The sequence below is a fragment of the Conexibacter stalactiti genome (assembly GCF_033542075.1).
Lineage (GTDB): Bacteria > Actinomycetota > Thermoleophilia > Solirubrobacterales > Solirubrobacteraceae > Conexibacter > Conexibacter stalactiti.
This window is the reverse complement of the sequence record NZ_JAWSTH010000043.1, coordinates 1-48,651: the sequence shown is the minus strand read 5'-3', so window position 1 is coordinate 48,651 and position 48,651 is coordinate 1. Positions and strand designations below refer to the sequence as shown.

Here is a 48,651-nt window from a genome sequence, read left to right as displayed (position 1 = left end):
AGCGGCTGGCCGCCGCGCCCGGCACCGCCGCGCCCGGCCCCGCCGCCCCCGGCCCCGCCGCGCCCGGCGCCACCCAGCCCACCACCAGCGAGGTCCACCGATGAGCTGGCAGCTCGCCTCCTTCCTCCTGCTCGGCGCCGCCCTGCTCGCCGGCTTCGGCTGGTACGAGCGTTCACATCCGTCGGCGCGCGTGCTGGCGCTCGTCGGCACGCTGGCGGCGCTGGCCGTCCTGGGGCGGATCGCCTTCGCGGCCGTCCCGAACGTCAAGCCGACGACCGACATCGTGCTGCTCGCCGGGTACGTCTTCGGCGGCGCACCAGGCTTCGCGGTCGGCGCGGTCGCGGCGTTGGCGTCGAACTTCTTCTTCACGCAGGGCCCGTGGACGCCGTGGCAGATGGTCGCGTGGGGAGCGATCGGCATCGTCGGCGCGCTGCTGGCGCGCGCGAGCGGCGGTCGGCTCGGACGGCTCCCGCTGGCGCTCGCCTGCGGCCTCTGCGGCCTCGCCTTCGGCGTGATCGTCAACTTCGGCAGCGTCGTGACCGTCGGCGACGAGGACCTGTGGGCGCGTTTCGTCGCCTACCAGTCGGCGTCGCTGCCGTGGGACCTCGCGCACGCCGCCGGCAACGTCGTCTTCTTCTTCCTCTTCGGGCCGGCGCTCGTGCGCACCCTGCGCCGCTTCCGTACGCGCTTCGAGTTCACCTGGCGGCCAGCGGCGACCCCGATCGCGGCGATCGTCGCTGCGTTCGTGCTGGCCGGGACGATCGCGACCGCCGAGCCGGCACGGGCGGAATCGACCCCGCCCGTCGTCTCCTACCTCTTGAGAGCGCAGAACCGCGACGGCGGCTTCGGCGGCGCGCCCGGCCAGTCGTCGGTCGACCTCTTCAGCGGCTGGGCCGGCCTCGGCCTCGCGGCGCAGGGGCTCAACCCGGCCGACGTCCGTCGGGCCGGCGGCGGTGCCAGCAGCCTGCTCGACTACACGCGCGCGCAGGCCGCCGGCCTGGCCCGCGGCGGCGGCGCCGACCGCGTCGGCGACCTCGAGCGGACGATCATGCTCGTCGCGGTCGCCGGCCTCGATCCGCGCCGCTTCGCCGGCCAGGACCTGGTCGGCGGCCTGATGCGTCACCAGCGCGCCGACGGCTCGCTGCTGGGCCAGTCGAACCTGACCGCCTTCGGGATCCTCGCGCTGCGCGCCGCCGGCACACCGCGCGGCGCGCCGTCGCTCGACAACGCCGCGACCTGGCTCGCGCGCCAGCAGAACCGCGACGGCGGCTTCTCGTTCGCGACGCGCGGCGCCGGCAGCGACGTCGACGACAGCGCCGCCGCGGTGCAGGCGCTCGTCGCCGCCGGCGGCCGCGACGGCACCGTCAGACGCGCGCTCGCCTTCCTGCGCGCGCAGCAGAACGGCGACGGCGGCTTCCCGCTGCTGCCCGGCTCGACCTCCAACGCCCAGTCGACCGGCTGGGCGATCCAGGCGTTCGTCGCCGCCGGTGTCAGACCGGCGACCGTCACGCGCAGAGGTTCGCGCTCCGCGATCGCCTACCTCAGATCGCTGGTCGCGCCCGGCGGGGTCGTGCAGTTCTCGCGCATGAGCCGGCAGACGCCGGTGTGGACGACCGGCACCGCCGCGGTCGCGCTCGCCGGCAGAGCGTTCCCGCTGCGCCCGGTCCCGCGCGGCAGTCGCGCGGCCGGCGCCGGCGCCGGCACCGCGGGCGCGAGTGCCGGAACACCGGCCCCGACGACCGCGGAGACGCCCGGCGAGACCGCCGACGATGACGGCGTCAAGGCCGTCGTGATCGTCCCGATCGCCGTTGCGATCGGCCTCGCGGGCGGCGCTGGCGCACTGCTGCTGCGGCGCCGCTGAGCCACGCCTTTCTGCTGTCCGCGCGCCTGCTCGCTCGGCTGAACGTCAGCGTTCTTACCAAAAACTTCCTGACCGGTCGCGGGTGTGCGACGGTCACGTGCGCATAGGGGCACCAGAGCGCCCGCCACTGGGGAACCGGCGGTGCGCATGGGAGCTGTTGCGTCGCGTGCGTGTCGGGATCGAGGGGGAGAGCAGGTGGCGCGGGGCCGGGGAGGCCGGCCTCGCACACCGCCCCGTCCGACCGATTGCGTAACTTTCGTCGTCCTCGCCGGTTGAGATGCACGATGCCGTCAACCGGTCCGTTCTCCATGTCCTCACGCTTTCGTCCCACTCGCCCGCGCGCTCGCGTCACCGCGTTCGCCGCCACAGTCCTCGCCGCGGGTCTGCTCGGCGCCGCTCCTGCCCACGCGGGCACGTTCAGCGGCGACGTCGTGCTCGGCCCGCTGTGGACGCTCAAGTCGCTCGGCAACATCGACCTCGCGCCCGACGGCACGGGCGCGATGACGTACATCGTCGAGGAGGGCGGCGCCGACCACGCCTACGTCTCGCGTTTGGTCAACGGCTCCTGGAGCGGGCCCGAGCGCGTCGACGGCAGCCTCCCGGGCCCGTCGGCGCAGACGGTCGTGTCGACCGGTGACGGCGGCCGCGTCTCGGTCGTCTACGCCAACGGCGGCAACATCTACGCGGTCACCAAGCCGGCGGCCGACAGACCGTGGGGCGCGATCCAGACGATCTGGGGCGCCGGCGGCGCGTCGGACCCGCACATCGACCTGAGCGTCAACCGCAAGGGCTACCTCGTCTTCACCGCCCCCGGCCCCGGCGGCCACGACGTGCGGATCGCGTACTCGAAGGACGCCGCGCCGTGGACGCTGGTCGGCGCGCCGCTCGACGCCGCTCCCGGCTCCGACGCCGGTGCCGGCGCCGGCCGCCCACGCGTCGGCGCCTCGGCCGACGGCGTCGCCGTCGTCGCGTGGGGCGAGAGCGGCAGCGTGATCGCGCGGCGCGTGATGGGCGTGCGCCCGAGCACCGTCTTCGCCAGTGCCAACGACGGCCTCGTCGTCGAAGGGCTGGCGGCGACCGGCGCCGACCAGCCCGAGGTCGGCATCCAGGACGACGACTCCTTCACCGGCGTCGCCATGCGCGCCGTCTTCGACGTCGGCGGCGTGGCCCGCTCGCGCGTCGTCTACCGGCGTCTGCGCGGGTCGAGATTCGACGGCCCGTCAGCGGTCGACGCGACGCCGTTCGCCAGCGGGCAGGGCTCGATCAGCCCGCACATCTCCAACGGCGGCATCGGCCAGGGGATAGTGCTCGGCTCCAGCGACACGACCAACCTCACCTACGCGATGCTGATGCGCGCCGACGTGCTGCCCGGCCCGATCCAGCAGGTCGACTCGGTCGCGCAGAGCGCGGCGCCGACCTACGCGATACCGGTCACCGCGACGCCGCTGAAGATGCTCGTCGCGTGGCAGTTCACGACGCCTGAGGGCGCGACCGACGTGCGCGCCCGCTTCTACAACGGCAGAGACTTCGAGCCCGAGACGGTCCTCTCGAAGTCCGAGCTGGGGCCGACCGCCGCCGTGCGCGGGCTCGACGCCGCCGGCGACGACAACGGCGACATCGCCGTCGCCTACATGCAGCAGACGGCCAGCGGGCCGGCGATCTCGGTCGCGACGGTCGACCAGCCGCCCGGCCGCTTCGCGCCGAGAGCCGGGTCGAAGAAGTGGGAGCGGACGGACAGACCGACGCTGGAGTGGACGCGCTCGCGCGAGGCGTGGGGACTGAACTACAGAGTCGCCGTCGACGGCGCCGAGGTCGCGACCACCACGCGCCAGTCGCTGCGCGTTCCCGCCTCGCTGGCACAGGGCGCCCACACGTGGCAGGTGACGGCCGTCGACCGCCGCGGTCAGAGCATCCAGACGCGCGTCGGCACCGTCCGCGTCGACACCGTCCCGCCGACGGCGAGCGTGCGCGTCACCGGCCCGCGCCGGCCCGAGACCGCGCTGCGGCTGTCGCTCACCAGCAGCGACCCGTCCCCGGCGCCGGCTCCCGGCGTCAGAACGGCGGAGACCTCCGGCGTCGCGAGCGCGATCGTCGACTGGGGCGACAGATCGAAGCGCGAGCCGCTCAGAGCGGGCGCCGATCACACCTATGCGAGAGCCGGCCGGTACACGATCGTCGTGACCGTGCTCGACAAGGCCGGCAACCGCACCGTCGTCAGAACGCCGCTGACGCTCGTCAGACCGAAGCCGAGAAGAAGAGCCGGCAGAGGCAGAGCGGACGCCAGATGAGCGTCGCCGCGCGTCGCTTCGAGGTGCGTGCGGGCGACCGCACGCTGCGCCTCGGCGAGCGGCCGTGGCTGATGGGCATCGTCAACGCGACGCCCGACTCCTTCTCCGACGACGGCCGCTATCCGACGCTGGAGGCGCGCGTCGAGCTGGCGCGCACGCTGCTGGCGGCCGGCGCCGACGTGATCGACGTCGGCGGCGAGTCCGGCGTCACGAACAGACCGGCCGTCGACCCCGCTGAGGAGATCGAGCGCGTCGTCCCGCTGATCGAGCGGATCGCCGGTGAGCTGGGCGCGGTCGTCTCGGTCGACACCTACAAGCCGGCCGTCGCAGAGGCGGCGATCGCGGCCGGCGCCTGCATCGTCAACGACGTCAGCGGGCTGCGCGATCCTGGGCTCGCCGACGTCTGCGCGCGCAGTGGCGCGGCGCTGGTGCTGATGCATACGCGCGCGGCGCCGAAGACGAAGCTGCTCGACCGCTCGATGGACGGACGGATGGCCGACGATGTCGTCGCCTTCCTGCGCGAGCGAATCGAGCTGGCGCGGGCCCGCGGCGTCGCGGAGGAGCAGCTGATCCTCGATCCCGGCCCCGACTTCGGCAAGACGCCGGCGCAGACGGTCGAGGTGCTGCGCCGGCTCGACGACGTGCTGGCGCTCGGCCGGCCGGTGCTGATGGCGCTGTCGCGCAAGGACTTCGTCGGCGCGATCACCGGCCGCCCGCCGCGCGAGCGGCTCGCCGGCACGCTCGCCGCGCTCGGCTGGGCGGCCGACGCCGGCGGCCACGTCTTCCGCGTGCACGACGTCGCCGAGGCGGCCGAGTTCCTCGCCGTCCGCGACGTGCTCGCCGGCCGCCGCGAGCTGGCCGCCGACGCCCGCCTCTCCGACAGGCTGCGCTGGGAGCGGCAGGACTAACCTCCGACCGATGAAGCTCTGGATCGACACCGACTCCGTCGCCGAGGTGGAGGAGCTCGCCGCCTGGGGCGTCCTCGCCGGGGCGCGCACGAGCCGCGCGCGGCTGCACGCCGCCGGCGCCGCCGACCCCGACGCCGCGATCGTCGCGCTCGCCGACCTGCTCGACGCGACCGTCACGGTCCTGCTCGACGGCGACGACGTCGCGACGCTTGTCGAGCAGGGGCTGGCGCTCGACGCGCTGCACGAGCACGCCGTCGCCGCGCTGCCGTTCGGCGCCGCCGGCCTCGCCGCCGCGAGCGCGCTGGAGGCGGAGGAGCTGGCGGTCGAGCTGACGCATGTCTTCAGCGCCGGGCAGGCGCTGCTGGCGGCCGAGGCCGGCGCGGCGCTCGTCTCGACGGCGCTGACGCCGCTGGAGGAGGCCGCGATCGACGCGGGCGAGACGTTGCAGGCGGTGATCGAGTCGTTGCACACCGGCGAGACGACCGCGCAGGTGCTCGCGGGCGGGATCCGCAGCCCCCAGCAGGTCGTGCTCGCAGCCCGGCTCGGCGCCGAGAACGCGGCGGTGCCGGCGGCGGTCCTGCGCCGGATGCTGGAGCATCCGCTGACCGCCGCGGAGATCGCGCGCAGCCGAACGCGCTAGCCTTCGGCGTGCACATCGCCGGCCGTTGTCCCAACACGGCCGGAGCCAACCGATATCCATCACCAGGAGGACCATCTCTTGTCAGTGCTTGAACGCTCCGCGCTCGCGGACAGCCCGCTCGCCGATCTGCACGCGATCGCCACGGAGCTCGGCATCGACGGCTTTCGCCGTCTGCGCAAGCCCGACCTGATCGACGCGATCGTCGCCCAGCAGGGCGGCAACGGCAACGGCGCCGCTCCGGCTGCCGACGCCGGCGAGGACGAGGGCGACCGCCCGCGCCGCCGCCGTGGCGGCCGTGGTCGCGGCCGTGACCGCGATCGGGACCGCGAGGAGTCGAGCGAGGAGCGCGAGCAGCCGCGTCAGGAGCGCGAGGAGCGCAGCGAGCGGCGTGAGCGCGGCGACCGCGGCGACCGCGAGCGTGGCGACCGTGAGCGCGGCGACCGTGAGCGCGGCGACCGCGGCGGGCGCGACCGCAAGCGCGGCGACGTCAAGCCCGAGGCCGGCGGGAAGGCCGCCCCGCAGGAGGGCGAGCTGGTCGAGGGCGTCGTCGAGCTGCTCGGCAACGGCTCCGGCTTCGTCCGCGTCAACGGCCCCGAGGCCTCCGACGGCGACGTCTACATCTCGGCCGCGCAGGTGCGCCGCTGCGAGCTGGTCGGCGGCGACAAGGTGACCGGCCCGGTGCGCGCCCCGCGCCGCTCCGAGCGCTACCCGTCGCTCGTCCGCATCGACACGATCAACGGCAAGGCGGCCGACGAGGCCGGCGGCGACAGCGTCAGGTTCGACGACCTCGCGGCCGCGTTCGCCTCCGAGCGGTTCGCGTTCAACGCCGCCGACCCGACGGTCAAGGCGATCGAGTGGCTGACCCCGCTCGGCCGCGGCTCGCGCGCGACGATCGTCGGCGGTGCCCGCGCCGGCAAGACCGAGGCGCTGCGCCGGCTCGCCGACGCGCTCGCCACGATCGAAGGCGTCGAGACGAGCGTCGTGCTCGTCGGCGCCCGCCCGGAGGAGATCTCCGAGTGGCAGGCCGGCAAGACCGAGGTCGCGGCGGCGCTCAGCTTCGCCGCCTCGGCTGACGCGCAGTCGCAGGCGCTCGAGCGCGCGATCGACAACGGCAAGCGCGTCGCCGCGCGCGGCGGCGACGCCGTCGTGCTCGTCGACACGCTCGACGGCGTCCACCCCGTCGCCGCCCGCAAGGCGCTCGCCGCGGCCCGCAACATCGCCGACGGCGGCTCGCTGACGGTGATCGCGACCGCGTCGGAGCCGTTCGGCGGCGAGACGACCGTGATCGCGCTCGACGCCGAGATCGCCGGGACCGGGCGCTACCCCGCGCTCGACCTGCTGGCGAGCGGCACGCTGCGTCCCGAGCTGCTGCTCGGCGAGGCCGGCGCGAAGGCGATCGCCGCCGCGCGCGACGCCGCGCGCTAGACGTTCCTGCGGGCTCGGGCGCCGCGGCGCTCGGGCCCACATCGAGCACCGGCGAGTTTCGTACAGCCACGGTACGAAACTCGCCGCTCCTCACCCCAGCGCGAGCGCCGCCACCGCCGCGAGCACCATCAGCGCCGCGCCGACCGCCAGCGCCGGCGGCTGGCCGATCGCGACGAGGGCCGCCAGCCCGATCGCGCCGCCGATCTGCCGCGAGGCGTTCGCGACGCCGGCCGCCATCCCCGCCTCGCGCGGCGCCACGCCGCCGGTCGCCGCGCCGGTGACCGGTACGAAGCAGAGCCCGAGCCCGGCGCTCGTCAGCACCATCGGCCCGAGCAGCGCGGTCAGGTAGCCGTCGCCCGCACCCGCCGTGCCGAACCACAGCAGCCCGCCGGCGGCCAGCAGCGCGCCCGGCACGACGAGCGCGCGCGCACCGTGCCGCGGCAGCAGCCGCGTCGCCGCCGTCGCGCCGAGGACGATCCCGGCGCAGAACGGCAGGAAGGCGAGTCCTGCTTCGACCGGCCGGTAGCCGAGCGTCTCCTGCAACAGCAGCGAGACGAAGTAGAAGGCGGCGAACTGGCCGGAGCAGAGCAGCGCCATCGTGACGTTGGCAGCGGCGAGCCGCCGCTGCCCGAGCAGGCTGAGCCGCACCAGCGGCTGCACGGAGCGCCGTTCGACCGACACGAAGAGGGCGAGCAGCACGACCGCCAGCGCGAGCGTGGCGAGCGCCGACGGCGAGCCCCAGCCGTCGCTCCCGGCGCGCAGGACCCCGAAGACGAGCGCCGTCGCCCCGCCGGTCGCCAGCAGCGCGCCGGGCAGGTCGAGCCGGCCGGGACGCGGTGCCGCCGTCTCGCGCGGCAGCGCACGCCGCGCGGCGAGCAGTGCCCCGGCAGCGATCGGCACGTTGACGAACAGCACCCAGCGCCAGCTCGCCAGCTCGGTGAGGAGGCCGCTCAGCAGCACCCCGACGGCTCCGCCGGCGGCCGTCACGGCCGCCCAGACGGCGAGCGCGCGGGCGCGCTCCGGTCCGCTCGGGAAGGTCGTCGACAGCAGCGCCAGCGCGGCTGGCGCGAGCCCGGCGGCGGCGACACCCTGCAGCGCGCGGCAGGCGATCAGCTGCCCGCTGCTCTGCGCGAGGCCGCCGGCGAGGCTCGCCAGCGCGAACAACGCCAGCGATCCGACGAGCAGCCGCCGGCGGCCGAACAGGTCGCCGAGCCGCCCGCCGAGCAGCAGCAGTCCGCCGAGCGCGACGGTGTAGGCGTTGACGACCCAGGGGAGCGCGGCGCCGGAGAAGCCGAGCGCGTCCCGGATCTGCGGCAGCGCGACGTTCACGATCGAGATGTCGAGCGCGACGATGAACTGTGCCGCCGCGACGACGGCGAGCACGAGAGTCGGGCGCATATCTTTTTCGTACATGTACGTTAAATACCATCACCCGCCCGCGACGTGCGTCGATGCGCGAGGATGCGGCGCGTGAGCGAGCGACCCGAACCCCGCAGACGCGGCCGGCCCGCGCGCCTGACACAGGCGGAGATCGTGCGCGCCGCGCGCGAGCTGCTCGAACGCGAGGGCGTCGCGGCGCTGACGATGCGCGGTGTCGCCCGAGCGGTCGGCAGCACGCCGATGGGGCTCTACCACCACGTCGCGGACAAGGACGAACTGCTGCTGCTCCTGCTCGAAGCGGAGGCGGCCGCGCTGAAGCCGCCGCCGCTGCCCGACGATCCGCGCGCGCGGATCGTCGTAATCGCCCGCTTCATCCGCGACGTGCTCGACGCGCGCCCGTGGGTGCTGGAGGCGATCACGCCCGGCCTGCGCTTCGGCCGCGCGTCGCTGCCGCTGGTCGAGCAGATCATCGCCGGATTCGTCGCCTGCGGCCTGGAGCCCGACGACGCGGCCCGCGCCTATCGCGCGCTCTGGTACCTGATCACCGGCGAGCTGAACGTCCGCCACGCGGCCGGGCGCGCCAACGCCCGCGGGACACGCGCGGGACGCCCCGCCGAAGCCGAAGCCGAAGCCGCCTCCGGCTTCGCCGTCGAGACGATGGCGTCACTCGACGCCGACGAGCTGCCGCTGCTGGCCGGGATCGGCGCGCGCTGGTGGGAGGTCGCCGACGCCTACGACGCCGGCGACGGCCTCGCCGCGCTGGTCGACGGCCTGGTCGCCCGCCACGGAAGGCAGGCGGGGGAGGGGTGAGGCGGCGCGCTCGCGGCGGGCGCGTCCGGAGGCGGCGCGCTCGCGGCTACAGCGAGCGCGGCAGGTACGCCACGCGGCCCCAGGAGGGCTCGGGCGCCAGCTCGATCGGCTCGTTGCCGCGATCGGGCTGGACGTAGGCGAAGGTGTGCGTGTCCTCGTCGAAGGCGACGTCCAGCTCGCCCTCCTTGACACGCTGGTCGAGCCAGGCGCCGCGGAAGATCAACCGCCGCAGCCAGTGCACGAGCGAGCGCTCGGACGGGCCGACCAGCTCTGGCCAGCAGTCGTTGACGTGTTCGCCGAGCGCCGAGGCCGGGTCGGTCACCTCGCCGTTGACGACGAGGTTGACGAGGTCTTCGGCCTCTTGCTGCTCCAGTTGCCCGGAGACGAAGCCGAGCTTGCGAGCAGCCTGCTCGCAGCGCTCGCCGAAGTCGCGCTCGTTGAAGGTGAAGCGAAGCTCTCCGTATTCGAGCACGAAGTCATCGCCTGAGCTGTAGTTTCCGCGTTCGATCATCCGTGAGGTGCCGGGTCGGGGCAGGGCGGCAAAGGCGGCCCGTTCGGCGTCGGCATCATATGCAGCACTCCTCCAATTCCCGATGGCCTGCACGCGAACTTGCAGCCGCCCGGCGACGGCCGGGCACGTCCCGGCCACGGTCTGAGAGGATGGCGCGCGATGCACGTCGCGGAGCTGTGGGTCTACCCCGTCAAGTCGCTCGCCGGCCAGCGGCTGGAGCGGGCGCGGATCACCCCTGACGGGATCCCCGGCGACCGTCGCGTGCAGGTCCGCGACAGCAACGACCGGCTCGTGACGGCGCGCACCCGCCACCGCCTGCTGAGCCTCGCCGCGACGCTCGGCGCCGACGGTCAGGCGCTGATCGACGGCACGCCGTGGCGGGAGCCGCGAGCGCTCGACGCGGTCCGCGAGGTCGTCGCCGACGACGCCGCGCGGCTGATCGAGATGAACGGCGACGCGCGCTTCGACGACACGACGCTGCTCGTCTCGACCGACGGCGCCGTCGCCGCGCTCGGGGTCGACCACCGCCGCCTGCGGCCGAACATCCTGATCGCTGGGGTGGAAGGGCTCGCGGAGCGCGACTGGCCCGGCGGAAGGCTGCGCGTCGGCAGCGCGCTGCTCGACGTCGAAAAGGTCTGCAAGCGCTGCGTGATGACGACGCTCGACCCGGACACGCAGGCGGTCTCGCCCGACGTGCTGCGGCGGATCAACGCCGACTACGACGGCCGTTTCGCGCTCAACTGCTGGGTCGCCGAGCCCGGCGAGGTCGCCGTCGGCGACCCCGTCGAATTGGTCTGAACCTCAGCCGACCGCCGCGCCGTTGGCGGTCAGCGTGACCGCGATGTTGCCGCGCGTGGCGTTCGAGTACGGGCAGACCGCGTGGGCCGCCCTGACGATCTCGATCGCGGTCTGCTCGTCGCCGATCGACGGCAGCGTCACGTCGAGGTCGACGGCGATCGAGAAGGCGCCGTCACCGGTCGGCAGCAGGTGCACACGCGAGTCGATCGAGGCGTCGTCGGCGTCGACCGAGCGCCGCCGCGCGACGACGCCCAGCGCGCCCTCGAAGCAGGCCGCGTAGCCGATCGCGAACAGCTGCTCGGGGTTGGTGCCGCCGCCGCTGCCACCCATCTCCGACGGCGGGCTGAGGTCGACTTCGAGCCGCCCGTCGGAGGTGCGCCCGTGGCCTGAGCGGCCCCCGGTGACGGTCGCCTCCGCGGTGTACAGGACCTTCGCCATGTCGATCTCCAACGCGTCTGGTGTCTCTTGCATGCGTTCTCACATACCCGTGCAGCACACCGACGCACGAATTCGTCCAGAAACCGCACGGAAGGGGGCGAAATCCACGCACCTTCCGGATCAGGGCGCCCATGACCGACGACCGCCCCATGATCCTGATCGTCGAGGACGACCGCACGACGCGCGGCTTCCTCGCCGACAACCTCTCCGCTGACGGCTTCGAGCCGATCGGCGTCGAGTCCGTCGCCGAAGCGCTCTCGACGCTCGACGAGCGGTACCCGGACATCGTCCTGCTCGACCTCGGCCTGCCGGACCGCGACGGGCTCGAGCTGGTGCGCGAGATCCGCGGCGCCGACGGCGTCGCGAGCCGGCTCGACCCGGCGCTTCCGCTGCTGGTCCTGAGCGGCCGCGCGAACGAGCTGACGCGCGTGCGCGCGATCGAGAGAGGTGCCGACGACATCCTTCCGAAGCCATTCGGATACGCCGAGCTGCGCGCGCGCATCCACGCGCTGCTGCGGCGCTCGGAGCAGCGCACGCGCTGCGGGCGGATGCGCGTCGGCCCGCTGGAGGTCGACCCCGCGGCGCGCTCGGTGCGGCTCAACGGGCGCCCGATCTCGCTGTCGCAGAAGGAGTTCGCGCTGCTGCGGACGCTCTGCACCGACCCGACCCGCGTCCACTCCAAGGACGAGCTGCTGCGCAACATCTGGGGCTATAGGCAATTGGGTTGCAACCGAAAGGGACCCCCATAGGGGGGCGGGAGCACCATGTTGCAGCTGAACACCCACGAGGAGACAGATCTCAGATCGACTCTGGACGGCTACATCCGGGTCAGCCGAAGGGGAAGACGGGAAGGCGAGCGCTTCATCTCGCCCGGCGAGCAGAGACGAGCGATCGAGCGCTGGGCGCGAGAGAACCGTGTCCAGATTCTCAGATGGCACACAGACATGAGCCGCTCAGGCGGTTCGATGGATCGGGCGGGCTTGAAAGTAGCGATCAGCCGCGTCGAGCGGGGGCTTACCGGCGGAATCGTAGTTGCGTGTCTCGACCGCTTCGCGCGCACGGCGGTCGGTGGGATGAGCACGATCGAGAAGATCACCAGACTCGGCGGTCGCGTCGTCAGCGTCAAGGAGAATGTCGATCCTGACTCGGCGACCGGGCGACTGCATCTCGGTGTGATTCTCGTCATCGCGGAGTGGCAGCGCGCGACAGCGGCCGAGTCATTCGAGACGGCGATCCGCAACGCGGCGGAACGCGGGCTCTATGCAAAGCGCACGTCCTACGGCTTCAAGAAGGACGAAGCCGGTCGGCTCGTTCGTGACCCGGTGACGGCGTCTATCGCATCAAGAATCGTGGCCTTGCGCGCTGAGGGAAGAGGCTGGTCCGCAATGGCAGAAGCACTGATCCGCTCAAGAATCCCTACGCCCACCGGAAAGACTCGTTGGTCGAAGACAACGCTGATGGGCATCGTGTCGAGCGCATCGCTGATCGGAACGTGGGAGGGGCCCTTCGCCCTCAGAGTCGAAAGAGCCTGGGAAGCGATCGTCGATGTGGACTTGTGGCAGCGGGCGAACGCCATCAGAGGCGTGCGCGATGACGCCCGTTCCTACGCGGACCGCGCATATGCAGGCCTGGCTCGCTGCGCCGTCTGTCGACGCGTACTGACCCGAGAGATCAACAACACGGGATTCGTTAGCTATGGCTGCGCGGTGACTGGCTGCAGATCGGTAGCGATCGGGGCTCACCTTCTCGACGATCACGTCACGAGGCTGCTCGACTCACGGCTGGCGTGGTGGCGTCTCAAGGCCGAGCGTGACGACGACGGAACGATCGCGCGGCTCGTCGCTGCGAAGGCGCGAGCCGACAAGGAGTTCAGTGCTTGGCGAGATGACGCGGATCTCCGAGCGGTGATCGGTGACGACGACTATCGCGAAGGGCTCAAAGTGCGTGCTCGCTGGCGAGACGAAGCGGCGAACGTGCTCACAACAGCTCATGCCAAGACGCTCGGTGACGTAGCGGAGGCAGTGTCTGAGGTCGACGTGCGCCTCGATGACCTCGACTGGGAGGCCCGGCGTCAAGTAGCTGAAGCCGCAGTTCACGCGATCTGGGTGAAACGAAGCCGGATGCGGGGTCCAGGAGCTGCGAACTTCGTGGGCGAACGGCTCCTTGTCGAGTACGTTGACTCCAGACGACGTCACGACCTGCCGCACCCTGCCTCACGCACCGAACTAGCGGCCGTGACGTGGTGACGGCGCCCCTGCCAGGACGGGGGTGAATCGGACCCCCGGTCTGGCCGCGGAGCGAAGCTCAGCGAACAGGCTCATAACGTCAGGAGGCATTGGTCGATCGTCGCCGTCTTGTGACCAGGCGTCGGTGGGGCAAGCGACGCCTTTCGGGGTGCCCTCATTCCCCAGTATGGATATGTGAGGCTGCACGGTACGTAGAGGCGTCGGGACGGAAAAGCTCGCCCCTCCGGCTGCGTCGAGCCGCCTGGACCACAACCATGACCTGCTTCGCCGAAAGCTGCGGGACATTCAACGCGAAACCTCGATACAGCCGGGCGATCCAGCCTTTCCTGCCACGGCGACGCGCGAAGGGTTTTGGTCCGAGATCCCGGAAACGAGCGATCTCGGACCAGAAACTTGGTATCGAGCGGCCTAACGGACGCTCGACGGCCTCCTGGTGCGATCGAGCAGCTCGCTGACCGCCAAAATGGCTGATTGGCAGGCATTTATGGCGGCAACGTCATGCTGCGGGTGGGTTAGATGCACGCATGCACGCCGATTGCTGGCGATCGCCGGCGATTTCTGCAACTCGACGGCATGTAGTTCCAGCATTGGACGCTGCGTAGGCAGCCGGCGCGCGGGGCCGGTCGTGCGCTTGGCGCGATCGACTGAGTGGCGTTTTCGCGCCGGGTAACGCGTCAGGATTCCGGCTTATGGCGAATGAAGCGATGCTCGACGCCAGTGTCCTGCGCGGAATCGCCGAGGTTCTTGGCGCTACCGAAACTGGCTTCTCGAACTCCGAGATCGACCGGGTGCTCGCCGAGGCGGGGATTCTCGATCCTACCCCGCGCAGCAATGGGCTTACCTACACGATCATTAGCAAGCGGGATCGCCTCGAACGCGCCCTGGTGATGCAGCAGGAGCGAGATGGGCGAGCGAACCGCGTGCTTTTGTTCCTCAAGGTGGCTTTGAGACCGGCGCGCTTCCACTCCGCCGAAGACCGATTCGAGATGCTGCGGGCTGAGGTCAACGTTCCCCTCGCGTTTGCAGGGCTGGCGGTGACCGAAGACGGCCGCATCGCCCGAATCCGCAGAGCCGAAACTCTGTCGGACGCGCGTCGACGAGCGCTCCGGCTGAAGGCGGTTCTCACGGAGCGTGCAACGCACAGACGGCTGTTGGCGGCGTGCGTCCAGGAGATCGAAGACGAAAACTACTTCCATGCAGTGTTGGAAGGCGCCAAGAGCCTCGCAACGGAGATTAGAGCGCGTACTGGGGCGATCAGCGACGGCGTGAGACTTGTGGACGAAGTGTTCGAGTCGGGCAGACGAGGCTTTCCGCTGCTGGCCTTGAGCGCGATGCAGACGGAAACCGAGCGCTCCCGACAGCGTGGGCTCGCAGATGGTCTGCGCAGCGTGTTCGGAAGCCTGCGCAATCCCGTCGCGCACGAACCGCGGGTCCAATCACGGCTCTCCGAGCTTGACGCGCTCGAAGCATTCGGCTGGATGTCGTCGCTCCATCGACGGATTGACGAGTGCCATCGCGTTAGCGCAAGCGCAGGATCGGCCTAGGACATCACGGCTTTGCACTCTCTGATTGCCTTTTTACGGCCATTGGCAGGCCGGCGATTTAGGTCCAGGTCGTCTCGATCGATCGTGTTCAAGGTTGCGGTCGTCCGCCCGATCTACGAGGATGAGGCAAGACGAAGCGGCATTTGGGGCCGGAGTGTCGAAAGGCGGGGACGGTTGACTGGCACTACGCCGGGTTCGGAGACGGGGACAAACCTGCGAGCGCGTCGGCGATATCCTTCGCGTGTGCGCGCGCGTCCTTCTGGTTCTGCTTCGCGCTTGAGCGAAGCCGGTGACGCCGGCGGCCTGCAGAAGATCTCAGGCGGCGGCGATAGCGGATCCGCCCCTGGCCCTGCCTCGAGACCGGGCGAACCGAAAGCGCTCTCCTTCATCTTCGAAACGGCCAAGGCGGACGTCGACCTGCAGTTCCGCATCGCCGAGCGCTACGACGCCAAGTTGCGCGGCTCGTTCGCTGTCGCAGCCGCGCTGTTCACGGCCGTGCAGGCGGTCGCGCTTCGACAGGACGTGATCAATGCGTTGACCGACGCGGAGAAGGATCGTGTTTTGCGATGGGCCGTCTACGCGGCGATCACTCTCGTCGCCGCGCTCGTGGTGTCGCTGATCGGCTCGTTGCCGAAGCGCGACAAGCAGTTCTCTCCCGATGCTCTGATCACGCACCTGCAGCATGCTGACGAGCCGTACCGCGCAGAGCGCGTCGTGGAATCGATGATCGGCCTGATGGACACGCGGCAAAGAGCCAACGTGCATCGCAAGTGGCGGACCTTAGTGAGCCAAGTCGTATGCGTCGCAGCGATGGTGCTCTCAGGCGTCGAACTGCTCATCGCGCTCCGCGCTTTCTCATAGACGATGGCGAGAATCTTCACGCCGCCCCCTCGTAGAAGAGGAGGGCAATCTGACCGGCTGCCTGTTCCAGCGAGAGAGCGAGGCGAGCAGACGCCCGAGCGCCCGACGTTCGGCTTGTCTACGAGAGATCTCAAGAATGCGTCTTTCTCGGTGACGACGGACGACGTTCGAGACACGTTTGGCTCCGACACTGTCTCCCACATCAACGCGGACAAACTGCACTGGGCCGTTCGCATTCACGGGCCCGGCATCGGTCACAGAGTCGTGGACGCGTTGAAGCTGAGCGAAGTCCTCGCGGCGATAGCGCGGGCCACACGCTGGATCGGCAACGGCTTGTACCCGACTCAAGGCGCGGTTCCCGGCATCTCGCTTGCCCGCGCCGGTAGCTCGGCCGTCGTGCACTTGAACCCTGGGCTTCGAGAAGAGCCGGTCATAGGGTTGGACGACGAAGACGATGCCTACGTGAGCGTCGAGGGTGGGCGCTACCTCGCGCGCCTCCTCGCGGCGGCGAACGACTGGGACACCCTCAGCGAAGGACTGGCCCCGCTCGGCGCGCGAGCCGTGCAGACCTACACCACCGTTCTTGACGAACTCGCGGAGATGGAACTCGGGCTCAACGCCTTGGTCTACGCGCCGCTCGACCCAGCTCGTGGCGATCTGGTCCCGGCTCAGGTCGACCTCACGGTCGACCAAGCGGTCGAAGACCTCCGATTCCTTCGCCACGAGCCCAAGATGGTGCGCAGCGTTGAGATGGTCATCGGCACGCTCTTTGCGCAGAACGCGCACACACGTCGTTTCGCCATCAAGCCCGACACGGGGCCGCAGCTGACCGGCGAATACACCGCCGAGGTCGAGCCGCTGCTCGGGTCCGTGTGGAATCGGCGTGTCGTCGCGACGATCGAGACGGTCGCCCCCGAGTACGAATGGCTTCCGCGAGCTGGTCGAACGCGTCGGGTGCTTCACGCGGTCGAACGCGCTGCCGATTGAGACGCTGATGTCTGCCCACGAGGACCGCTACGCAGCTCAGCGTGCCTCTGACCAGCGGGTCGCGGCTCTCTATGCGCTGGGAACGCTCGCGGGTGCCGGCGCCATGATCTGGGCTCGCGTCATCACGGACGAGATCGAACGGCACGATGCCGTTCGAGCGCGATTCGACGGCGGCGACAGCCTGGAAGACTGGGAGCGCTTCAACGGCAGCGCCTTCGTCCTCGTGCTCGCGATCGGTCAGGTGCTGGCGTTCGAGCAAACCCTGCGAAAGCTCACTGGCGACGCGAAGCTGCAGCAGGCTCGGGCGAGGTTCGACGCCATCGCCCCGAGCGCCCCGGCGCTGCGCGACATCGCGACGCACCTCGATGCGTACGCGGCCGGCAGAGGTCTGCGCCAGACGAGCAGCAGAGCGACACGGCATGGGGCGCCGATGAGCGTGCACGCTGTCGAGTCGTTCGTCTACTACGCGGACGGTGGCGCGACCTTTCTCGAACTTGGCGAAGACGACCATCTCGACCTTCACGCCGCCTCCCGCTCTGCAATCGAACTGGCTGTCGTGGTGGAGCGCGTTCGCGCGAAGCACAAGCTGCTCGCCGAGAGACAAGCGCAGGACCTCCTTCGTAGAACCCAAGCAGAGCTGCACGGCGACTAGGCGACTTTCACGCGGTCGTCATAAGACTTCGTTACCGGGCCCGGGGGCCGCCGGGACCGATTCAGCGGAATGCTGTTCTTTGCGCTCCTGCGTCCTCGTCGCTAGTGCGATCCCGATTCCGGATCGAGGTTGCTCTAGGGAACGGGGTAAGGGATGCGATGCTCACCAGGTCGGGGCCGCGCGACGCTCATGATGCTGACGATGGTCACGGGGCTCGGACTGTGCGCGTCTGCCGGCCCGGCTGTCAGCACGAGCACCGCGGGCGACGTCGCGACCGTGTTCTACGGCGGCAAGGGCTGTGCTGGGCTGAGCCGTGGGGACGGTGCCTCGCGTCGCCTGCGCAGCAAAAGGGGCCGTGTCCTCAGTTGTACGAGGGGCGATGGGCCAGTGACACGAGTTGCGACGCCTCGCATGCCACCTTCCCGGAGAAGTACGGATCGAAGTACTTCTCGGCGCTCGCCGGCTACAGCCTCGGGCGCCTCGGCCCGCTCTACTTCCTCTCCAAGGCCAATGACGCGCGGGAGCGGCGGATCACCTACATCCTCTGCTCGATCCGGGCAACGAGGATGACTTTGGCAAGTGTGACAAGGGGATCGGCGCACCAATGCTGCTCAAAGACTGGCTGGGACGCAACGACAAGCACGTCCTGATCGTGATGGCGGGCAAGCGCACGCAAGAGAACGGATACGCGGCGCTCGACAAGGCCTACCTCCCAGGCATTCCTCGGGCCAGATTGAAGAAGCAGGTGTTCGTCTGCCGCGTCGATATTGGTCACGCCGAGGTGATGGCGCGGTTCGCGCCGTTGATCGGGAAGTCGGCGCCGGGCTCATGCCCGTACGGCGCGTCGCGGCGTGACTTTCCGTCTGAGGGCGGAGGCGGAGGGGGCACCGGCACAGATACGGGCGGAGGCGGCTCAGGGCCTGGGCCTGTGCCCGCGGGCGGTTCGCCCAGCGTCTCTCTCGCGCAAGGGCCGGCTGCCCCGGCTGGGTTTCGGTATGCCATATATGGGCCGGACTCGGGTCATGTGCCGGCTTAGAGCGAACCTGCGCGGACACCGTCAACAGACCGCAATACTGGTGATGTGTTGCGAAAGAACGGACTCTGATGGGCTTCGACACCCAGCAAGACGCCTATCGCGCCTTGCGCGCGATCGTCGCCGAGCGCACGCGGCCAATCCTCGCATTCGTCGGATCTGGAGCCAGCGCGGAGGCTGGGCTGCCGACCTGGGCCGGTCTTCGGTCTGCGCTGGTGGAGGCGCTCTTAGAAAAAGCCGAGGGGCTCGACGCTCCCGGGAATAGAAAGACGCGCGGATTGGCTGGGAGAGCGGCGGCCGAGGACAACCTCTGGTTAGCGTTCGAACTGTTGCGAAACGGCCTTGGGAGAACGACCTTCCGCGAGCTGATCCGTGAGCAGTTCCAGGACGTGCATCGCGTAGATCCACCAGAGGTCTATGGGCGCCTCTGGGAACTCGGCATCAAGGGGATGCTGACGCTCAACCTCGATCGACTGGCTGTCCGCTCGCTTACCGACACGCTCCCGTCGATGACCCACATCGAGCACAGCGGTGAGGCGGTCTATCGGCTGCGATCGAACCTCACCGGTCCGCGGCCATTCGTCGGGAACCTGCACGGGATGCTTGAGGACACTGACACCTGGGTGTTCACTCAAACTCAATTGGCGAATCTCAAGGCCAAGCCCCAATATCAAAGCTTCTTCGACTCTGTGTTTTCTCAGTTTGTCGTCATCTTCGTCGGAATCAGTGTCGAAGATGTGGCCGTGGGAGGCCATCTCGAACGGTTGGCTGGGCTGGACATGGAGCTGCCGGTGCATTTCTGGATCTCTCATCGAAAGAACCTGCAGATCGATCGATGGGCCGAAGACGTCGGCGTGCGCATGATCCGATATACAGCCGATGGGCACGATCACTCGGAACTCGGGGAGTTGTTTCACGATCTTGCTGCCTTCGTATCGCGGGATAGTCCCGATGTTCCGCGAATCCACCTTGAAGCACCACCAACCAGAGACATCGTCGCGCTCCCGCCGCAGGAGGAGGTGCTCACGTGGAACGCGAGGGAGATCCGTTCGACCTTGAACGGTCACGCAGTCGAGTTGCTCTCTGTTGAGACTCCCGAAAGCTACGCCGCCTACGACGAGTTCTCATCGAACTACGACGAGGCGATCTACCGCGCTTGGTACACGACAGACAAACCACCGAACAACGAATTGCTCGGCTACGTGCTCAAGGAGCGGGCGGCGAGAGGCGCGTTTGGTGTTGTGTATCGAGCTCTCGCCAGAGATGGTCGCCAAGTCGCGATCAAGGTACTCCTTGACGAGGTTCGGCAGGACCCAGACGCACTTCAGAGCTTTCGGCGAGGAGTCCGCTCGATGCGGATCCTCGAGAGACACAACGTTGACGGCATGGGGCGCTATCTGGACGCCTCAGAGATCCCCGCGTTCGTGGTGATGGACTGGATCGACGGCCCAAACCTTGCAGAGGCCAAAGAATCAGGAATGTTGAACGACTGGCAAGCAGTCCTTGAGATCGCAGCCAGACTCGTTTCGATCATCAGGACGGCGCACTCATTGCCTGAGCGGGTCCTGCATCGCGACATCCGTCCAAGCAACGTCATGCTGAGAGGGTTCTGGAACGATCCGGACGACTACGAGGTGATCGTGCTTGACTTCGACCTGTCGTGGCACAAAGGGGCTGCAGAGAAGTCGGTGCTGCACACGACATCCCTCGGCTACTTGGCGCCCGAACAATTGCGACCGGTACCTGGAAGTTCGACGCGAAGCGCTCTTGTCGACTCCTTCGGGCTGGGGATGACGCTCCTCTATCTCTGCACCGGAGCTGAGCCGTTCACAGACCAGCACCGACACAGAGACTGGCAAGATGAGGTGCGGAATGCGTGCGAAGAACTGCCGGCGGTCGAATGGCGATCATTGCCGAGCCGCGCGGCGCGCCTCATCATTCGCGCGACGCAAGAGCAACAATCGTCGCGGCTTGACCTCGCGGAGATGTATCGCGAGCTGTCGTTGCTCGGTTCCACGCTGACCTCTCCCGCAACCCTGCGGGCGCCGGAACTCGTTACCGAAGAGCTGGCTGCTCGCAGCGAGATCATGAATCAATACAGGTGGTCTGAGGACAATGCCGAGGCGATCCGTGACGCAGGCACCGGTCTTCGGCTCGCGTTGCGCGCAGACCTTACGAACGACCTCATCGAACTGACAGTGCGCCACGACAATACGGGCGTTGAGGAGCGCGGTCGGGTAGGGAAATACATCAGCAGAAATGCGCGGTCGTTGGGAGAACAGCTGGCGGCTTCAGGATGGAAGATCCGTGACAGCGCGATCGGCCAGGGCTCGGTGAGTATCCGAGCCACGATCCTGGCGAGGACCATCGCTCAGGACGTCACACGAGCGGCGGAACTGTTGGATAGAGGGCTCGGCCGCCTCGTCTACGAGCGAAACCGGTAGGGCGTAACATCGACCGGACCGACACGAGGCTCCATATTGAGCCGTTATCGGTCCCACATCTAGCTGGGACCGATCGCGGCCGGGCGCGTCTACCGGCTGACTGCCGACTCGTCGCGCGCGTAGGTCTGGACCTGAGCCAGTGCCGCGCTCGCCGGGTCGAGGTGCTCGACGCGGACGCTCCCCGTTGTGAGCAGCTCGCGCGGGAGCTTGCCGAGCAGCTCGTCGGCGAAGGACGGAGCCAGCACGTCGACGCCGGCGAAGTCCAGCACGACGGACTCACCGCGGGCGGCCCGCCGCCGCACGTCCTTCCGGAGGGCAGCGGCGTCATCGCGTCCGACGAGCACCGACCCGAGCTGCTGCGCGGGTCGGATCGTCGTCGTGGTGTCTGTCGGTGATGCGGCCATGGCTCACGTCTCAGCCTACTGGCTACTGGAGCGTCGTCAACCGCACCGAGATGGGCACTCTTGTCGCCGACCGGTTCGCGCCGACGGTTCGACCGGCGCGGACAGCTCGAACCCGCCGCCGAGCTTGTGTCGCGGCGTTACCGCGGCGACCAGCACGGTGACGTGCGTGGCGCCTGCCGCCTCCAGGGCGCGTCGGCAGTCCGCGCTCTGCGCTCCGCTGGTAATGACGTCGTCGATGAGCAGGCAGTTCAGACCTTCCACTCCGTGTGCGCGAAAGCGATGCTGGTTGCGGGCCAGCCGCATCTGCCGGCTGAGGCGCTTGTGACTATCGAGCGCCCAGCGCGTGGTGATCGCATCGACGCCGTCGATCGCGCCGAGCTGCTCGGCGAGCGTCGCCCGGACGACCGCGAACCTGTCGAAGGCGCGCCGCGAGCCGGAGGGCACCGAAACGATCAGATCGGGCCGCGTCGGCAGCGCCCCGCGACGGACAGCAGCCTGGAAGATCGACGCGATGGTCTCGGCCGCTTTCGGATCGCGCTTGGCGGCGAGGACCAGTCGGCTCAGGGCATGCTCGTTGTGACGGGGGTTGAAGCGCGGGAAGTAGCGCCCCATCGCATAGATCTGATCACCAACGCGGATGCGGGACCCGACGTAGCGTCCGGGTTCTTGTCCGGCGGCGAGCAGTTCGGCGAGGGTGCCGAACTGATCGATCCAGCCGTTGGGCTCGAACGGGTTGGGTGCGTGTCGCGACGGCGGGCGGTTGCAGCCAGACCCGCGCACACGTGCTGTGCGCTGCCGGCACGTGTGACGCTGGCATCGACGCTCGCGAAGGAGACCGGTCCCGGCCGTGGCGGGCGCGGTCTCGAGCAGGGGCTCGTCGGGTTCGTCGTGCAGGCCGCGATCGCGCAGGCTTGCTTCGAAGTGGCCGTGGAGTCTGGTGTAGACGGTCTTGACCGACAACTCCTCGTCGGCGGGCAGCCGGAGCGCGATCAGCGTGCCGGGCACGCTGATCGCTGTGGTGTCGGTTCGTTCTTCGGAGCCGACGGTGATGGACGCGGTGCCCGAGCGCAGGTGCAGCAGTCCGCGGTGGTTCTCGACCAGACCGCGGGTGACTGCCAGTCCGAACCCGCCGTTGCGATCGGGGTTGGTGGTGACGCGCGGCTCCAGCGCTGCTGACGCTGCAGCCACGTCGTCGGTCAGCCCGACGAAGCGCGGGTTGTCGGTGAGGCTCGCTCTGATCCCGATGCCGAGGTCGGCGATCCCGATCTCAAACGATCTGGTCGACTCCACCACTCGCGCGGCCAGCATTCCGCCCGCGGGAGCGGTCGCGTGGTAGACGACGTTCTCGGTCAGCTCGTCGAGGCAGACGCGCAGCGTGCCGGGCGTCTGCCCGTGCGCTCCTGCGCGCTTGACGAGATGTTCGACGACGTGCGGGACGATCCGTCGCAGATCCTGGTGCGAGCTGAAGGGCTCCGCGAACGACGCCTCGTCGATCTCTGTCGCAGGTCCGGCGATCTGCGACATCTCGATCGTGCGGTCGCTCAGAAGCCCGGTCTTCTCGGCGTGCGTGAGCGCGGCCGCCAGCCAGGCTGCGGCGGGCGCGGACAACGAGACGACTCGGCGCAGATCCAGCCCCAGGGCGACGGGGGCGCGGAGCTGGGCGAGCGGATCCAGCGCCACCAGCAGGCGCTCGAGGCCGCGGAGGTCGTAGCGTCCGGTCAGCGCGATCCGAAGCGGCGGGCAGTCGTTTGAGCAGTCAGGCATGACGCTCTCCGCGTGTGGTCTCGGACGGGATGTGATCGGGCCGCCGGCGCTCGTAGAGCCGGATCAGCTCCGAGAGCGGGATGATCAGGCCGCTGGAGAGCGTCAGCAGCGTTCTGAACGTGGCGTTGATCTCGCCCCGCTCGATCGCGCCGACGTAGTTGCGATGCAGTCCGCTGTGGAAGCCGAGGCGCTCTTGTGAGAGGTCGCGGCGAGCACGCAGCTCGCGCACCGCGCGACCGAGCACAAGGTGTTCGACCGAGACGACCAGTCTCGAAGTACGCTTGTCAGGCATAGGAGCTAAGCCCTCCTGTGTAAGGCCCGGGTTTGGTGTTTGCCGCACCGGCCCGGGCCGCTTATGTTGTGAAACGAACTCTATGAGTTTGCGTGCGCAGTTCCAACGCGCACCTGCACCAATTCAGCAGAGACTTTGCAACAAATCTGCAGAGCCGACAGGCTCGCGAAGCGTCCGGTCTACTAGTAGCCGACGACGGCGAAGCGCACGCCGTCGCAGTAGCGGCGCAGCTTGAGCGAGATGCTCGCTCCCGCGCCGCGGTTCTGGCCGCTGGGGACGTAGGCGATGTGGGCTCTCCAGGTGCGGCGCGCCATCGCCATCGGCCACTCATCGCGATCGTAGCCTGGTCTGGTCGGCCAGCCTCTGAGTGCTCTGGCGCGGCGTTCCTCGGCGCCGGCGCGGTTGATCCGCAGAACGCGCGGCCAGCCTCCCGCGACCGCCGTCTTGATATGGGCGAGCACCGCTGGGTATCTGGTGGAGCTGATGCCGACCTCGACGACTCGCCTGCTGCGCTCGCAGCGCGGGGCCGCTCTCCTCCCCAGCGTCGTTTCCCGCTCTTCCTGCACATCGGCGCACGGGCACGACAACGACTCGCAGAACAGCCCGTCCTGATCGCCGTCGACGGTGTCGCCCGCATGCTGCGCCTCGGCCTGGGTCGCGTAGTCGGAGCAGGTCGCGCTCGGCCGCGCCGACGGTGCAGCGACAGCACCCGATGAGGCGGCGAGCGCGATGAGCAGGACCGCGGGGAGGGGAAGGATCGGTCGTCTCATGGCGCGCGCACGCTAGTCGACCGTCCGGTCGTCGTCGAGCATCAGCTCCAGGTGCGCGGTGTCCGCGCGTAACTGCGCAACGCGACCTCGACGCCGCGAGCCTCGTTCTGGTGTGGCAGCTGTCGCAGCAGGCGCCGAAGGTGCTCGACGGTGTCGCGCTGCAGCCGCCGCTCGCCGGCGACACGCCGCACCCAATGCTCGCCCCACCGCAGAAAGCGCGGATCCCTTACGTCGGCCAGGACGACCACGATCGCCAACGCCTCTTCCAAGCCGACCGGTCTGAGCGCCTGCGCAGCGAGAATCATCGCCTCGACATCCCGAGCACGAATCGCCCTAGTGAGCGGATCAACCGACGGCACGAACACATGTTCGCATTTGGCGATCATGGTCGCGCGCCAGCCCGTCGATCGACGGGTAGGGGCCGGTCAGCCGCAGGCCAGAGCAGCGCCGCGGCGCTGGCGTCCATCGCACTCCGTGCATCTAGTCTGTCCTGGGCTTCAGGGTTCCATCTGCCGGGTCGGCGGGCGTTCTGCGGCGGGGGTTGATTCTCGCGGGTTTCCGCCCCAACTCACGCGAGTCCTCCTGGCGGTCGTTCGGGGCGGTGTCAGACGAGGAGAACGTGATGGGACTGATTGTGATCGGGGCCAACACCCACAAGCGCACGCACGCGCTGGCAGCGATCGAGCACAGCACCGGCCAGCTCGTCGACGAGCGCGCGAGCTCACGGTCGACCACGACGGCCATCGCGCCGCGCTCGCCTGGACACGCCCCCTCGACAATGGCAACGAGGTGGCTGGGCGATCGAGGACTGCCGGCACGTCTCCGGCCACCTGGAGCACGCGCTGCAGCAAGCCGGCGAACGAGTCGTGCGCGTGGCGCCGCGGCTGACGGGACAGATCCGACGCGGCGAGCGAGAGATCGGCAAATCCGACCAGATCGACGCCCGCGCAATCGCGCGCGCCGTGATCCGCGAGGGCGTCGACCGGTTCCCGACCGCGTTCCTCGACGAGGCCGCGATGGACGTGCGGCTGACCGATCACCGCGCCGAGCTGACTACCGAACGTACCCGCCTGAGCAACTGGCTGCGCTGGCATCTGGTCGTGCTCTGCCCCGACGTGGAAGCGACGATCCGGGCCCGCCAGCTCGACGATCGTCGTCAGCTGGACCGGATCGCCCGCCGCCTGCGCGCACTCGAACGCTCGGCGCGAGCGCGGATCGCGCTCGATCACGTCGCGCGCATCCGCACGCTCACCCGCGACGCTGCCCGATCAAGCGCGAGCTGCACCACCTCGTCGCCGCGCACCGGGCCGAGCTGCTCGCGAGGTCGGCTGCGGCCCGATCGTCGCCGCTACGCCGATTGGCCACACCGCCGAGCGCCGAGCTGTTCGCCACCGACGCCTGCTTCGCCCGTCACGCTGGCGTCGCACCCGTCCCGGCATCCTCCGGACCCCGAGAACGCCACCGCCTCGACCGCGGCGGCGACCGCCAACTCAACCGCGCTCCACGTCATCGCCATCACCCGCGCCCGCCTGGACCCCGCCACAAGCGACTACCTCGCCCGCAAACAAGCCGAAAGCAAGACCCGCACCGAGCACTCCGCTGCCTCAAACGACTCCTCGCCCGCCGCTACCCCGCAATCCTCAGCAGACCACGCTTGACATAGGAGCAACACCTGGTCGGACTACCGATGCGTCCACGGTTGCGCCCTAGTTCCCGCTTCCCAACCAACCGCCCTGATCTTCAAGCTCCACGCCGTGCGCGCTCACACATCTGGCTGGTGCTCATCTCGTGTAGCTTTCTGTCAAGACGCGCCACTGGCCGTTAACCGGATCGATGTAGGAGCCGGTGGCCATACACTGGACATCTGAGACGCAATCAACGCCGCTAAGCTCGCTCCAGGGACTCCCAACGACGTCGCTGGCAACAGAGACACTCCAGCTTCTTCCATCCCAGTGCATCGCAGCCGTTCTTAACCCGCTGCTGCCCACGGACATGCAGCTGACGACAGATCCGCACGAAACATCTTGCACCGCCACGCCGGTATTAGGAAGAAGGGACCAGGCTGTGCCGTTCCAAAGGTAGGAGACGCGAGCTCCGGTGCCGGACGTCGTTCGGTATGAGCCGACCGCAACGCAGTAGTTCACCGTAGCGCAGGAAACACTATTGAGTCGACTAACTCTTCCGTCGTTGTCACTCGGACTAGGAGGACTACTGATCGTCCATACGATTCCGTTCCAGTGGACAGCTAAGAATCTGGCGCTGTTGTTGGCAATATAGAACCCGACTGCTGTACACGCTGACCCAGAAACGCAGGACACTCTCGCGAGATTCGACGTAGTTGCGCCGCTAGGAAGCGGGGTGTTACCTACACTCCACGCCGTGCCATTCCAACGCGTAATGAGCATCTTAGTATTGTATGAGGCGTCGCCATACTGCCCAACCGCTACGCATTCACTTGCTGACACGCATGAGCTCGAATGCAGCCATGCGCTTGTAGAGCTGGGCGGTCTAGGCACCATCTGCTCAGTCCATCTTCCCGATTCCCAGTGCACAGCTACTGGAACCGAGGGAGAATTGCGAGTACCTACAGCGATACAGAATGAGCTAGTCGGACACGAGACATCCTCCTGATACGCGACTCCCACCTTGTGGATGGCCCAGTCATCGACGCTCCACCGCTCGGCTATAGGGACGGCGTCAGCGACGCTACTGGTCGATTCGCCGATACTCATGCAAGTGACGCTTGTAGCGCAACTGACTTCCCTGAGACGAGTATCAGCTGCGCCTTCGGACTCATTTACGGCGGCTCGAGTCCGCCAGCCCGCGTTGATGTCTTCGAGCTGTTCGGTCAGCACCCGCTGTTCGCCAAACAACGTGATCTTATCTCCGACCGTCATACATTGATTGCTACTCGGACAAGCAATTCCCCATAACCGCGCTGCATTTGCGAAGAACGGTTGCACCGGGGACTCCAAGTTCCATGAACTCCCATCCCAGACGAAGGCCCGCGCGTATTCGACGTTTGCCCCCATTCTCTCCGACCCGACGGCGACGCAATAGCTAGAGGCAGCGCAATCGACCCGTCGCAGCTCTCCCGTGGCAGGGACAGTCGTAGAGTTCCAGAGGGATCCGTTCCACCGCAGCGCGAGAGTACTCTGAAGTCTGCCACTATCGACGTAGGTTCCCACTGCGGAGCAGCTCGTAGTAGATGCGCACGAAACGCTGCGCAGATCGAGACTGAGCGATCCGCTCGGACTCGGCGACGACTGCATCGCCCACGAACCCCCTGCCCATCGCTGGATCATCGTAGTCGGTGCGCCACTTCTCGAGACGTAGTCGCCAACCGCAACGCACGTGGCGGTATCGGGACATGAAACACCGGCGAGCCGTACGTCCGTTCCGCCGGTTGGACTTGTCGGAAACTGCGTACTCCAAACGCCTCTACTAAGCCGAACGGCAAATGGTGACGTCGTGCCGTAGTACCCGACGGCCGTGCATGTCTGAGTATCAGCGCACGAAATATCCCAAAGATAATTTACTGATACTGAAGGATTCGGGACGGTTTGGAGAGACCAGGTGGTACCGTTCCAAACGACCGCGAATCCTCTGATGTTTGCCGAGGTGGTCGAGTAGGTGCCTACTGCGATACACCATGAGGCCGTTGGGCAGTCGACCGACAGGAGCTTGGAATCGTATGTGCTGGCCGGGGTCGGTACACTGCGCGTTATCCAAGCTGTTCCGTCCCACTCTTGGGCGAACGGCCGCTGGAGTCCTCCTCCGATGTTCCGAGCGCCTACAGAAATGCAGTTTGCATCGGTCGCGCATGATACGTCCCAGGAGACTCGGTGCACAAATGGGTCTGGCTGAGGCGTGGACTTAATATCCCACGTGATGGTCGCTGCTGCCGTCTCCGCAAGGAGACCCATGCAAACAAGCACCAGAAGTGTGGTTACAGCTTGAACTCGCGCCATCACGCCTCCTCATACCTCGAAGCCTACGGCACGGTAAACGGTTTTTTGGTACATTGCAAGCGAACTAGGACCAGTCTCCAGGGTTAGTCATCACTAACCGGCAATCGTCGTCATCGACCGCGGCGGGCCGCTTGTTGCAGCCAGGTCGCGACGGTCCGAAGTTCGTGGCCGAAGGCGAGTTCCATGCGGGGGTCGAGATGGTAGCCATCGTCGAGTTGCTCCCGCCAGTGGGCGAGCGCAGCGAGCTGTTCTGCAATCAGGCTGTCTACGAACGGGTCCATCGGCAGATATCTAAGTTCGTGCGGATAACGGGTGCGGAGTAGTTCGATCGCGCGGGCGTGCCGCTGTGGAGGCAGCCACGGGGAGTCCGTCACCTGCGGTGGCGGGTCTGCTGGTTCGGAAGGTGTGTTTGGGCGTCGGAGCCGGTCCTCGATGGCCGTGCCTCGATCGAGCAGTACGGCTCGGAGGAGCCGAGCTGCCGTAGTGGCCTCCGGTTCATGAGATCTCTGCGCGATCTGAGCCAGCGCATCGCGCTCGCTGGCCGAGATGGTGAGTTGCAGCCGGGGAGCCCGTCTGGCCGCCGTCATCGGTCCCGCTCGATGGCGTGGTTGGGCGTCGGCAATGTGGGTCGACGTGACGGCTGTGGCGCAAGCCGCGCGACGCGCAGATCGTCTACCGGGTCGCTGGGCGCGCGTACGGGATCGTCAAGCTCTGCCGCCAGCGAAGGCGCTTGAGCGCGGCTGGCGCTCATGCGGGCAGAGAGCTGGCGCAGCCGGTCGGTGTCGTCCGCGCCATCGAGGTCTTCGCGCGCCAGGTGCCAGTCGACGCCGTTGGTGGCGCGGGTGCTCTCGACGTAAGCGGTCTCCTGCGAGGTCTGCCAGCCGCCGGTGACGACGACCGAGCGGCGGACGGTTGCACCTTGCTCCCGAACGACGTGGGTCGCGTACCCGAGTCTGACGGCGCCGAGCTGGTGGGCGTCGAGCTGAACGAGGCGGTTACCGCCGTCGAGCCGCACCGCCAGTCGCTCGCGGTCGATCGTCTCGATCGCGCCGCGCTGGCCGTTCTCGACGCGGGCGCCGCCGTCGCGGGCGGGCATTGACTCGGTCCAGATGACGCGGTCGCCGGCGCAGAGTTGATAGCCGGCGGGGTGCTCGACGCCGTGCGTCGAGAGTTCGCTACGGCCGCGGCGAAGTGCTTGGATGCGGAGGTTGAGGTGGTCGATCTCGGTGTTGCTGGCGTCGCTCATCAGCGCGACCTGGTGGTGGCCGTGTTCGGCGGCGAGCTGGTCATAGCGGTGGGCGGCGGCTTCGAGCGCCTCGTCCCGGGTATCGGTCAGGTGCAGGTGGCCGCGGTCGCGGTAGAAGGCGAGCGCGGCGTCGGCGTTGCCGTTGCGGAGCGCCTGCCAGGCGTCGCGTTCGGCGGGGTCGCTGGCGCGGTGGATGGTGTGCAGCTCGGCGGTCGGCAGGTGGTGGGTGAGGCGTTCGAACATGCCGCCGGCGCCGATCGCCGGGAGCTGACGGGGGTCGCCGATCGCGACCAGCGCGCCACCGTGCTCGGCGATCAGCTTGGTGAGGCGGTGCAGGCGGTCGGTGTCGCCCATGCCGGCCTCGTCGACGTAGACGGTTGTGTCAGCGTCGAGCTGGAGGCGGCCGCGCTCGGCGGCGGCGATGAAGCCGTCGATCGTCTTGACGCGGCCGACGAGCGCGGGCGCGCTCTCGCCGAGCCGCTGCGCGGTGCGGCCAGCGACGGCGACGCCGTAGACGCGGCGGCCGGCGGCCTGCTCGGCGTGGGCGGCGGCGTCGATGACGAGGCCTTTGCCGGTGCCGGCCGGACCGACCAGGACGGCGGCGCGGCCGGGGCCGGTGATGCGTTCGATCGCGGCGCGCTGCTCGTCGCTGAGAGGTGCACCGATCCGCTGCTCGACCGCCGTGATCCCGACGGCGCGTGCGCGCGGTTCGATGCGGCGCCGTTGATCGGCGGCCATCGCGGTCAGGTTCGTCTCGATCGCGGTCTCCGCGGCGCGGACGGTCGCGGACGTCATGCGGCCGTCGGCGAGGTCGAGCACGCGGCCGGACCGCCGCAGCGCGTCGGTCGCGTCGAGCGCGTCTTGGGCGGCGAGTCCGTGGCCGGCGGCGGCCTCGAGTGCGACGGTCCGCAGCTCGGGCTCGTCGAAGGTTGCGCGCTTGGCGGTGACGTTGCGCTCGACCGTGGTGGCCCAATTCGCCGTCTCCGCGGACGCCGGCGCGGAGGCTGAGCGCAGCCGAGCAGCGCGGCCAGTGTCGAGGCCGTGCGGTGCGGCGGTCGCTTGCCAGCTCGCGTCGAGCTCGTGGCGGGTGTGGGGGATCTTGCTGCTGCGGGTGGCGATCGCGAGCGCGCGCAGCTCGCCGCGCTCGGGTGCGCGGCCGTGCTCTGCCCGGAACGCGCGGGCGGCTTGCTGGACTTCGGCGGTGCGTCTAGAGAAGGCGGCCTCGACCTGCTCCTCGACGCCGCGAATGCGGAAGTAGCGGCCATTGACGCCGGCCGGGTCGATCGCGTAGCCGAGGTGGCGGAGGTGGTCCGCGAGCTGGGCGCGGTAGAAGGCGCCGCCTTCCCGCGCGACGCGCAGTACGGGTCGGGACCGCACGGCGGTGACGGTGCCGTCGTCGCGCTCGACGCTGGTGATGACGACGTGGCTGTGGATTTGCGGGTCGGGGGCGCCGTCGCCGACGCCGCGCGCGGTCGTGTGCAGGAACTCGGCCGCGTGCACGTGCGCGGCCTTCGCTGGGGTCGAGGATCCGAGGGCCGGATCCCACCTCGCTGTCAGCGGCACCATCTCGGCGAGGTAGCCGACGGCCTGTTCGACGGCGGCGCGGTGTGCCTGTTCGATCTCCGCGCGCTGGTCGGGGTCGCCGAGCGCCCATGCGATGCTGACCGACTTCGGCGCGCTGAAGGTGACGTCGATGCCGGCCGCGCGCGTCCCGTCGGGGCCGGCCGCGCGGAGGAAGTTCTCGGGCTGGCCGGGGCAGCGGCCGGCCATCAGCGCGCGCAGCTCCTCGGCGGCGACCGGCCCTGGTGCGACGCCGACGCGCCCGAGCGCGTGCGGGTCGCCGAGCCAGCGGCCGGGTGCTTCAGTTGGGAGGCCGTCGCGGCCGAGGTAGTAGTCGCCCTGCTCGGGGGCGACGGTCTTGCCGTCGAGGTACTCGGCGTAGTCGGCGCCGGTGGAGGCGGGGATGCTCGCCGCGGTCATCACGTCGATCGCCGCGTCTGCGCGTGGGCTTCCTTAGCGGAGCGGGCGCCTTCCCACTCCCACCACAGCGGCAGGTGGACTCTGGCGGGCAGGTCGCGGCCGTGGACGACGACCGCCATCCCCTCGCCGAGACGGAGCAGGTCGTCGCTGTCGAGTTTGTTGCGGCGCTGCTGCTGGCGGGTGACCGACCGTGGTGGACTCCACCGATCGGCGGTGTAGCTGGTGTGGGTGGCCTGCTGTTCGCCGAGCAGGTGGACGAGGTCGTCGCGGGTGGTGCGGTCGAGGACCGGTCCGAGGACTTTGCGGACGTGGAGGTTGGCGAGGATCGTGTCGGCGTCGGCGCCGTAGCGGTGGCGAAGCTGCGCGAGCGACTGGTAGACGAGCATCCAGCGCACGCCCCAGCCGCCGCTGACCGCGAGATAGGTCGGCAGCTTGGCCAGCGGTGTCAGCTGGGCGGCCTCGTCGACGATGAACTTCAGCACCGGCAGCGTGCGCGGGTCGGCGGCGTGCTGGGCGTTCAGCTCGCAGGTGCGCAGCAGCTCGCCGACGATGCCGCCGAAGATCGGCGCCAGGAGGTCCTGCTGGCTGTCGGGCGCGATCAGATAGAGCGTGCCGCCCTCGGCGACCAGCCGCGCGGGGTCGAATTCGTGGCGGTCGTGGTGCTGGACGTCGGGCAGCCGGTAGGCGCTGACGAGCTGGGCGGCGGATATGAGCAGGTAGGAGCGGGCGCGCTCGTCCTGCTGCTGCACGTCGGCCAGCGCCGCCGCGGCGCGGTCGGCGCCGTGCTGCTCGACGATCTGGCGGGGCGGGTCGAGGCCGTCGATGCCGCCGCGCAGCCAGGCGAGCACGTCGGCCATCGGCCGGCGGTCGAGCGCGGCGGCGTGGAGCAGGGCGGGCAGCAGCGTCTCGACGGCCTCGCGGTTGTAGAAGCGCGCGCCGCTGGAGCTCTCCGACGAGGGCGCCGCGGTGGGGTCGGCGTCAAAGATCCACTGCGCCATCGCCAGCGCCCCGTGCCACGTGCCGCAGGCGGTCAGCGGCGTCCAGCCGCAGGAGGTCAGCTCCAACGGCTCAAGGTCGCTCATCGGGGCGAAGATCCACACCGGCCCGTGCCGGCGGCGCAGCTGGAGTGTGTGGAGGACGACGTCGAGCTTGGTCGACATCGCGACCAGCGGCCCGTCATGGGCGCGGATCTGGGAAATCAGGTCACGGACGGTCTTGCCCGCGCGCGACGCGGCGAAGGTGCCGAGATGCATCTCAGGTCCCGAGCGGACCTCGGTACCGCGCAGCCGGCCCAGCAGCCACGCGTCGCCGGCGACCGGTTCGCGCGGCTCGCGCAGCAGCCGCCGCAACAGGACGCTGAACGCGACTCGCCGTCCGCTCGAACGCGACCGGTCGCGCGGTTGCAGGTGCAGCCAGTCGCGCGGTGTCGCCCACGCGCGCGGGGTCACTTGCCGTCGCGGGCTCCACGTCGGCGCGCCGGCGTGCGACTGCCCGCGCCAGCGGTCGACGCGCAGCCACGCGACGAACCCCAGCGCGCCCGCGGCGAGCGTCAGCAGCGCGTCGACGAAGAGGGCGAACGCGGTCGGCGGCAGCTCGTAGGCGGCCCACGCTCGTGCCGGTGTGCTGCCGGCCAGTGCTCGCAGGCCGCCGGCGAGCACGTCGGCGGGTGCGATCAGCGCGGGCTCGCCGTGCAGCAGTGACCACACCAGCAGTGGCCAGGCGACGAGCGCGTAGCCGCCGACGGCCGCAAGTGCTGTCGCGGCGGCCAGCATCAGGTGATGCCAGCGGGTGCTCACCATCTCCGGTCTCCCATCAGAGGTGGGGGACGGCGTAGACCTCGAGCACGGCCGCCGCCACGATCAAGGCGAGGAAGCCGGCGGTGACCGCCAGCAGCCGCCCGCGTGCCGGCTCGCGCTGGCAGGCGAGCGTCCATGCGGTCGCGACGAGCGCGAGCGCCGCCCATTCGAGCGGGAGGTGAGGGAGGAAGGGAACGAGCGCCGAGCGGCCGATCCCGATCGCCGCGCCGACGATCGTCGCGTTCATGAACAAGAAGACGGCGATGAGCGTGCTGCCGAGCGCTCGCAGCTCCTTGTCGCGCGCGGCGCCGAACGCGATCGCGACCAGCGGCCAGATCGCGACACGGACGTTGTGCGCCGCGGTCGAGACGACCAGCTCCGTCGATGGGACGGTGTGCGGGTAGAGCGTCAACCGGGTGCCGATCCAGAGATCGGCGAGCAGGTTGAACGGCGTCAGCATCGCGAAGACGACGGCCGAGGTCAGCGTGCAGAGCCACAGCGCCGCGTAGGCGGCGATGAAGGTCTGTACGGCATTCCAGCGGCGTATGTCGATCGGCGTGGAGCGCGGTCTGGGAGCGGTGGCGGTCATGACTGCGGCTCCCAGCGGCTGACGGCCCAGCCGCCGGCGAGACGCTGGACGGTGGCGAGGGTGACGTGGTACGACGGCCGCAGTCCGTCGTACATGCGACTACCTGTCGTCTCCTCAACCGTGACCAGCACGTAGGTCCGCTCGCTCGCGCCTGCGCGCTCACGCGTTCCTGCGGGCGTGGGCAGGGTGCTGAGGCCGACGACATGGCCGCGGTTGGTGACTCTGCCGCGCCGCAGTTCGTAGTCGCCGGGCGTGCGCGCTGCGGCGCGTGCGTTCATCGCCGACGCCTGGCCGACGGCCATCGCCGCCAGCCGCCGCTGGATGCTTGTGAGGGTGCGGTAGTCCCAGTTGACGTAGAGCGCGGCGAACCGCCGCACCGCCGCGGTCGCGGTCGGCGAGAGGTCGGCGACGGCGGCGGGTTGCTGGCCGTTGCGGCGGATGACGATCTCGTTGGGTGTGGTCGTGACGGTGAGCGCCGATTGTTCGGCGGTCGGGTCGTTGAGTGGGTCGTTGATGCCGCAGCCGCTGACGGCGATGGCGGCGCTGGTGAGCGCGACGGTGGTCGAGGTGCGTCGTCGTTGCATGCCTACAGTCCTTTCGGGTGGCGGGGTGTGAAGCTGAGGTCGTCGCGGCGGCCGGTGTGCCAGCCGATGCCGGCCGCGCCCTGCTCGCCGGTGACGGCGTTGTGGGTGTCCCAGCGCAGGCCGGCGACGTAGGCGTAGACGTGGCCGCCGTTGGCGAGCACGCTGACCCAGCGGCCGTAGCCAGGCTCGCCGAGGGAGGCGGCCATGTCGCCGGAGGCGGGGGTGTAGCCGACGTCGACCAGGCGGGCGCCGTAGAGCAGGAACGAGATCGAGGAGGAGCAGTCGTAGGCGGGCATCACCTGTGACAGCGGCGCGCCGTGCGCGCCGCCGTACAGGTAAGGCTTGCCGACGAGTTGGTTGCCGGCCGCGATGATCTGCTTTACCGCTCGCGGCGCCCGCTCCGGGGCCGCGGCGTGGCCGTTGGGCAGCAGCCGGGCGCGATGGCCGGGCGTCAACGGCAGCGGGCCGCTGCCGCCGGTCGGGATCCGCATCGCCGCGCACTCCTGCGCCGTGACCGCGGACCCGCCGGATGGCGGGCTATCGGGTGTCTCGCCGAGCACCGGGCCGGCGCCGGTTCTGGGGGCGAGCGCGATCCGGACCTCGTCTTTGCTGACGCCGAGTTGGTCGGCGACGGGGACGAGCAGGTCGATGCGGTAGCGCTCACCGCTGGCGGTTGTGTCGGCACCCTGGCCGTAGCCGACGTCGCGCTTGTAGACGATCGCGCTACGAGTGCCTTTGGCGACGCGCAGCGCCGTCATGTACGGCAGCGCGCCGACCGCGTTGGCGTCGTTGAAGCGGAAGGTGCGGGTGTTGGCGGGGTTGGTGGTCGCGGTGGAGAGTTCGGCGAAGGTGTCGGGGTGTTGGGAGAGGTCGCTCTGCGCTGGGTCGGGCACGCCGCCGGTGCCGTCGCTGAAGCGCGTCGCACCGGTCCGGTACCAGCGGCCGGGCTCCATCTGCAGCGGCTCGTGGAAGCGGGCCCGGGCACCCGGGCTAAGCCCGGCCGGCAGCCCGCCGCCGACCGCGACGCTGCCGGCGTCGACGGCTTCGCCGCACGCCTCGGCCGCCGCCTGGCGGTGGGAGCCGATGACCGAGACGACGGCGGTGATGAACAGCAGCGGCACCATCACGGTGACCAGCGCCAGCAGCGCGAGCAGTTCGCGGCCGAGTCGCCGTCCTGCGATCGTCGCGATCACGCCCGCGGCGCTCACGACGGCTCCCGCTGGGCGGTGTCGTGCTGGGCGTGCCAGTCGGGGTCTGCGAGGAGCTTCAGCGCATCCCAGGCCGCTTCCCAGCCTTCGCCGCCGGCGTGGCGCAGCGCGAGGCGTCGCAGTGGCTCGTCGCCGATGGGGTCGGAGGTGCTGCGCCAGTACTCCAGCGGTCCGACGGCGATCGTCACGACCCCTTCGCCGCGGCTGCCGTTCTGGAGGTAGGTCTGGCTGTAGCCGCGCTTGACGGTTTCCAGCGCGGCGATCTGCTCGATCGCCGCGGCTGAGAGTCCGAGTGGCTCGCGCAGCGCTTCCAGCGGGCCGCTGCTGTGACGCAGGATGAACCGCAGGGTGCTTTGTGAGATCAGCGCCTCGGCTTCGGGGCCGCGGTAGTCGTCGAGTTGTTGGGAGATCGCGATCAGCCACAGCGCCAGGTGGCGGCTGCGGCGCGCCAGCTCGTTGACCCAGCGGCCGGTGGAGGCGCGCCGCACGAGCTTCCAGACCTCTTCGAAGACGAGGAAGAACTTGCCCGCCCACGGCAGCGACGGGTCGCCGTCACCGGCGAGGAACCGTTCGCGTTCGGCCTCGACCTGGCGGATGATCGCCTCGCAAATGACGAACAGCGCGGCGGGCGCTTCGCTCTCGGGCAGCCGGCGCGTGTCGTAGACGACCAGCGGTGCATCGACGGCGACGGTCGTCGGCTCGTCGCACAGCCACGCGTAGGGTCCGTCGCCGACGTAGTTGTGCAGGCTCTCGGCAAGCAGCCGCAGGGCGCTGGCCAGCTCGGCCGATCCTTCTTCGCGGGCGAGGTGGTGGCGGCGCAGCAGCTCTTCTTGCAGCAGCGTCTCGCGCGGGGTCTCGCCGCTGATCGCGCAGCGGCGGTAGACGCCGCGGATCGCGAGGCCGAGGAGGTTCTCTTCGAGTTTGCCGAGCGAGCTGCTGGTGTTGTCGGCGTCGGTCAGCAGCAGCTCGTGCAGCGCGATCAGGAACGCGACCTTCTCAGCGGTCGGCTCGCCGTCCCATGGGTTCACGCGGTGCTCGCCCGTGCCGCCGTCGACCCGCACGGTCGCGGCGCCGGGGATCGTGGCGGCGGCGAAGTCCCAGTGGCCGGAGCGGTCGATGATCGCGCCGCGCGCGCCGTCGGCCATCGCGCGGCCGACGAGGAGGCTGACGAGCATCGTCTTGCCGCCGCCGGACTGGGCGCTGACGATCGCGACGTGGTTGGGATGCTCGGTGTCGAACGGGTCGATCCAGACCAGCTCACGCCCAGGCTGGGCGTAGCCGAGCGGGATCGCGGTCGGGCCCTGAGGCGAGCCGGAGCCGGCGCCGATCAGCGGCCAGGAGTCGGCGGCGTTGACGGACAGGTACTTGCGTCCGCGCTTGGGCGGGTCGATCCCGAGCGGCAGCGTCGCGCGCCACAACGCGACCTGCGCGAAGGGGCTGTCGTTGACGACGGCGTCAGTGGCGGCGGTCAGCTCGCGGTAGGTCGCGCGCAGCTCCTCGCCGAGCCGCTCGACGTCGCCGCCGGGCTCGCGCATCGCCAGGTAGGCGCTGAGGTCGTAGACGGTCGCGGCTGCTTGGCGCTTGAGCGTGGCGGTGACCTCGCGCGCCTCGTCCTCGGCCTCTTCGCGGTCGGGGTCGACGAGCTTGCCCATTCGCTCCTGGCTGCGGTTGCTGGCCCAGAGCTGCTTGTAGCGCCGCTTCTGCCGCGACCGCTCGCGCAGCCGGTCGCGGCCGTGGAAGTGGACGGCGAGCGTGAACGGCAGCGGCGCCAAGGCCAGGTACTGGATCCAGCCCAGCCAGGTCTCCTCGGGCACGCTGCCGAGCCGCACGACCTGCTCAACGTCGCGCGCCCACCGCAGGTGGCTGCGCGCTCGCGCGTCGAGCGGCTCCTGACAGATCGTTCCCTTCACAATCCGGTTCACCGCCCGTGCCTGCTCGACCGTCCGCGCCGCGCTCAGCGGCGGCGGCTCGCCGTGACGAGCGGACGGGGCGTCGTCGCCGGCGGCCGCGCGGCTCGGCGAGCAGCGCTCCCACAGCAGGTCGCTGATCTCGACGGCCGCCAGCGGGCGGGCGTGCAGCCGCATCGCCTGCAGCCCGGCCAGCACCGAGGCGAGATAGCGGTCGTGCTCGTCCAGGGCGCTGTCCAGCTGCGCCGCAGTCAGCCGCAGCGCCCGCGCGCGCCGGTCTGGACGCGGACGCGCGGCGGCCGGCGGCCGCAGCGGCGTGAAGACGAAGTAGCGGACGCGGGTGGCCGGCACGCGCGGCACGTGCTCCAGCAGCGAGTCGACGCGGCTGTGTCCCAGTCGCCGCACCGCCTCGCCGAGTTCGGCCCGGCCGTGGCGCTCCAGGTGCGCTCCGACGCGGCTGCTGGCGGCCTGCTGCTGATCGGCGAGCCGCTGCGCGTCGAGCGGCTGCGAGTGGACGTAGAGCGAGAGCGACTGGCCGGCGGGGATGCGGGCCAGCAGCTTGTGCACCTGCGCGGCGAGTTGCTCGACCCGCTGCTCGTCGAGCACCAGCGTGTTGAGCGGCTGGACTTCGTGACCGGCGACGACGCTTCCGTCGGCCAACACCGCGCGACCGCCGTCCTCGTAGCCGGCCAGCGGCACCAGCGTCCCGACCTGCGGCCGAGCCGCGCGCCGCGCACCCGTCCGCCGTGCTGGCCGAGACTCCCAGCCGACCACTGGCCGGCCCTTGGCAGCGAACCCCTTCCTCATCACCACGGGACCTCCCGGCCCGTCGGCTCGGTGACGGCCTCGCCGCGGCGCTCGGCTGACGCGACGACCAGCGCGACCGGCTCACCAGGCCCCGCGTCGAACGTCTTGCGAGCGACCAGGTGACGGGCGGCGTCGCGCAGCAGCTCGGCGGGCTCGACGCGGCCGGACTCGCCGAGCAGCCAGTAGATCGCCGGCACGCCGACCAGCAGCGTCCCGAGGAACCCGCCGACCTGGATGCCGACCTCAAGCGCCCGCAGCGCAGCGACAGCGCCGCCGCCGCCAAGCAGCAGCACCAACCACTGCCAGATCGTGAAGCCGTAGAACTTGTAGGGCTCGTCGAGCCGTCGCGGCGCAGGATGGAACACGTGTCAGCGCTCCAGTCGCTTCCGCGAACGGCGCGCCGGCACGACCGGCGGTCCGACACGCTGCGGTCCCGGCGTCCCGTCCTCCCACGCAGGCGAAGACGGCGGCATCGACGCAGGCACCGTTCGGCGCGAAGGTGTTGCAGGACGGGCCGCGGGGGCTGACGTGTGTGCGCTCGTTGGCGGTGCGACGCGCACCGCCCGCTCGGGCAGGAGCGCCTGCGGCGCCTGCACGACGAACCCCGGCGCCGACCGGCGCCGTGCGGATCTGGACGTCTGGCCCGAGCCCGTGCCCGTGTCGCGGATGTGCTGCCTGCGTCCGGAGGCGGACGGGGGCCGGCCAGAAGCGGTCCGTGGCGTGCCCGCGGGCAGCATGCCGGTATTCGGCGGTGGCACGTCAGCTGGCAGCGGCGGCCGCGTGGGCGACGGAGGGGCCACGCTCGACCGGTCGGCCGGCGGCGCGGGCGCGGGCGCGGGCGCGGGAGGTCTCGGCGCCGGTACCGCGGGCCGCGCCGCCGAACTCGCCGAATCGCGCGACGCCGAACCGACGGCACGCTCCGTGGCCGGCGATCTTCTCGAACTGCTCGGCGGTGCTTTCGGCGCGACGGCGCCCGTCGCTCTGATGGACGGCTTCGGCGTCGCGGCGCTCGGGGCCGGGCGCAGAGCGGCTGCGACCGCCGCGTCGGCGACCGCGCCGCTCGCCGCGCCGGTCGACAACGTCGCCCGCACGGCGTCGCCGACAGCATGGGCGCGCGCTCGAGCCCCGCCTACGGCCGTTGCCACCCCTGACCGTCCGCCGCTCGCGGAGCCGGAGTCGCGACGGAGGCCGACACCGCCTACAGGCGGTGTCGCCGCCGCGCTGACGCCCGCGACTGCGGGCATCAGCGCGGGGACGGCGGGCTGGCGGCGAAGCGCGGCCAGCGGCGTCACAGCCGCGCTGCCGGCCCGCACGCTGGCCCGCTGCAGCGTGGCGCGGGCCGCTGGGCCAGTCGCCGGCGGGCGGACGCCGCCCGCCGTCACGGGGACGCGGGTGCCGACCGACAACAGCGCAGCGGAGATCTGCGTGCGGACCGCGCCCCACAGCATCAGGGGCCAGCGGACCGCCAGCCACAGGATCACCATCGCCGCCGCGACACCGACGAACCGCGCACCGAGCTGGCCGGTCACGCCGCCCGACCAGTTGGTCATGTCGGCCACGAAGGCGCCGGCGGTCGTGAACAGCACGCACCACCCGACCGGCACCAGCGCCGCCGTCATGAGCGTGTAGCGCCAGGCCGTCCACAGGCCGTGCGTCTCGTCAACGACCGAGGCGACGATCGCCAACGGCGCCGAGACGAACAGGATCCCGAAGAGCACCAGCAGCGCGACGTTGGTCATGAACAACCCGACCGCGAGCAGCACCGCCGCGATGCCCAGCAGTGTCAGCAGGAGCCCGCTACCCGAAAGCAGCGTGCCGGCGAAGACGATCCCGACGGTCCGCTCAAGGCCCTGCCCGGCGGCCGGCAGGCTCAGCATCGCATTGGTGACGCTGTTGGTCAGCGCCACCGCGTTGTCGAAGAACGCTGGGTAGGCGACCAGCAGCAGCGCCGCGCGCACCGTACGCATCAGCGCCTGCTCAAACGACGCCGCCCGGCCCGCGAACTCGCCAAGCCACTGCTGCGTCCACGCCCCGACCGCCGCCAGCGACAGCAGCGGGATCGCGATCCACCGCATCCCCTCCGAAAGCCTCGCCAGCGTCGGCCACACGCTCGCGTCGGTCGGGTTCGGGACCGTAACCAGCCGCTTGAGCGCGTCGACCGATCGGTCGCGCAGCCAATCCGGTACGAGCGCGTCGAGGAACGCGCCGAAGAAGAACTTGACGACGTCCTCGACGATCTCCCTCACCGACGGGAAGTCGATGAACGCCGACACCGCGCCGACCGGCGTCACAGCCCCGGCTGGCGCGGGCAGGACGGCGAGCCCGCCCACCACGAGCACGACGATCAGTACCAGACGGCGGCGGGCGAGCATCCGCTCAGGCCACGAGCCCGGTGGCCGCGACGAGCATGAAGACGCCCTTGACGACCCGCAGCGTCTTCTCGTGCGCGCGCTCGTCGCCGTAGATGTGACCGGCGGCGAGGCCGAGAATAACGAGTACGAGCGTCGCGCCGACGAAGCCGAGCAGGTTGTTCGTCAACGTCTCGGCGACGGACCTGACCGATCTGATCATCGCCGCGTTGGCGCCTCTGCCGAACGCACCGGCAGCGTTGAGCGCCGCGACGCTCGGCGGCGCGGCCAGGTCGACGTCGCTTCTTGAACAACTGCTGACGACAACGGCCGCGACCAGCGCTGCCAACGGCGCGGCTATCGACGATCGAACAGCGGCGAGCCCGCCGCCGTGGCTGGCGGAAGAAAGAGCGAGTGACATGAGGTTCCCTTCGCTAGGGGTGTTCGAAGCAGAGTTCGCAAGGCGCCGCACGCTGTGGTGACGGCGCTGATGGGGCGCTGTGTGAGGTGGCGAGCGGTCGTCTGGGTGCGGGCGGCCTAGAAGCAACCCGAGCCGCGCGAGTCGGCGGCTTTCGCCGAGGCGGCGCTCTGCGTCTAGCCGTCGGGTGAGGACTCGTCGGACGCCGTCGGACGCTGTGGGCTCTGCGTGAATCCGGAGACACGGCGGCGGGCGAGGACTGAGGTCCGAGCGCCGGGGTGGGCGCTGGCCGCCGCTCTTGCGGTGCGCCTGCGCATGATCGGACCGTGACGATCGAGAACACCAGTCCGGCCATCGCGACAGCGACGGCGACTCGCGGATCGCGGACGGTGACACGTGCTCCGAAGCGTCGCTTCCGGTCCGCCGCAGGTCCCTTCCGCGGGCCGCCGCTGGTGGGCGTCTCGTCAACGTCGTGACGCTGCGGGACATCGACCGGCCACTCGCCGAAGGGCAGCGAATCCTCGGGGATCGGGTCCGGCCCTTTGGACGCCGGCCACCGTTGCTCGGCTTCGTCGTCGGCGATGTCGGATCCCGCCGGATCGATCTGGGGCGCTGCGGGGCGGGCGGTCACCGCCACGACGACGTCGCCGGTACGAGCCGCGGCGCCGGCGGCCGGCGCCTGGCCGATCACACGACCGTGACCCTCGACGACGGCAGCGTCGTGCTCGAAGGCCGGCAGGAGGCTCGCCTCGCGGACAATGGCTGCCGCCTCATCGGGCGCCAAGCCGACCAGCTCCGGGACCTTGATGATTCCGGCATCGCCGATTCTCAAATCGCCGCCCGGGGCCGGCAAGTCGCTCCTCACCGCGACCGCCACGGCGATGCGGCCAACAACACGATGAATGTGGTGACGTTCATGGCGGCCCTGAGGGCAGAACGCATCCTTTTTCGCCCCCCTAAGGCCGTGTTCTCAGCGATCGTCCGCTTTCACCCGTGCGACGAGGTCGCGACGGAAGCAAGGCCGTGACCGACGTCCATCGGAATGAAGGCTCAGGTCCCGGGTGATCGAGGGACCGGTCCGTCACACGGCTACCCTTCCTTCTCCGTTCGCGAGTACAGGACTGGTTCGGTGTCCACAGCTTGGTTCGATCTCGATGCGGTTCGCGCTTACGAGGACCGCGTTGGCACGTTGGGTACGGCCGAAGCGCGACGGGGATTTGGCCAGGAGCTGAGGCTGTCGAGATGGATCCCGGTGTGGTGGCATCATCAGGCCGCGCTGCTCGCGCCGTCGACGCAGCGAGGCTACGCGCGTCAGGTCCGAGATCGGCTGTTGCCCTACCTAGGCGATGCGCTCGTCGTGCAGCTCGACGTTGCCGCGCTGTCGCTCTGGGTCGATCTGATGCGAAGCGATGGACACCCGGCCATCCAGATCCATCGGGCCAGAACCGTCCTGTCGCGGTGCTTGCATCATGCGGCGCAGCGAGGACTGCTCCCGCAGGGCAACTTCATTCGGCTTCTCGATCCTCTACCCCGAACCCCCGTTCGTCGGCCTCGGCCGCTGTCGCCGGAACAGACGGAGCACCTGCGGGCCGCTCTCCTCGCCGATGACGGTCTTCGCGGACATCCGCGTCGCGGGTTGCGCTCGGCCACACTTGTCTCGGTGATGGCCTACGGCGGGCTGCGCCCCAGTGAGGCGATGGGCGCCAAACGTCACCACGTCGATCACGCCGCCGGCGGGATCTGGGTTACGGACGTGATGTCGACTGAGCATCGCATTGATCAGACCAAGACGGGCGAGCGTCGATTTGCTCGGCTTCCGAGACACGCGATGAGGGATCTTGAGCTCTGGATTTCGACGGGGCTCGTGCAGCCGCTGGGCTGGCTGTTCCCCAACAGATTCGGTGAGGTCACGCCCAACTCATATTCGAACTGGGTCCGCAGCCTCGGGCCCCTGCGCGCGGCGATGTTGGCGGCACACCCCGATTGGCGACCTGAGTTCGAGCGCTTCTCGCCTGGCGCTCTGCGGCACACCTGCGCCAGCGTCCGACTGCGAAGTGGCGATCCGATCGCGGAGGTCGCTGTGGACCTCGGACACTCCGCTGAGACGCTCATTCGCTGGTACGCGCACGAGGTGCGCGCAAGTCGCGGAGCTCCAGTAGAACCGCTCGACCAGCAGATCGGCCGGGCGCGGGAGCAGATAGGAACAGACTTCCTTGCGCGGCGTCTCTTCCATCTGCTGGATCCGAACAGTCGTCGCAGGCAGAAACGCACGACCCCGTCGGCCGGAGCGCAATTGCGGTTAGTCGGAAACCGGTTTGTCTGGAGTCGCCAGAACAGCGGCGAAGTCCAACAGGGGGATGTGATTTGATCGTTCGATGTCCCGCCTCTACCGCGAGCTCCTGGAGACGATCACAGCCGAGATCGTCGCCGGCGACCGGCAACCTGGCGAGATGCTGCCCAAGGAGACTGACCTCGCTGAGCAGTTCGAGGTAAGCCGCGGCGTCGCTCGGGAGGGAATCCGCGCTCTGCAAGAGCGTGGGCTGGTCGACGTCAAGCACGGCAAGGGCGCGACCGTGACTCCCGCGAACCGCTGGGACGTCCTGAGCCCAGATGTCCTCGGAGCCGCTTTGAGATCAAGACGAGCCAGCGGGATGATCGAGGCCTATCTCGAGAGCCGTCGAATCCTCGAGGTCCCGGCCGCTGAGATCGCGGCTAGGCGGGCCAGTGCGCAGCAGCTCGATGAGGTGCGCGCCGCGCACGAGGCGATGAGGAGAGCTGCGAGTCGTCGCTCGCCTCGCGCAGAGGAGCTGTTCCATGCCACAGATCAGCGATTTCACCAAGCGCTGGCGCGGGCGACTCACAATGCCGCGCTGGCACAAATGATCGAGCGAATCCACTCAGCAATCTACGCCGCGTGGTCGAGCGAGCTTCCTCTCAGAGAGCGCTACGCTCGTGCGATCAAGGAGCATCAGGCCATTCTCGACGCCGTTGTCGATGGCGACCCCGAGGCTGCGGGGTCGGCAATGCAGCAGCACCTGGAGATCCGCCGCCCATAGCGTGAACGCACGCTGGCAGGTAGCGAGAGCCGTCGCTCATCGCTTCGCAGTTGTCAAATCGGTTCCCGGCGGGCAGGGACCGGCCGAGCTGCTGACTGTCACCGAGGTCGCGACGCACTAGGCGGTACAAGCCGCATGGGTGTGTAGGCCAACACAAGCGCTGGCCCAGCGCGAACAAGCTCGGCAGCAGCCCCAAGGGCCAGGCGCGCTTCCATCAGCATCCCGGACTCCGCGACGCGCTCTGATCGCTGGTGTAGGTGGTGGGCGTCAGTTTTTAGAGTGGTCGAAGTTATGCGGGCAGGCTCTTTCGCGAGATCGACGCTGGGACCCTGACCGCGTAACCCTGACTCGTCTCCTACGGGTTGGCCGCGCGCCGAAACAAACGCGCGGCCAACGTTTCTCGCGGTGTCTACGGCCAGTAGCAGTAGACGCGACCACCGGACACGTAAGCCGTGACGCGGTTGTTCCCGTAGGTCCAGCGGCAGGTCGTCGTCCAGTCAACCGGTCGCGCCTTGTACCAGGCAATCGAAGGTCGCCCAGTCACGAACAGATCGCGGCAGCTGGTCCTCGCGCTGTTGTAGTGCGGATTGGCATAGATGCCCGCGTAGGACACCCGCGCTGGTGTCGACTTCGGCACTGTGTGCGCGCAGTACAGCCACGGGTCGGGCATGAGCCCAGCGCTAGCGGCGGTCGCCGGCGCGGGCAGGACGAACGACACGGCGAGGGTCGAGGCGGCGATCGCGCCGAGCCCGAGCCTCACCAGGGGGAGAGCCGACATGGCTCCTCCTTTGCTCGGCTTGACGCCCGCCTGCGCGTTTGGTCCGCTCCAGGGCTCTCACCCCCTGGACACGCTACAGGCGAGCGTGCAAGCAGTTCACCAATCCCTTCGCTAGCGCGGAGGGTTCGATCGAGTTTAGGCATGCCTCAACCTAGAGTCAAGGATCTGTAGATCAAAGTTCTGGTATTCCATATTTGGCACACAAGCGCTCAGCTCTCCTTGCGCAGACGGCACTCGCTCGCCATACTTTTTTGGTCGTTCGTCAGAGACGAGCGAATCACTTGCAGTTCACCAGTCCCAGCGAAGCCGCGGTCTCTCACCCGCGGCTTTGTTGCGCTAGAGCCGAGCTGCGCCCCTGACCTTCTGCACGAGTCTGTCGCCTCGCCTCTGACCCGGTCCTCGGCGCAGGGACACGCGCGTGGCGCCGATAGGTTTTGGTCCAAGATCCGCCGTTCTAGCGGTTTCGGACCAAAACCTCTACTACCTCGCGGCTGGGCTAACGAGCGGATTGCCCGGTGGCATCGGAGGTTCCGCGTCCGTTTGGACTCGACTGCTCGTCAACGGCGCATGGTTGTGGTCCAGGCGGCCGCAGGTCCGAGTCCCGTCGCTCACCGCTCAAGAAGCCCCTGTGACTGCGGGAGTTCTGCGTTTCAGGGACCGGCGTTGATCGTGGCGAGGCGATCCTCTCCAGCACCGGCTGGTTACTCGGCTGTGGGGCGCGCCGGTCCTTATGACTCCTGCTGGGCGGTCGAGCGGACGCTTCATCTGGGATCGCCTGTGCGTCGCAGCTCGATGAAGTCGGATGGCGCACCGAGTGAGTCGCGCAGGACGAAGACGCCGTTGACGACTGGCACGGCGGCGACCGAGCCTCTGGTGTGGACGAGTGCTGTACGGGTATGGTCGGGAGCTATGCCGACAAGCTGTCGTGTTTGCCTGCCGGGCGGAGCCCCTTCTGCCGGTGTGAAGGAGATGGTTCCGAATCCGTGCCCGATGGCCTGTTGTGTTCTGGTGCAGGTGGCAGCTATCCCTGGAGTCCACGGCACTTCCGAGACAACGCAGAGGTGGTCCATGCCGGGTACCAGCCAGTAGTTCCCCGGCACCGTCACGCGAACCCGTTGCGCCAGTGCCGGGTTCAAGCCTGCCTTGGTGGCTATTGCGAGACGTTGCGCATATGGAGGGAGGCCCTCGGGTCGTGTCCGCAGCACAGCGAAGCTGTGGCGCTGCGCGGGCGAGAGCCGCTTGAGCATACGCGGCGCAGACTGCGAGCTGAATCGAGCCTCCGTGCTACTAGGAGCAGCTGAATCGCACGATGCCAGACCTGCGAGGAGAAGCAGTGTGGCGAGTGAGCTGGCGCAGGTGCGCCAGCTCATGGTCGTAGTCGCCATCGCTCCGTCGAATCGAATCGTTTGTCTTGCGGTCAGCCGGTGTCTCCTTGGGCGACTGTGTTAGCTGCGGACCAACCAATGATCCGCGGCGTACGGACGGCGTAGGATCCAAGGTCCCATATCGCGACCGAGACCGCTGCGGGCGTGCAGGCTCCTCTAGCTATTGCGTTGTAGCCAACGCAGACGCCCGTGCTATTTCCGATGCCTGTGATTATCTGAAAATTGCGAGCGACGCCATAGCAGGTGTGGCTGCTGTTGACGGTTTGTCCATTGCAGAAGCTTGCTGCTGAAGCCGGCGGTGGTGATGTAAGCGCCAGTGCGACCAGCAGCGCTGTCATGCCAGCAGTGAACAGCGCAAGACGCTGAGTAGAAGTCCTAGTCATCCCTTGTCCCTTTAGTGCTTGATCTGCTCCGCGGCAGATAGGCCTAGTTTGTACAGCGATACTCGACTATCGCTGGGGAGTACCCAACAGATTGCTCGTCACCGGGCCTAGCCACAAGCTTGAGCAGCTCTCGGGCCTGCTCTTAACGCGCGCTGGACCCGGCCGAGCCTGATCGCGCGGGTTCCGACAAAGAACGAAGCGACTAGTGTGGCGAGCGAGCTGGCGCAGCTGTGCCCGAGTCGAACTGCTTGTTTTGCGGTCAGCCCGTGTCCCCATTGACTACTGTGTCGGTGGGGGACCACCCGATGATCCGCGGCGTACGGACAGCGTACGAGCCAAGGTCCCAGTACGCACTCAGGCCCGCAGAAGTCGTGCAGAATCCTCTCGCTATTTGGTTGTAGCCAACACAGACGCCGGTGCTGACGCCCCAGCCCGCAACTATCTGAAAATTGCGAGCGACGCCATAGCAGGTGTGGCTGCTGTTGACGGTTTGTCCATTGCAGAAGCTTGCTGCTGAAGCCGGCGGTGGCGATGTAAGCATCAGTGCGACCAGCAGCGCTGTCATGCCAGCAGTGAACTGCGCAAGACGCTGAGTAGAAGTCCTAGTCATCCCCTGTTCCTTTGGTGGTTGACCTTCTCCGGCGGCGACCAATCCGAGTTCGTAGGTCGACCCTCGACTGTCACTCAGGAGCACTGACGGAATTTGGGTAATAGACCTCCCTAGTTGACGGCGACCGTGCAGGCCTGCTCGACCTGTCCCACGGGCCGGACTTGCTTCCGCCGCAACGACGCTTCTGGCCGAGCGGCGGTAGACATCGACGAAAATCTACCAAGTTTCGGTGTGTTGTGCTGGTGTCGGATTTCGAACACGACTCTTGTGGTTCAGGGGCGGTCCTGCACTGGGACGCCGGCGGCGCCAGCGGCGCGGGCGCGTCGCACGAGCACCACATCTTCGCTGTAGACAACTTGAATCGTCTAGATAGCCTGCAAACGGTCCTCCAGCGACCGTATGGGGAGTTTGTTCGGTTGCTGGGCTCCACACGCACGTTGGATTCCCACGCATGTCGACTGCGCCACAAGCTCTCGCGCGACGGCGAGCGGTTCGTCGTCAACGTGTGGGGAATCGGCTACCGGCTCTGCGACGGGCCGGTGAACGCCCGATGAGCGCCGTGGTGACGATCGGCGGCTGGCTGGCGGCGGTCTTCGCCGTGCTCGGCGGTCGGTTGGTGCTGGCGCGGCGGATGGAGCTGGTCGCGCGCGCCTGTCACGAGCTGCGCGGGCCGCTGACGGCGGCGCGCTTGGCCGCGCGGCTGGCGGCGGCCGGCCAGCAGCTGCCCGGCGGCGAGACGATCGCGATCGATCCGCGGCTGCGCGGGCCGCTGGAGGCGGTCGAGCTGGAGCTGGGCCGGGCGCGGCTGGCGTTCGAGGACCTCGCGGCCGCGCCCAGCGGCGAGCGCGCGCCCGACCGCACCTGCACGTTCGACGTCGGCGTGCTGCTCGTCGACGTCGCGGAGGCATGGCGCGCGCCGGCGGTCGAGTGCGGGATGCGGTTGCGCGTCGAGCAGCCGCGCGGGCGGGTGCTCGTCGACGGCGATCGCATGCGCCTCGCGCAGGCGTGCGGGAACCTGCTCGCCAACGCGATCGAGCACGGCCGCGACGGCGAGGACGGCGAGATCGTGCTGCGCGCGCGGGCTGGCCTGCACACCGTGCGGATCGAGGTGCTCGACGACGGGCCGGGGCTGCCGGCGCCGATCGCCCAGCTGCTGCGCAGGGCGCCGCGCCACGGCCGGGCCTCCCGCGGCCGCGGTCTGGCGATCGCGGCCGATGTGGCCGCCCGCCACCGCGGCCGACTCGCGTCGGCGCCGAGCGAGCGCGGCGCGCGGATCGTGCTGGAGCTGCCGACGGCGACCGCGAGCACGGCGGCGACCCGATGAGCGGCCGTCGCCGGGCCCTGCTGCTGCTCGCGCTCGCGCTGCTGCTCGGGCTGCTGGCGGCGTCGAGCGTGCAGCGCCGCGAGGCCGCGCTCGACGCGGCGCTGGGACCGTCCACGACCGTGCTGGTGACGGCGGCGCCGGTCGCCGCGGGCACCGCGCTCGCCGAGGCGCGGCCGGCGCTGCGCGCGCTCCCGCGCCGCTGGGC

At 69.3% G+C, this 48,651-nt stretch carries 40 protein-coding genes and 2 pseudogenes; 21 read left to right on the top strand and 21 right to left on the bottom strand.

Features of this window, described 5'->3' with window-relative positions; translation table 11 throughout:
- Positions 1-100: 100 nt before the first annotated feature.
- The 5 genes from R7226_RS16515 to R7226_RS16495 all read left to right on the top strand — a co-directional run bounded on the left by R7226_RS16515 (position 101) and on the right by R7226_RS16495 (position 7,122).
- Positions 101-1,861, top strand: a complete 1,761-nt coding sequence (locus R7226_RS16515; protein ID WP_318598296.1) for a prenyltransferase/squalene oxidase repeat-containing protein — start codon at positions 101-103, stop codon at positions 1,859-1,861.
- A 308-nt stretch (positions 1,862-2,169) separates the two neighbouring features.
- Positions 2,170-4,149: an Ig-like domain-containing protein gene (locus R7226_RS16510; protein WP_318598295.1), complete on the top strand. Its 1,980-nt coding sequence runs from the start codon at positions 2,170-2,172 to the stop codon at positions 4,147-4,149.
- On the top strand, positions 4,146-5,057 hold the full coding sequence (folP, locus tag R7226_RS16505; protein WP_318598294.1) for a dihydropteroate synthase: 912 nt from the start codon (positions 4,146-4,148) through the stop codon (positions 5,055-5,057). Before R7226_RS16510 ends, folP begins: the two co-directional genes overlap by 4 nt.
- Before the next feature lie 10 nt (positions 5,058-5,067).
- Entirely contained in the window at positions 5,068-5,697 is a 630-nt protein-coding gene (locus tag R7226_RS16500; RefSeq protein WP_318598293.1) for a transaldolase family protein, read from the top strand.
- Positions 5,698-5,781: 84 nt separating this feature from the next.
- On the top strand, positions 5,782-7,122 hold the full coding sequence (locus R7226_RS16495) for a Rho termination factor N-terminal domain-containing protein (RefSeq protein ID WP_318598292.1): 1,341 nt from the start codon (positions 5,782-5,784) through the stop codon (positions 7,120-7,122).
- A gap of 90 nt (positions 7,123-7,212) precedes the next feature.
- Here the strand turns inward: R7226_RS16495 and R7226_RS16490 are convergent, their stop codons facing one another.
- Positions 7,213-8,520, bottom strand: coding sequence for an MFS transporter (locus tag R7226_RS16490; protein WP_318598291.1), 1,308 nt, complete (start codon positions 8,518-8,520; stop codon positions 7,213-7,215).
- A 72-nt stretch (positions 8,521-8,592) separates the two neighbouring features.
- Between R7226_RS16490 and R7226_RS16485 the strand changes: the two genes are divergently transcribed.
- Positions 8,593-9,312: a TetR/AcrR family transcriptional regulator gene (locus R7226_RS16485; protein WP_318598290.1), complete on the top strand. Its 720-nt coding sequence runs from the start codon at positions 8,593-8,595 to the stop codon at positions 9,310-9,312.
- Between the two features lie 46 nt (positions 9,313-9,358).
- On the opposite strand, the gene R7226_RS16480 is transcribed toward R7226_RS16485, so the two are convergent.
- The gene (locus R7226_RS16480) at positions 9,359-9,784 is read right to left on the bottom strand and encodes a hypothetical protein (RefSeq protein WP_318598289.1); all 426 of its coding nucleotides are present in this window, start codon (positions 9,782-9,784) and stop codon (positions 9,359-9,361) included.
- A 198-nt stretch (positions 9,785-9,982) separates the two neighbouring features.
- On the opposite strand from R7226_RS16480, the gene R7226_RS16475 reads away from it, so the two are divergent.
- Complete coding sequence (locus tag R7226_RS16475; protein WP_318598288.1) at positions 9,983-10,621, top strand: MOSC domain-containing protein; 639 nt, start codon at positions 9,983-9,985, stop codon at positions 10,619-10,621.
- A gap of 3 nt (positions 10,622-10,624) precedes the next feature.
- On the opposite strand, the gene R7226_RS16470 is transcribed toward R7226_RS16475, so the two are convergent.
- On the bottom strand, positions 10,625-11,059 hold the full coding sequence (locus tag R7226_RS16470) for an organic hydroperoxide resistance protein (RefSeq protein ID WP_404827863.1): 435 nt from the start codon (positions 11,057-11,059) through the stop codon (positions 10,625-10,627).
- A gap of 131 nt (positions 11,060-11,190) precedes the next feature.
- Between R7226_RS16470 and R7226_RS16465 the strand changes: the two genes are divergently transcribed.
- The 6 genes from R7226_RS16465 (at position 11,191) to R7226_RS16440 (ending at position 17,349) form a co-directional block, all read left to right on the top strand.
- Positions 11,191-11,808, top strand: a complete 618-nt coding sequence (locus R7226_RS16465; RefSeq protein WP_318598286.1) for a response regulator transcription factor — start codon at positions 11,191-11,193, stop codon at positions 11,806-11,808.
- Positions 11,809-11,823: 15 nt separating this feature from the next.
- A complete protein-coding gene (locus R7226_RS16460; protein WP_318598285.1) occupies positions 11,824-13,305 on the top strand; it encodes a recombinase family protein in 1,482 nt (493 codons plus the stop codon).
- Positions 13,306-13,994: 689 nt separating this feature from the next.
- On the top strand, positions 13,995-14,849 hold the full coding sequence (locus R7226_RS16455; protein ID WP_318598284.1) for a TIGR02391 family protein: 855 nt from the start codon (positions 13,995-13,997) through the stop codon (positions 14,847-14,849).
- A 276-nt stretch (positions 14,850-15,125) separates the two neighbouring features.
- Positions 15,126-15,710 carry a hypothetical protein gene (locus R7226_RS16450; RefSeq protein ID WP_318598283.1) on the top strand — a complete coding sequence of 195 codons (585 nt, stop codon included), beginning with the start codon at positions 15,126-15,128 and terminating at the stop codon, positions 15,708-15,710.
- 150 nt (positions 15,711-15,860) lie between these two features.
- Positions 15,861-16,697 (top strand): hypothetical protein, encoded by an 837-nt coding sequence (locus tag R7226_RS16445; RefSeq protein ID WP_318598282.1) that lies wholly within the window; start codon positions 15,861-15,863, stop codon positions 16,695-16,697.
- A 7-nt stretch (positions 16,698-16,704) separates the two neighbouring features.
- The gene (locus tag R7226_RS16440) at positions 16,705-17,349 is read left to right on the top strand and encodes a hypothetical protein (protein WP_318598281.1); all 645 of its coding nucleotides are present in this window, start codon (positions 16,705-16,707) and stop codon (positions 17,347-17,349) included.
- 535 nt (positions 17,350-17,884) lie between these two features.
- Here the strand turns inward: R7226_RS16440 and R7226_RS16435 are convergent.
- A complete protein-coding gene (locus R7226_RS16435) occupies positions 17,885-18,124 on the bottom strand; it encodes a hypothetical protein (RefSeq protein ID WP_318598280.1) in 240 nt (79 codons plus the stop codon).
- A 329-nt stretch (positions 18,125-18,453) separates the two neighbouring features.
- On the opposite strand from R7226_RS16435, the gene R7226_RS16430 reads away from it, so the two are divergent.
- A complete protein-coding gene (locus R7226_RS16430; RefSeq protein WP_318598279.1) occupies positions 18,454-20,826 on the top strand; it encodes a protein kinase domain-containing protein in 2,373 nt (790 codons plus the stop codon).
- 89 nt (positions 20,827-20,915) lie between these two features.
- Here the strand turns inward: R7226_RS16430 and R7226_RS16425 are convergent, their stop codons facing one another.
- From R7226_RS16425 to R7226_RS16405, 5 genes are all read right to left on the bottom strand, one after another.
- Entirely contained in the window at positions 20,916-21,230 is a 315-nt protein-coding gene (locus R7226_RS16425; protein ID WP_318598278.1) for an STAS-like domain-containing protein, read from the bottom strand.
- A 36-nt stretch (positions 21,231-21,266) separates the two neighbouring features.
- Positions 21,267-22,994, bottom strand: a complete 1,728-nt coding sequence (locus tag R7226_RS16420; protein WP_318598277.1) for an ATP-binding protein — start codon at positions 22,992-22,994, stop codon at positions 21,267-21,269.
- Positions 22,987-23,286 carry a helix-turn-helix domain-containing protein gene (locus tag R7226_RS16415; RefSeq protein WP_318598276.1) on the bottom strand — a complete coding sequence of 100 codons (300 nt, stop codon included), beginning with the start codon at positions 23,284-23,286 and terminating at the stop codon, positions 22,987-22,989. Before R7226_RS16415 ends, R7226_RS16420 begins: the two co-directional genes overlap by 8 nt.
- A gap of 182 nt (positions 23,287-23,468) precedes the next feature.
- Positions 23,469-24,056: a NucA/NucB deoxyribonuclease domain-containing protein gene (locus R7226_RS16410; RefSeq protein ID WP_318598274.1), complete on the bottom strand. Its 588-nt coding sequence runs from the start codon at positions 24,054-24,056 to the stop codon at positions 23,469-23,471.
- Positions 24,057-24,097: 41 nt separating this feature from the next.
- Entirely contained in the window at positions 24,098-24,442 is a 345-nt protein-coding gene (locus tag R7226_RS16405) for a hypothetical protein (protein WP_318598273.1), read from the bottom strand.
- Between the two features lie 372 nt (positions 24,443-24,814).
- On the opposite strand from R7226_RS16405, the pseudogene R7226_RS31745 reads away from it, so the two are divergent.
- A pseudogene (locus R7226_RS31745) lies at positions 24,815-25,156 on the top strand (IS110 family transposase); the annotation flags it as partial.
- Between the two features lie 257 nt (positions 25,157-25,413).
- Positions 25,414-25,719 (top strand): transposase, encoded by a 306-nt coding sequence (locus R7226_RS31740; protein ID WP_404827861.1) that lies wholly within the window; start codon positions 25,414-25,416, stop codon positions 25,717-25,719.
- 2,418 nt (positions 25,720-28,137) lie between these two features.
- Here the strand turns inward: R7226_RS31740 and R7226_RS16395 are convergent.
- The 11 genes from R7226_RS16395 to R7226_RS31735 form a co-directional block, all read right to left on the bottom strand.
- The gene (locus R7226_RS16395) at positions 28,138-28,308 is read right to left on the bottom strand and encodes a hypothetical protein (RefSeq protein ID WP_318598272.1); all 171 of its coding nucleotides are present in this window, start codon (positions 28,306-28,308) and stop codon (positions 28,138-28,140) included.
- Positions 28,309-28,610: 302 nt separating this feature from the next.
- Positions 28,611-31,253 carry a MobF family relaxase gene (gene mobF / locus R7226_RS16390; RefSeq protein WP_318598271.1) on the bottom strand — a complete coding sequence of 881 codons (2,643 nt, stop codon included), beginning with the start codon at positions 31,251-31,253 and terminating at the stop codon, positions 28,611-28,613.
- Positions 31,253-33,052, bottom strand: coding sequence for a type IV secretory system conjugative DNA transfer family protein (locus R7226_RS16385; RefSeq protein WP_318598270.1), 1,800 nt, complete (start codon positions 33,050-33,052; stop codon positions 31,253-31,255). Before R7226_RS16385 ends, mobF begins: the two co-directional genes overlap by 1 nt.
- Before the next feature lie 13 nt (positions 33,053-33,065).
- Positions 33,066-33,638: a hypothetical protein gene (locus R7226_RS16380; RefSeq protein WP_318598269.1), complete on the bottom strand. Its 573-nt coding sequence runs from the start codon at positions 33,636-33,638 to the stop codon at positions 33,066-33,068.
- A complete protein-coding gene (locus R7226_RS16375) occupies positions 33,635-34,222 on the bottom strand; it encodes a hypothetical protein (protein WP_318598268.1) in 588 nt (195 codons plus the stop codon). Before R7226_RS16375 ends, R7226_RS16380 begins: the two co-directional genes overlap by 4 nt.
- A 2-nt stretch (positions 34,223-34,224) precedes the next feature.
- Positions 34,225-35,430, bottom strand: coding sequence for a hypothetical protein (locus tag R7226_RS16370; protein ID WP_318598267.1), 1,206 nt, complete (start codon positions 35,428-35,430; stop codon positions 34,225-34,227).
- On the bottom strand, positions 35,427-38,144 hold the full coding sequence (locus R7226_RS16365) for a VirB4 family type IV secretion system protein (RefSeq protein ID WP_318598266.1): 2,718 nt from the start codon (positions 38,142-38,144) through the stop codon (positions 35,427-35,429). The genes R7226_RS16370 and R7226_RS16365 overlap by 4 nt, the downstream gene beginning before the upstream one ends.
- Positions 38,144-38,509, bottom strand: a complete 366-nt coding sequence (locus tag R7226_RS16360; protein WP_318598265.1) for a hypothetical protein — start codon at positions 38,507-38,509, stop codon at positions 38,144-38,146. Before R7226_RS16360 ends, R7226_RS16365 begins: the two co-directional genes overlap by 1 nt.
- Positions 38,510-38,512: 3 nt before the next feature.
- Entirely contained in the window at positions 38,513-40,516 is a 2,004-nt protein-coding gene (locus tag R7226_RS16355) for a hypothetical protein (RefSeq protein WP_318598264.1), read from the bottom strand.
- Between the two features lie 4 nt (positions 40,517-40,520).
- Positions 40,521-40,841: a hypothetical protein gene (locus tag R7226_RS16350; protein ID WP_318598263.1), complete on the bottom strand. Its 321-nt coding sequence runs from the start codon at positions 40,839-40,841 to the stop codon at positions 40,521-40,523.
- A gap of 85 nt (positions 40,842-40,926) precedes the next feature.
- The gene (locus tag R7226_RS31735) at positions 40,927-41,775 is read right to left on the bottom strand and encodes a PASTA domain-containing protein (protein WP_404827862.1); all 849 of its coding nucleotides are present in this window, start codon (positions 41,773-41,775) and stop codon (positions 40,927-40,929) included.
- Positions 41,776-42,039: 264 nt separating this feature from the next.
- On the opposite strand from R7226_RS31735, the gene R7226_RS16340 reads away from it, so the two are divergent.
- On the top strand, positions 42,040-43,278 hold the full coding sequence (locus R7226_RS16340) for a tyrosine-type recombinase/integrase (RefSeq protein WP_318598261.1): 1,239 nt from the start codon (positions 42,040-42,042) through the stop codon (positions 43,276-43,278).
- A gap of 7 nt (positions 43,279-43,285) precedes the next feature.
- Positions 43,286-43,966 carry a FadR/GntR family transcriptional regulator gene (locus tag R7226_RS16335; protein WP_318598260.1) on the top strand — a complete coding sequence of 227 codons (681 nt, stop codon included), beginning with the start codon at positions 43,286-43,288 and terminating at the stop codon, positions 43,964-43,966.
- Between the two features lie 409 nt (positions 43,967-44,375).
- Here the strand turns inward: R7226_RS16335 and R7226_RS16330 are convergent, their stop codons facing one another.
- Complete coding sequence (locus R7226_RS16330; RefSeq protein WP_318598259.1) at positions 44,376-44,744, bottom strand: hypothetical protein; 369 nt, start codon at positions 44,742-44,744, stop codon at positions 44,376-44,378.
- A gap of 2,614 nt (positions 44,745-47,358) precedes the next feature.
- Between R7226_RS16330 and R7226_RS16325 the strand changes: the two genes are divergently transcribed.
- The 3 genes and pseudogenes from R7226_RS16325 to R7226_RS16315 form a co-directional block, all read left to right on the top strand.
- Positions 47,359-47,676: a helix-turn-helix domain-containing protein gene (locus R7226_RS16325; RefSeq protein WP_318598258.1), complete on the top strand. Its 318-nt coding sequence runs from the start codon at positions 47,359-47,361 to the stop codon at positions 47,674-47,676.
- Complete coding sequence (locus R7226_RS16320; protein WP_318598257.1) at positions 47,673-48,446, top strand: sensor histidine kinase; 774 nt, start codon at positions 47,673-47,675, stop codon at positions 48,444-48,446. The genes R7226_RS16325 and R7226_RS16320 overlap by 4 nt, the downstream gene beginning before the upstream one ends.
- Positions 48,443-48,651 (top strand): annotated as a pseudogene (locus R7226_RS16315) (hypothetical protein); the annotation flags it as partial. The gene R7226_RS16320 and the pseudogene R7226_RS16315, both read left to right, overlap by 4 nt.

Bases quoted from the DNA above. Each gene is read 5' to 3' on its own strand.
- R7226_RS16395 (WP_318598272.1), bottom strand. From the start codon at position 28,308: ATGGACCCGTTCGTAGACAGCCTGATTGCAGAACAGCTCGCTGCGCTC.
- R7226_RS16475 (WP_318598288.1), top strand. From the start codon at position 9,983: ATGCACGTCGCGGAGCTGTGGGTCTACCCCGTCAAGTCGCTCGCCGGC.
- R7226_RS16470 (WP_404827863.1), bottom strand. From the start codon at position 11,059: ATGGCGAAGGTCCTGTACACCGCGGAGGCGACCGTCACCGGGGGCCGC.
- R7226_RS16375 (WP_318598268.1), bottom strand. From the start codon at position 34,222: ATGCAACGACGACGCACCTCGACCACCGTCGCGCTCACCAGCGCCGCC.
- R7226_RS16410 (WP_318598274.1), bottom strand. From the start codon at position 24,056: ATGAGACGACCGATCCTTCCCCTCCCCGCGGTCCTGCTCATCGCGCTC.
- R7226_RS16440 (WP_318598281.1), top strand. From the start codon at position 16,705: ATGTCTGCCCACGAGGACCGCTACGCAGCTCAGCGTGCCTCTGACCAG.
- R7226_RS16335 (WP_318598260.1), top strand. From the start codon at position 43,286: ATGTCCCGCCTCTACCGCGAGCTCCTGGAGACGATCACAGCCGAGATC.
- R7226_RS16380 (WP_318598269.1), bottom strand. From the start codon at position 33,638: ATGACCGCCACCGCTCCCAGACCGCGCTCCACGCCGATCGACATACGC.
- R7226_RS16415 (WP_318598276.1), bottom strand. From the start codon at position 23,286: ATGCCTGACAAGCGTACTTCGAGACTGGTCGTCTCGGTCGAACACCTT.
- R7226_RS16510 (WP_318598295.1), top strand. From the start codon at position 2,170: ATGTCCTCACGCTTTCGTCCCACTCGCCCGCGCGCTCGCGTCACCGCG.
- R7226_RS16455 (WP_318598284.1), top strand. From the start codon at position 13,995: ATGGCGAATGAAGCGATGCTCGACGCCAGTGTCCTGCGCGGAATCGCC.
- R7226_RS16330 (WP_318598259.1), bottom strand. From the start codon at position 44,744: ATGTCGGCTCTCCCCCTGGTGAGGCTCGGGCTCGGCGCGATCGCCGCC.
- R7226_RS16405 (WP_318598273.1), bottom strand. From the start codon at position 24,442: ATGATCGCCAAATGCGAACATGTGTTCGTGCCGTCGGTTGATCCGCTC.
- R7226_RS16425 (WP_318598278.1), bottom strand. From the start codon at position 21,230: ATGGCCGCATCACCGACAGACACCACGACGACGATCCGACCCGCGCAG.
- R7226_RS16355 (WP_318598264.1), bottom strand. From the start codon at position 40,516: ATGCTCGCCCGCCGCCGTCTGGTACTGATCGTCGTGCTCGTGGTGGGC.
- folP (WP_318598294.1), top strand. From the start codon at position 4,146: ATGAGCGTCGCCGCGCGTCGCTTCGAGGTGCGTGCGGGCGACCGCACG.
- mobF (WP_318598271.1), bottom strand. From the start codon at position 31,253: ATGACCGCGGCGAGCATCCCCGCCTCCACCGGCGCCGACTACGCCGAG.
- R7226_RS16515 (WP_318598296.1), top strand. From the start codon at position 101: ATGAGCTGGCAGCTCGCCTCCTTCCTCCTGCTCGGCGCCGCCCTGCTC.
- R7226_RS16430 (WP_318598279.1), top strand. From the start codon at position 18,454: ATGGGCTTCGACACCCAGCAAGACGCCTATCGCGCCTTGCGCGCGATC.
- R7226_RS16500 (WP_318598293.1), top strand. From the start codon at position 5,068: ATGAAGCTCTGGATCGACACCGACTCCGTCGCCGAGGTGGAGGAGCTC.
- R7226_RS16365 (WP_318598266.1), bottom strand. From the start codon at position 38,144: ATGAGGAAGGGGTTCGCTGCCAAGGGCCGGCCAGTGGTCGGCTGGGAG.
- R7226_RS16465 (WP_318598286.1), top strand. From the start codon at position 11,191: ATGACCGACGACCGCCCCATGATCCTGATCGTCGAGGACGACCGCACG.
- R7226_RS16420 (WP_318598277.1), bottom strand. From the start codon at position 22,994: ATGCCTGACTGCTCAAACGACTGCCCGCCGCTTCGGATCGCGCTGACC.
- R7226_RS16320 (WP_318598257.1), top strand. From the start codon at position 47,673: ATGAGCGCCGTGGTGACGATCGGCGGCTGGCTGGCGGCGGTCTTCGCC.
- R7226_RS16460 (WP_318598285.1), top strand. From the start codon at position 11,824: ATGTTGCAGCTGAACACCCACGAGGAGACAGATCTCAGATCGACTCTG.
- R7226_RS16385 (WP_318598270.1), bottom strand. From the start codon at position 33,052: ATGGTGAGCACCCGCTGGCATCACCTGATGCTGGCCGCCGCGACAGCA.
- R7226_RS16490 (WP_318598291.1), bottom strand. From the start codon at position 8,520: ATGCGCCCGACTCTCGTGCTCGCCGTCGTCGCGGCGGCACAGTTCATC.